General features: G+C 62.3%; 39 protein-coding genes and 2 tRNA genes (1 of these 41 running past the window's edge). 22 read left to right on the top strand and 19 right to left on the bottom strand.

The annotated features are described in order from the left end of the window. The 3 genes from BMYO_RS05105 to BMYO_RS05095 all read left to right on the top strand — a co-directional run. On the top strand, nt 1–2112 hold the 3' portion of the coding sequence (locus BMYO_RS05105) for a DUF6049 family protein (RefSeq protein ID WP_094667455.1). The gene continues 204 nt to the left of window position 1, outside the view; the window shows 2112 of its 2316 coding nt (coding positions 205–2316); its start codon lies beyond the left edge, outside the window; it ends in the stop codon at nt 2110–2112. Then, a complete protein-coding gene (murJ, locus tag BMYO_RS05100; protein ID WP_094667440.1) occupies nt 2109–5939 on the top strand; it encodes a murein biosynthesis integral membrane protein MurJ in 3831 nt (1276 codons plus the stop codon). The genes BMYO_RS05105 and murJ overlap by 4 nt, the downstream gene beginning before the upstream one ends. Nucleotides 5940–6328: 389 nt before the next feature. Continuing rightward, nucleotides 6329–7414, top strand: a complete 1086-nt coding sequence (locus BMYO_RS05095) for an NAD(P)/FAD-dependent oxidoreductase (protein WP_169834053.1) — start codon at nt 6329–6331, stop codon at nt 7412–7414. An 850-nt stretch (nt 7415–8264) separates the two neighbouring features. On the opposite strand, the gene BMYO_RS05090 is transcribed toward BMYO_RS05095, so the two are convergent. The 8 genes from BMYO_RS05090 to rpmH all read right to left on the bottom strand — a co-directional run bounded on the left by BMYO_RS05090 (nt 8265) and on the right by rpmH (nt 14420). Beyond that, on the bottom strand, nt 8265–9578 hold the full coding sequence (locus tag BMYO_RS05090) for a ParB/RepB/Spo0J family partition protein (RefSeq protein ID WP_420807292.1): 1314 nt from the start codon (nt 9576–9578) through the stop codon (nt 8265–8267). Between the two features lie 164 nt (nt 9579–9742). Continuing rightward, nucleotides 9743–10720: a ParA family protein gene (locus BMYO_RS05085; RefSeq protein ID WP_094667437.1), complete on the bottom strand. Its 978-nt coding sequence runs from the start codon at nt 10718–10720 to the stop codon at nt 9743–9745. A gap of 261 nt (nt 10721–10981) precedes the next feature. After that, nucleotides 10982–11647 (bottom strand): 16S rRNA (guanine(527)-N(7))-methyltransferase RsmG, encoded by a 666-nt coding sequence (rsmG, locus tag BMYO_RS05080; RefSeq protein WP_094667453.1) that lies wholly within the window; start codon nt 11645–11647, stop codon nt 10982–10984. A gap of 276 nt (nt 11648–11923) precedes the next feature. Next, on the bottom strand, nt 11924–12451 hold the full coding sequence (locus BMYO_RS05075; protein ID WP_094667436.1) for a Jag family protein: 528 nt from the start codon (nt 12449–12451) through the stop codon (nt 11924–11926). Nucleotides 12452–12573: 122 nt separating this feature from the next. Beyond that, a complete protein-coding gene (yidC, locus tag BMYO_RS05070) occupies nt 12574–13584 on the bottom strand; it encodes a membrane protein insertase YidC (RefSeq protein WP_094667435.1) in 1011 nt (336 codons plus the stop codon). Continuing rightward, a complete protein-coding gene (yidD, locus tag BMYO_RS05065) occupies nt 13578–13895 on the bottom strand; it encodes a membrane protein insertion efficiency factor YidD (RefSeq protein ID WP_169834052.1) in 318 nt (105 codons plus the stop codon). Before yidD ends, yidC begins: the two co-directional genes overlap by 7 nt. A 4-nt stretch (nt 13896–13899) precedes the next feature. After that, nucleotides 13900–14250, bottom strand: a complete 351-nt coding sequence (rnpA, locus tag BMYO_RS05060) for a ribonuclease P protein component (RefSeq protein ID WP_094667434.1) — start codon at nt 14248–14250, stop codon at nt 13900–13902. A gap of 35 nt (nt 14251–14285) precedes the next feature. Further along, nucleotides 14286–14420 (bottom strand): 50S ribosomal protein L34, encoded by a 135-nt coding sequence (rpmH, locus tag BMYO_RS05055; protein WP_055427958.1) that lies wholly within the window; start codon nt 14418–14420, stop codon nt 14286–14288. 323 nt (nt 14421–14743) lie between these two features. Here rpmH and dnaA point away from each other — a divergent pair, with 323 nt between their 5' ends. The 7 genes from dnaA to BMYO_RS05015 all read left to right on the top strand — a co-directional run bounded on the left by dnaA (nt 14744) and on the right by BMYO_RS05015 (nt 25676). Next, nucleotides 14744–16243: a chromosomal replication initiator protein DnaA gene (gene dnaA, locus BMYO_RS05050; protein ID WP_094667433.1), complete on the top strand. Its 1500-nt coding sequence runs from the start codon at nt 14744–14746 to the stop codon at nt 16241–16243. 809 nt (nt 16244–17052) lie between these two features. Continuing rightward, nucleotides 17053–18177 (top strand): DNA polymerase III subunit beta, encoded by a 1125-nt coding sequence (dnaN, locus tag BMYO_RS05040; RefSeq protein WP_094667432.1) that lies wholly within the window; start codon nt 17053–17055, stop codon nt 18175–18177. Beyond that, the gene (gene recF / locus BMYO_RS05035) at nt 18177–19463 is read left to right on the top strand and encodes a DNA replication/repair protein RecF (protein WP_094667431.1); all 1287 of its coding nucleotides are present in this window, start codon (nt 18177–18179) and stop codon (nt 19461–19463) included. The genes dnaN and recF overlap by 1 nt, the downstream gene beginning before the upstream one ends. Continuing rightward, nucleotides 19460–19930 carry a DciA family protein gene (locus BMYO_RS05030; RefSeq protein ID WP_094667430.1) on the top strand — a complete coding sequence of 157 codons (471 nt, stop codon included), beginning with the start codon at nt 19460–19462 and terminating at the stop codon, nt 19928–19930. Before recF ends, BMYO_RS05030 begins: the two co-directional genes overlap by 4 nt. 262 nt (nt 19931–20192) lie before the next feature. Continuing rightward, nucleotides 20193–22283 carry a DNA topoisomerase (ATP-hydrolyzing) subunit B gene (gene gyrB, locus BMYO_RS05025; RefSeq protein WP_094667429.1) on the top strand — a complete coding sequence of 697 codons (2091 nt, stop codon included), beginning with the start codon at nt 20193–20195 and terminating at the stop codon, nt 22281–22283. A 118-nt stretch (nt 22284–22401) separates the two neighbouring features. Continuing rightward, nucleotides 22402–25083 (top strand): DNA gyrase subunit A, encoded by a 2682-nt coding sequence (gene gyrA / locus BMYO_RS05020; RefSeq protein ID WP_094667451.1) that lies wholly within the window; start codon nt 22402–22404, stop codon nt 25081–25083. Nucleotides 25084–25151: 68 nt separating this feature from the next. After that, entirely contained in the window at nt 25152–25676 is a 525-nt protein-coding gene (locus BMYO_RS05015) for a DUF3566 domain-containing protein (RefSeq protein WP_094667428.1), read from the top strand. Between the two features lie 373 nt (nt 25677–26049). On the opposite strand, the gene BMYO_RS05010 is transcribed toward BMYO_RS05015, so the two are convergent. Then, nucleotides 26050–27069 (bottom strand): LacI family DNA-binding transcriptional regulator, encoded by a 1020-nt coding sequence (locus tag BMYO_RS05010; protein ID WP_233428160.1) that lies wholly within the window; start codon nt 27067–27069, stop codon nt 26050–26052. 324 nt (nt 27070–27393) lie between these two features. Between BMYO_RS05010 and lacZ the strand changes: the two genes are divergently transcribed. Next, nucleotides 27394–30777 carry a beta-galactosidase, LacZ type gene (gene lacZ / locus BMYO_RS05005; RefSeq protein ID WP_094667426.1) on the top strand — a complete coding sequence of 1128 codons (3384 nt, stop codon included), beginning with the start codon at nt 27394–27396 and terminating at the stop codon, nt 30775–30777. A 954-nt stretch (nt 30778–31731) separates the two neighbouring features. On the opposite strand, the gene gdhA is transcribed toward lacZ, so the two are convergent. Continuing rightward, entirely contained in the window at nt 31732–33078 is a 1347-nt protein-coding gene (gene gdhA / locus BMYO_RS05000; RefSeq protein ID WP_094667425.1) for an NADP-specific glutamate dehydrogenase, read from the bottom strand. 198 nt (nt 33079–33276) lie between these two features. Beyond that, a complete protein-coding gene (locus BMYO_RS04995) occupies nt 33277–33711 on the bottom strand; it encodes an Lrp/AsnC family transcriptional regulator (protein ID WP_094667424.1) in 435 nt (144 codons plus the stop codon). A gap of 428 nt (nt 33712–34139) precedes the next feature. Here BMYO_RS04995 and BMYO_RS04990 point away from each other — a divergent pair, with 428 nt between their 5' ends. From BMYO_RS04990 to BMYO_RS04980, 3 genes are all read left to right on the top strand, one after another. After that, the gene (locus tag BMYO_RS04990) at nt 34140–35384 is read left to right on the top strand and encodes a macro domain-containing protein (RefSeq protein WP_094667423.1); all 1245 of its coding nucleotides are present in this window, start codon (nt 34140–34142) and stop codon (nt 35382–35384) included. 119 nt (nt 35385–35503) lie between these two features. Beyond that, on the top strand, nt 35504–36229 hold the full coding sequence (locus BMYO_RS04985; protein WP_233428159.1) for a vWA domain-containing protein: 726 nt from the start codon (nt 35504–35506) through the stop codon (nt 36227–36229). 296 nt (nt 36230–36525) lie between these two features. Then, nucleotides 36526–37935, top strand: a complete 1410-nt coding sequence (locus tag BMYO_RS04980; RefSeq protein WP_094667449.1) for a pyridoxal phosphate-dependent aminotransferase — start codon at nt 36526–36528, stop codon at nt 37933–37935. A 158-nt stretch (nt 37936–38093) separates the two neighbouring features. Here the strand turns inward: BMYO_RS04980 and BMYO_RS04975 are convergent, their stop codons facing one another. After that, nucleotides 38094–38960, bottom strand: a complete 867-nt coding sequence (locus tag BMYO_RS04975) for a FadR/GntR family transcriptional regulator (protein ID WP_094667422.1) — start codon at nt 38958–38960, stop codon at nt 38094–38096. Nucleotides 38961–39188: 228 nt separating this feature from the next. On the opposite strand from BMYO_RS04975, the gene BMYO_RS04970 reads away from it, so the two are divergent. The 3 genes from BMYO_RS04970 to gnd all read left to right on the top strand — a co-directional run bounded on the left by BMYO_RS04970 (nt 39189) and on the right by gnd (nt 42308). Further along, nucleotides 39189–39734 (top strand): gluconokinase, encoded by a 546-nt coding sequence (locus BMYO_RS04970; RefSeq protein ID WP_094667421.1) that lies wholly within the window; start codon nt 39189–39191, stop codon nt 39732–39734. A 268-nt stretch (nt 39735–40002) separates the two neighbouring features. Continuing rightward, complete coding sequence (locus tag BMYO_RS04965; protein WP_094667420.1) at nt 40003–41331, top strand: GntP family permease; 1329 nt, start codon at nt 40003–40005, stop codon at nt 41329–41331. 101 nt (nt 41332–41432) lie between these two features. Continuing rightward, complete coding sequence (gene gnd / locus BMYO_RS04960; RefSeq protein ID WP_094667419.1) at nt 41433–42308, top strand: phosphogluconate dehydrogenase (NAD(+)-dependent, decarboxylating); 876 nt, start codon at nt 41433–41435, stop codon at nt 42306–42308. A gap of 641 nt (nt 42309–42949) precedes the next feature. On the opposite strand, the gene BMYO_RS04955 is transcribed toward gnd, so the two are convergent. The 3 genes from BMYO_RS04955 to BMYO_RS04945 form a co-directional block, all read right to left on the bottom strand. Then, nucleotides 42950–43924, bottom strand: a complete 975-nt coding sequence (locus tag BMYO_RS04955; RefSeq protein ID WP_094667418.1) for a DUF5692 family protein — start codon at nt 43922–43924, stop codon at nt 42950–42952. A 345-nt stretch (nt 43925–44269) separates the two neighbouring features. Then, nucleotides 44270–44342: transfer RNA gene (locus BMYO_RS04950), tRNA-Ala, on the bottom strand. A 41-nt stretch (nt 44343–44383) separates the two neighbouring features. After that, nucleotides 44384–44457, bottom strand: a tRNA-Ile gene (locus BMYO_RS04945). Between the two features lie 301 nt (nt 44458–44758). Between BMYO_RS04945 and BMYO_RS04940 the strand changes: the two genes are divergently transcribed. Then, nucleotides 44759–45508 carry a YgjP family zinc-dependent metalloprotease gene (locus tag BMYO_RS04940; protein ID WP_094667417.1) on the top strand — a complete coding sequence of 250 codons (750 nt, stop codon included), beginning with the start codon at nt 44759–44761 and terminating at the stop codon, nt 45506–45508. A 532-nt stretch (nt 45509–46040) separates the two neighbouring features. Here the strand turns inward: BMYO_RS04940 and BMYO_RS04935 are convergent. The 4 genes from BMYO_RS04935 to BMYO_RS04920 all read right to left on the bottom strand — a co-directional run bounded on the left by BMYO_RS04935 (nt 46041) and on the right by BMYO_RS04920 (nt 51961). Next, on the bottom strand, nt 46041–46520 hold the full coding sequence (locus BMYO_RS04935) for a Dps family protein (RefSeq protein ID WP_094667416.1): 480 nt from the start codon (nt 46518–46520) through the stop codon (nt 46041–46043). Nucleotides 46521–46707: 187 nt separating this feature from the next. Further along, the gene (locus BMYO_RS04930) at nt 46708–48042 is read right to left on the bottom strand and encodes a hemolysin family protein (protein WP_094667415.1); all 1335 of its coding nucleotides are present in this window, start codon (nt 48040–48042) and stop codon (nt 46708–46710) included. A 137-nt stretch (nt 48043–48179) separates the two neighbouring features. Continuing rightward, complete coding sequence (locus tag BMYO_RS04925; protein ID WP_094667414.1) at nt 48180–51020, bottom strand: FHA domain-containing protein; 2841 nt, start codon at nt 51018–51020, stop codon at nt 48180–48182. A gap of 257 nt (nt 51021–51277) precedes the next feature. Then, nucleotides 51278–51961: a carbonic anhydrase gene (locus BMYO_RS04920; protein ID WP_094667413.1), complete on the bottom strand. Its 684-nt coding sequence runs from the start codon at nt 51959–51961 to the stop codon at nt 51278–51280. Between the two features lie 264 nt (nt 51962–52225). On the opposite strand from BMYO_RS04920, the gene ahpC reads away from it, so the two are divergent. The 4 genes from ahpC to BMYO_RS04900 form a co-directional block, all read left to right on the top strand. Continuing rightward, nucleotides 52226–52789 carry an alkyl hydroperoxide reductase subunit C gene (gene ahpC, locus BMYO_RS04915; protein WP_094667412.1) on the top strand — a complete coding sequence of 188 codons (564 nt, stop codon included), beginning with the start codon at nt 52226–52228 and terminating at the stop codon, nt 52787–52789. 175 nt (nt 52790–52964) lie between these two features. Beyond that, entirely contained in the window at nt 52965–54911 is a 1947-nt protein-coding gene (locus tag BMYO_RS04910; protein ID WP_094667411.1) for an FAD-dependent oxidoreductase, read from the top strand. Nucleotides 54912–55199: 288 nt separating this feature from the next. Continuing rightward, entirely contained in the window at nt 55200–56849 is a 1650-nt protein-coding gene (locus BMYO_RS04905) for an RNA-binding domain-containing protein (protein WP_094667410.1), read from the top strand. A 406-nt stretch (nt 56850–57255) separates the two neighbouring features. Beyond that, on the top strand, nt 57256–57671 hold a 416-nt coding region (locus BMYO_RS04900; RefSeq protein ID WP_169834051.1), incomplete at its 3' end, for a helix-turn-helix domain-containing protein.

The following is a 57671-nucleotide window of genomic DNA, read 5'->3' as shown; positions in this document are numbered from 1 at the left end:
CCCACGCCGGCCGGACGACTTGATGTCAGCGTCAACGCCCTGTTCACGTTCGTGTCGCGCACGGATATCCAAGCCTGGGCCGAGGGGGACGCGCCGATTCCCACGCCGAACGGGCTGGGTTCGGTGCAGGTGCCGGTCATTGCTCCCGGCTCGACCGTCTCCGTCACGCTTGATGTGCCGTCCAACCATCAGGGGCTTGCGGCCATCAGCACATGGGGGCCCAAACCGTTGTTGATCTCCTATATCGCCGATGGGCAAATACTCACCAACCTGACGAGTTTTCTGACGCGATCGGCGGATGGGCTTGATACCGCGCAGACGCCGGCCATGAACCTTACCGTGGCCATGCCGTTGACCGCGGACGGATGGCAGGCCGATACCGATGTGGTGGATGCCCTTATCACCGACAAGAACGGCACCGGCACCACCAATGGCACCAATGGCAACGCCACCAGCAGCGGCAAACCCGGTACGATCGGCGGCAACAGTAGCGGCAACGGCAGCGAATCTTCGGATGCCGGCACGAACTCGGGCTCGAGCGGTGGCGGCAACGACGCAGCAGCCGGCAACGGCAATGCAGGAAGCAGCGGAAACAGCACCGGCTCCGGCAAGACCGAATCCACCAAGACCGACCCGCAACCCGTGACGCTGTCCGAGCAGGAAGAGGATTCCGCACACACGCTGATGGAGGTCGCCGAGCGACACCGCAACCTGCAGGTGGTGGCCGATCCGCTGTATTTGCGCGCCGCGAACATCGAGCCGATCATGGCCGGCATCATGCAACCGGCCGATTTCGACATCACCGCCTACACCGCCATAGGCAACGAACGGGCGTATCGGAAGGCCGGCGTGGACGAGGCGCAATGGAATGCCGACCAGGCCAAGGCGCTGGTCAACGGCAAGTCCGTCACCACTTACGCTTGGCAGGGCAACGCCGGCTGGTCGCTCAAGGCCCTGACCAAGGCCCGCGAGCAGGGGTATTCCACGGTGATCGCGGACGATTCGTTCGACGCGGAAACCACCGATACCGTGCACACCGGCACCTATGTGGTCAACACCTCCGCCGGTGACGTGACCGTACTCAAGGAACAGGCGGAACTCAGCGCATTGGCCCAGGGACAGGCCACCAGCAAGGACGCCGCGGGCGAGACCAGCGACGCCGGCCGACTGGCCCGGCTTCTGGCGCAAAGCGCGTTCTATCAGATGGAACAGCCGTATACCGCACGCAATCTGCTCATGACCTTCTCCCGAGCCAGCTCGTCCGGATGGGTCGATCAGGTGATGGGCGCTCTGGAACAGGCCTCCTGGCTGCGTCTCACCGATCTTGAGACCATGGCGAAGACCGAACCATACAGCGTCAGCGACACGGTCAACCTCAGCGATGCCGCCACCGATGCATCCGCGCAATCCGGTACGCGAACCGTGCTGGATCAGTTGAACGGCAGTCGCAAGGACATCCTGCGTTTGGGCGAAGCAGTGCTGAAGCAGGGCGTGGACTCCGATTCCCCCGCGCTCGACCCGCAGGCCCTCGCCCGGCAGGATGCCAAGGATACGGCCTCGCGTAACGGCGACCCGACCGAGTGGGTGGTCTCCCTGCTTGCGGCCCACGATGACTTCGCGCTGCACGCGTTATCCGGCACCAGCCGAAACGACACCGCCCAACGCATGGTCAACGCCACGCGCGCCATGGCGGACACGCTGCTGGGCAAGGTGTCCATCACCCCATCCGAATCGGTGTCGGTATTCAGCGAGTCCGCGAAGATGCCGGTGACCATCAGCAACAAGCTTCCGTATGCCGTCAGCGTCACGGTGAATTCCATCACCGATTCCATGCAGATCGTGACCTCGCGGTCCACCACCGTCGACGTCCCGGCGAATGGCGAGGCGCAGGTCTCCTTCACCATCCGCGTCTCCACCTCCGGATCGACCACCGCCCATGTCTCACTCGCCGATCGTGACGGTCGCGCCTTCGGCAACGTGCAGGACACCGCCATCACCAGCGTGATGCGCATCAGCGATATGAGCGGTTTCGTCATCATCGGCTTCGCAGTGCTGTTGGGCATCATGGGCCTGTGGCGTCAGTTCAACCGTAAGAAGGACCCCGACGAATGAGTTCCACCGTTGGCCGTAACTCCTTGATCATGGCCACCGGCACCGCGGCATCCCGCGTGACCGGTCAGCTGCGCACGATTCTCCTGGCTGCGGCGATTGGTACCACCGGTCTGGCCGCGAACGCCTATCAGGCGGGATCGATGATTCCGCAATCCGTGTTCACCTTGGTGTCGGGCGGCATCTTCAATGCCGTGCTGGTGCCGCAGATCGTGCGCACGATGAAGGAGAAGGACGCTCAGGAGCGACTGAACCGACTCATCACACTGGCCATCGGACTGCTGCTGGTCATGACCCTGATCATGGCCGCCGCGGCACCGTTGCTCACGCTGCTGTACGTGGGCGGCGGCGATCATCAGATGATTGCGCTGACCACCGCGTTTACGCTCTGGTGCATGCCGCAGGTGTTCTTCTACGGCCTGTACACGGTGCTGGGGCAGATTCTGGCCGCACGCGATCATTTCGTCACCTATGCATGGAGCTCCACCGGAGCGAATGTGATCAGCTGTGCGGGTTTCGCCGCGTTCATCATGTTGTTCGGCAAAGCCAACGAGCAGCCGCTCGATTTCTGGACCGCCGACAAAATCGCGTTGACGGCCGGCACCTGGACGCTGGGCGTGGCGTTTCAGGCGCTCATTCTGTTCCTGCCGCTGGCCCGCATCGGGTTCAAGTACCGGCCCAGTTTCGGCCTGACCGGCTTCGGCCTCAAGGCCATGGGACCGGTGGCGCTGGGCTCGCTGGGCGTGGTCATCACCAGCGAAATCTCCGGCATCGTGCTGACCCGTGCGGCCACGCTCGCACCGCAGTACGCGCATGATCTCACCGGCGCAAGCCTGTTCTCCGTGGCCGGCAACGCCACCTACCAGAACGCCTACACGCTGTTCGTGCTGCCGTATTCGCTGATCGCCGTTTCCGTGTCCACCGCCATGTTCCCCAAGATCTCGCGATCCGTGGCGGCGCGGGATCTGGATGAGGCCCGCCGGGATCTGGGTGGCGCGCTCAACAATGTCGGATTGCTGCTCATGTTCTTCGCCGCGGCGATGATCGTCTTCCCCGAACCGATCATCCGCGCGCTGCTGCCGTCGGTGTCGATGGACGAGACGATGCTCATCGCCTATGCGCTGACGGCCCTCTCCGTGGGCATCCCGCCGTGTTCCGCATTCCTGCTCATCCAACGCACGTTCTATGCCTTCGAGGACGGTCTTCATCCGTTCCTGTCCGCATTGCTGCAGTACGGTCTGGTCTCGGCGTTCATCATCGGAGGCGTGATGGCGCTGCCACCCGAGCACTGGGTGACGTGGATCGCCTGCTCGGTCACCATCGGCGCGTTCCTGGCTTTGCCGCCCACACTCATCATGCTGCGCAGGCGATTCGACGGCCATCTGGGCGGTCGCGGCATCATCATCACCTACGCCAAGGCCGTGGCGGCCGCCGTGGTCGCCGGTCTGGTCACATGGCTGCTCAAGGGCCCGGTCACCGATCTGTTCGGCGTGAGCATCCGTCATACCGGCGGTCACATGGGGTGGTTCGCCGCATTGGGCATCTGCGTCGTGCTCACCATCGTGTTGGCCGTGGTATATGTGGGCATGCTGTGGATATTGCGTACGCCCGAACTGACCGGTGCGGTGCAGGCGGTGACCGCGCGATTGGGGCGGGGCAAGCGCGCGGCATCATCCTCTGGGACTATCCCCAAGGCCAGCCCGGCGGATAGAATATCAACGTCAATTCCTAATATCAGCAACAACCATACGGAGCCGGATGAGCCTATGAAACCGCAGCTGGGAGATACCATTCTCAACCGATACACGCTGGTGTCCTCGTTGCGCGAGGAACCCGGCATCGCAGCGTGGAAGGCGAACGACCGTGTGCTGGCGAAGGACTGCCAGCTGTTCATCGTGTCCAACAGTCAGGTCCTGACCACGGTCGATGACATCGCGGGACGTATCGTGGCCACCAAGCCGGCCCACCACGTACCGGTGCTCAAGTACCGCATGCAGGCTGGCGTGCTGCTGGCCGTGATGCCGCTGGATCGCGGCCTGTCCGTTTCCGAATACCTGGCCGGGGCGGGCAATGTACTGAGCCATGACGCCATGCGCTCCATCATCGGCGAGACCCTGCAGGCCATTCGCCCGATGCTGGCCGGGTCTCCCGTCAACGAGGCCATCACCACCGACACCGTGCGCCTGACCGCCTCGGGCGTGGAAATCGCGGACGCCCCGTTCACGCCGTTGTTGGCGGACACCTTGGGATTGGGCGTCGCACAACAGCAGTCGCGCCAGCCGGAAGGACCCGAGCAAGTGGCCATCCGTCAGCTTGCCGCACTGCTGTATGCCCTGCTGACGCATTCGCCCAGCCAGGCCGAACCGCATTTCGACCTCAGCCAGTTGCCCATGGACACTCCAGGTGAGTTCCGGGTGATTCTCAAGCGCGGTCTGAACCTCATCGAGGCGGACGATCCGACGCTGCCCATGGCCTCCCTTGCTGAACTTGAGGCGCTGTTGGGTGATTGGAAGCCGCTGAGCGATATGGGCTCGAACAGCTCCACGGATATCGCCCTGCCGAACGTCGATGGCGAATGCTCGATCGCCACGGCGCCGTTGCAGCCGGTCGCTGAATCGGACGTGAATCCCATTCCCGCCGGATTGGTGAGCAGCCAGCAACTGCCGACGCTGTCCATCAACACCAGCGCGCCGAATATCGCGATGCCGGCGGTTCCGCTGCCGGATGCCACCGGCAAGAACGGTGCGGCCAACGGCACGCAGAAGGACGAACGTCGTCTGTTCGATTTCAATAATCTGTCCAACGCCTGGCAGGATGAGAATCTGTCCGGCGAGGATACCGGCGATTGGTATAGCACGTTCAACCCGGCTCCCACCTCGGCTGCCGTGGGCAACTCGAGGCTGACCGTCCCGATTCCGACCGGCAATCTTGCCGAACCCGCACCGGGCGAGACCACGAGCCGCATCCCGATCTTCGATGCCGCCGGCCGCGAGGTGGCTCCGGGCGAGGAGTCCCTGCGCGCATTGGAGGAGGAACAGGCGCGCATCGCTGAAATCGCAGCCATCCCGCCCAGTTTCGAACCGAAGAATCCACCGAAGAAGACCGTGGACGCGGAGTTGCCCAATGAGCATCTGTTCGGTAACTTCACCACGAAGGTGGTGGCGATTGTGGTTGCCGTGCTGGTGGTCGCAGCCGCCACGGTCTGGGCCGTGATCGCCTTCCGCGACAGCTCCAGCAACCCCGCTGACGTCTCCACCGGCAAGTCCGCAGCCGCAGGCCAGTGGCCCGAGTTCGACGAAAGCCAGGTCCCATTCGGCAGCGGCACCGGGTCCTCCGCATCCGGTGATAACGAATCGGATTCGTCCTCCCAGTCGTCCTCCTCCGACTCCAGCCAGACAACGAACGGTTCCTCTTCGTCCGATTCCCAGTCCAAGAAGAGCGAGAAGGCGACCACGGCCGATAAGGATTCGAAGGCCGTCCCCACCCCGAAGCATGTGAACAATACGCCGTACACCATCTCCAGCGCGAACTTCCTGACCAATCCCGGTGGACAGTCGGGTTACGCGTACTATCTGCATCTCGACCAGCCGCATGATGTCTACCGCATGACGGTGACCATCCGCACGTCGGGTGGTAAAGGGTACATCCGCGCGAACACCACCGGCGATCCGACACAGGGTGAGCAGGTTGCGGAGTTCACCTTCGCCGAGGGAGGCACCACCGAAATCAAGTTCACCAAGACGGTGAACGCACAGGACCTCATCCTGTGGGTGCCAACCGACAGCATGCCGCAGAACCAGCTCTACATCCAGAAGGTGGAGGTATTCTAATCCGGTTTTTCATCGGATGGCGCGAATGAGGTCCTGAATATAGCCCCTCGAAAAACCGGCTTCCCGAATAAACGGGAGGCCGGTTTTCTTATAGGTCAGCAGAGGTACCGAAGAGACCTGTTCCCATTGAAGTGACTTTTCCGACCGAATAGCATACGGATGGTGTCACGTCATAGTGGTCCGTCATAGTGGTCCGTCTCGCTAATAATCGAGTACTGCATCTCCTATCTCTCCCCCCAGTCAGCTTCGCTGCCAGTCCCTTCATCAGAGGGGACCACCACCACTCAGACAAGTACGGGATAGACCAATAGGTCCGCCAATGAACTCACGGCAAGGATTCGGTAGTCGTAGTGTTCAACATCAGCTGAAGGTCTTACGAAGATGTGAGAATGTTTCACGTGAAACATCGTGTGATTATTATCGGTTCCGGTCCTGCCGGATATACCGCAGCCATCTATTTGGGACGCGCGGGATTCAATCCGCTGCTCATCACCGGCGCTCTGGCACCGGGAGGCCAACTCGTCAACACCACGGAAGTAGAGAACTTCCCCGGATTCCCCGAAGGCATCATGGGTCCGGATCTCATGGATCGTATGAAGGAACAGGCCAAGCGATTCGGCGCGGAGTTCCTTGCGGACGATGTGGTGTCCGTGGAGGTGCTTCCCGCTCAAGGAGGCGATAAGCCGCTATACCGTCTGACGACTTCGGACGGGGAGCAATTTGACACCGCTGCGGTTATCGTGGCCACCGGTTCGAATGTGCGTAAGCTCGGCGTGCCCGGCGAAGAGGAGCTCTCCGGTCATGGCGTCTCGTACTGTGCCACCTGTGACGGCTTCTTCTTCCGCAACAAGCCAATCGTCGTGGTCGGCGGTGGAGACTCAGCCTTCGAGGAGGCGTTGTTCCTCACGCGCTTCGGCTCGTCCGTCACGCTGATTCATCGGCGCGACACGTTCCGCGCATCGCAAATCATGGTTGACCGTGCCAAGGCCAATCCTAAGCTGACCTTGGTGACCAATACCATCGTCACCGCCATCGAGAGCGGCACCGACTCCCCTGCAAGTGCGGATGCAGCACAGTCCGAGACTGCCGGGTCCAATGCGGTGAGCCCTGTAGCGAATGCTCTGGGCGGCGGTTTGTTGGCCAATCACGCCGGACTGTTGGCGGGCTTGTCCAAGCAACCGCCGAAGCACGTCACCGGCGTCACGTTGCGCAACACCGTCACCGGTGAGGAAAGCAATCTGGATTGCGCCGCAGTGTTCGTGGCCATTGGTCACACCCCCGCCACCGATTTTGCGGCCGATCTGGTTGAACGCGATGATGACGGATACATCCTCGTGGATGGTGGCAGCACACGCACATCTGCGCTTGGTGTCTTTGCAGCAGGTGACTGCGTGGACCGCACCTACCGTCAGGCCATCAGCGCCGCCGGCATGGGTTGCCGCGCCGCCCTCGATGCCCAAGCTTATCTGGAGTAGTTTCTCCTGCGCTGGAAGTGACGGCTTACCGGACTTCTTTTGTATTTGCCATGACCAATGCACGGCTGTGACTCATAGCCGTTGTGGGGTTGATGGAGAGGGCTCCCAACACACTCAAGGCCGTTCGGCCGAGCCTACGGTTGGGAGCCCTCTCCATCAACCCCACAACGTTATACAAACCTTCGTATTGAGTGTTCTTGTATGGATGGCTACATTGCCTATCAGAAATCCCCTTGCAGGAGCTGTCGGGTTGGGGAAGGTGTTGTCCAACCGTAGGCTCGGCCGAACGGCCTTGAGTGTGTTGGACAACACCTTCCCCAACCCGACAGCGGTTAGCATCAACATCACCGATTAGCCCATAAACAGCGAAGTCGCAATCCAAGCCCACATACACCAACTCGTCGCATTACGGGAAAAGCCACTCAACTCTCATTCTTGAATACGCGAGAATGAGAGTTGAGTATGGGCCTAGCGTCCTGCGCCAAAAACTCATTGCATATATTTCGGATCCCCTTGTTAGGACGTTGCCGTGAAGCAAACAGCGGAGCTGTTTGCAGGCGACGTGCGAACCGACAGGCGAGCCAGCAAAACACGCGCGAACCGCGTCCTTAATTGCAGGACGAGCTGGCCCGCGAAGCGGGTCTGAGGGGTAAGTGAATTCGTTAGCGAACTTCTGACGCAGGACATTAAGTGGAAGTATCCCCTGAAGGAGAGCTGCTGGACTGACGTGGGCATCTCCCAACCGTAGACTCGGCCGAACGGCCTTGAGTGTGTTGGGAGATGCCCACGTCAGTCCAGCAGCGGCCAATACCGCAAATGGTTAATAGTCCAGAATTATCAGGTCAGAATATCAGACCCAATGGCTTTCGGACGTCTTGGCATCGGTTGCTTCGGTTCCGCTCTGTCCGGGAACAAGCAGCTGAATGATGCGATCCATGTCTTCGGGCGACGAGAAGACGATCTCGATGCGACCGTGCTTCTGGGTACCTTTGATGGACACCTTGGTGTCGAAGTGATTCTCCAGGCTTTGCTGAATGGCAGAGCCGACCCACGGGTTGGTTTTGGAGGTCTTCGGCTTCTTGGGCTGCTCCCCCGAGGCGATCTTCATGGAAACGATCTCCTCGGTACTGCGAACGGACAGTCCCTCCGCAATGATGCGTGAGGCGAGCTTGTCCATCTCCTCCGGATCGCTGAGCCCCAGCAACGCGCGCGCATGGCCGGACGACAGCACGCCGGCCGCCACCTTCTTCTGCACCGCGGCCGGAAGGTTCAGCAGTCGCAAGGTGTTCGCAATCTGCGGACGGGACTTGGACACCGACTTCGACAGCTGCGCCTGCGTCAGACCGAATTCATCGATCATCTGCTGGTAGGCGGCCGCCTCTTCCAACGGATTCAGCGCCACACGATGCAGGTTTTCCAGCAAGGCGTCGCGCAGCATGTCGTCGTCAGCCGTCGTCTTGACGATGGCCGGAATGGTCTCCAAGCCGGCGAGTTGCGAAGCTCGCCAACGACGCTCACCCATGATGAGTTCGTACGGGCTGTCCATACGACCCGAGAACGGGTTGGCGTTCGCCTCATGTCCCTGCTCTTCAGTCTGCGCAGCCTTGGCTGCTTGGGCCGAGGCAATCTGATCGGCGGGACGACGACGCACCACAATCGGCTGCAGTACGCCGACTTCCTTGATCGAAGCGGCAAGCTCGTTGAGATCATCCTCGTCAAAGATGGTACGGGGCTGATGGGCATTCGGGCCGATATCCGCCAGCTTCAGTTCGGCAAGGTAGCCACCTTCCACCGGCTTCAGCTCCTCCTGAGGAGAATCCTGCTGATCCTTGTCACTGGACTTCTTGGCTGTCGATTCCTGTGATGTTTCACGTGAAACATTCTTGCCGGCCTTGGAGGACTGGTCGCCATCAGGCGACTGAGTGGAGGCAGCGGAGCGATCAGTGACCTTGCCGCCATGCGGCACCGGAATGAATGTGTCAATCGGCGTAGTCGTCACCGGCACATCCTCACCACCGAAGAACAAATCGCTGGGATGAGCGATGGCGCCGATGCTTGGCATCGAGGCACGCTTGCCGGCGGATTTCTTCGCGGCTTTGCCAGAGGGCTTCTCGCCAGACGCCTTGCTGGTCGAGCCGCTCGATGACTTGGAGTCGGCGTTCACAGACTTGGTGGCGGACACACCGGACTTACCGCCACGGTCCGAACCGTCTTCCGCCGCATGCTTGTCCGCATCAGGCAACAGTTCCAGCTGAGCACTTGCATCCTGCTCCCCCGGCAGCGTGGGGAACAACGCACCGAGACCTTTGCCGAGTCGAGATTTCGATGTCATGAGTTGTGCTTCCTCCTCGCATCAATGGCCTCAAGTACCTGCTTGGAATGTTTGGCAATCTCCAATGCCGCCTCACCATAGGCAATCGCACCGATGCCACGAGGGTCATAGGCGATTACCGATTGCGAGAAACTGGGTGCCTCGGAAATCTTCACGGAACGTGGAATAGTGGTGTCAAGCACGATGCTGGGGTAATGGCCCTTGACCTCGTTATACACCTCGCGGCTCAGCAGTGTGCGTCGATCAAACATGGTGATCAGCATGGTGGAGACCAGCAGCACCGGGTTGAAATGCGTCTGCACCAATCCAATGGTGTTAATCAGCTGTCCCAATCCTTCCAGCGCGTAGTACTCGGCCTGAATCGGAATCAGCATTTCCGTCACCGCACACATGGCATTGATCACCAGCAGACCCAGACTCGGCGGGCAGTCGATGAACACGTAATCATAATGCTTGTCCGACTGACGAAGGTACAGATCAAGCGCTTCCTTGAGCAGGGTGTTACGATTCGGCAGGTCCGCCACCTCAAGCTCGGCGCCGCTCAGATCAATGGATGCCGGCACCACGTCCAGAGACGGAAAATCAGGGCAGACGGTCATGACGTCACCCAATCCCGAACGTCCCTCGATGACGTCATACACCGACTTCTCCCCCGACGCATGCGGCACACCAAGAGCCGTCGAGGCATTGCCCTGCGGGTCCATATCGATGACCAGCACCTGCGCGCCTTTGCTGGCCAGCGCGGCGGCGATGTTCACCGTGGATGTGGTCTTACCGACACCACCTTTCTGGTTCGCCACAGCAATACGGCGGGTCTTCGCGGGCTTCGGAAAAGCAGCATGCTTCAGCGCATCGTACCGGGAGGATTCATCGGCAATCTGATTGCCAAGCACGGAGCCCTGCCCATCAAAAATACGATGAAGGGTTTCGGAAGCTGTTTCCATCGGTTCCGATTGATGATCCTGTGCGGCCATCGTTCCTCCTTGCACAAACGTAAGTTCCAGTGTTCACATTCGTATGGACATGATTTCGGTTTATCCACAATTCCACCATGCTATGTGGATAACTGTGGATAACCAGCGGGTGAGCGACGATATATTACGCGTTTATCACCCTTGTAATCGCTGATTTTTCAACGTTTTTCGAGTTGTGCACCAGCATGGCGCAAAATTGTGGATAACTTTGCGAGCGATGCGTGATTGTGGATAACTGCTGTTTCATGTCAAACGCACCCATCAGCGCTTATCCACCAACACGACGTGCGTGGGCTCCAGATCAGGTCCCACGACAGCCTCGACAACGCGCGGTGACTGACCGCCGAAGCGTACGATCTCCTTGGCGGCCTTATCGAGCTCAGCCTGTGCGGACCGTCCTTTGAGCGCCACCAGTCGCCCTTGGGTCTTCAGCAGAGGCAATGTCCATCCGGACAGTTTCGTCATAGGAGCGACAGCACGGCAAGTGACCACAGCGAATGGATGCATTTTGCGCTTACGCACCTGGGCAATCACTGCATCGGAACGATCGCGAATGATGTCAACATTACTCAGCTCCAGCAGGTCCACGCATTCGCTCAGCCATTCCACGCGACGCTCCATCGGTTCGATCAGCGTAAACCGATGATCAGGCAGACAGGCCGCTGCGACGATACCGGGGAAACCTCCCCCACTACCCACATCGGCCACGGTTTTGAATCTCGCTCCTGCGGTGGCCTCACGCACATACGGAACAATAGCCGCCGAATTCAGGATATGACGTTCCCAGATGATATCGACGTCACGCGGACCAATCAAACCACGAGGCTCACCCTCCTCGGCGAGCTTGGCATGAAAACGTTCCAGCGCAGGCAATGCATCACCCAGCACTTCGGCAAGCACCGGCGAGCCATCCAGCTGATCCGCCATCATCATCCCCTTTGCACTATGTTCCACGTGAAACACCAACGGTTTCACGATGCACACGTATACATGGAAAAGGCGCCGTGCGATACGACGCCATCTCCATTTCATTTCAGGAGTTATAGTCGGCGATTCGACTTCACCCCATCCGCCCATCCGTCGACGTAGTGCCGGTGAAAGGTTCTCCCTAGTAAACCTTCCACCGGCGCCGCGCCGACGTGTACAGTCAGCGGGAGGGGATTCCGTCGGTTTTCACCGAAGTCTTATGTTCGGACGACTCACTCACTCCTCGTCAAGTTCGTCGTCTTCGTCCTCGGCCTTGCTCCGCATGTACACCGTAACATAACGGTGCGGCTCTTCGCCATGCGAGCGAGACTTCAGACCTTCCTCGCGTACCACATCGTGAACCACCTTACGCTCGAAGGAGTTCATCGGCTTCAGGTCTACCGGCTCACCGGAGTCCTTGACCGCGTCAATGGCATCGAGTGCGATGTCGCGCAGGCGCTGACGCTTGCGCTTGAGGAAGCCGTCCACATCGACAATCAGATGGGAGCGTTCGCCCGTCTTCTGCTGGACGGCAAGTCTGGTGAGCTGCTGCAGCGCATCCACGACCTCGCCATTGCGGCCGATCAGATGCTTGATGTCAGTGTCATCATCGGCGACGATCTGCACCGTCGGGCGATCGTTGCGTACGCCCATCTCGATGTCGCCTTCGTAGTCGGCGATGTCCAACAGGCCTTCAAGGTAATCTGCGGCGATGTCAGCTTCCTCATTGAGCTGATCAATCGTCTTTCCATCATCCTGCGCCATACGCCTCTCCTTTTACGTCAGGTCTGAATTCCAAGTCTAAGCCCTGCCCACCCGAAACGGTGAACAGTGTCGCGGGTGTCCGGTGTTTCACGTGAAACACCGGACACCCGCTTCGCGATCCGTTACTTCTTCTTTCGCTTCCTCACCGGCTGCTGACGCTGGTAGCCCTGAGTCTCCTTGCGCGCGGCCTCCTCCTTGGCCTTCTGCAACGCCTCCTCCTCAAGCGAAGGCTGACCGGCCTTGGCGCGGCGCTCGTTCTCGCGGCGATGGTCGCGCTTCTCCTTGTCAGCGGCGGCCGGGGACCCGGGCGTCGGGAAGTAGGTGACCTGCCACAGGGTACGCAACAGGTTGCACACGTTGCTGGTAAGCCAGTACACCAGCACGGCGAACGGCATGGTGGTGCCGGAGAAGATGTACATAAGCGGGAAGACCCACAGCATCATCTTCTGCATGGTCTCGGTCTGCTTGTTCATCGAGGCCGCCGCCATATTGCGCTTCATGCTGAAGTACTGCACGAACCACAGGCAGAAGCACATGAGGAACACGAAGATGCCGATGACGACCTTGCCGCTGGTGGAAGCGGAGCCGAAGTTGTCACCCACGCTCACTACGCCGAAAACGTCGGTCTTCGTGAACTGCTGGGCAGTATCGACGTCGAACGCACCAAGCGGGCCGCGCTTCTCGCGAGCGATGAACGGAATGGCCGAAAGCGTGTAGAACATCGACATGAACACCGGGCCCTGGATGAGCATCGGCAGGCAGGACCCGGCCGGATTGGCGTCGTTGTCCTGATAGAGCTTCATCATCTCGCGGCTCATGGCCTCCTTGGAGGCCTGATCCGTCTTGCCCTTGTACTTGTTCTGGATGCGCTGCATCTTCGGGGCCAATGCCTGCATCTTGCGCATCGACTTCATCTGCTTGTAGAACAGCGGGAAGATGCCCGCCTGCACCACCAGCACCAGGCAGATGATGGCGATGACCCACGAGACGCCGATCGGGCTCATGCCAAGCATGACGAAGAAATCATGCACCAGCTTCAGAATCCAGGTCTGCAGCCACTCGATAGGGGTGAGGATCTTATAGAAGAATCCCCAGAACCCGGTATCGAGGTAGAACACGTTTTGGTTTAGCATCGATGGGCCTCTCCTTGAGTGTGGGCCAATGGTGTCAGCCGAGGCTCCTCATGGGCCTTCGACCACGAAAATCTGTAGAAAATCGAATACCGCTGCGGCACATCGTCGATTCCCCCGCGACTCCACGGCCGACAACGCAGCAGACGAAGCACGGCGAGCAACCCGCCGCGAAATGCACCATACCGTTCGAGCGCCTCGATGGCATAGTTCGAACAGCTGGGGTAGTACTTGCAACAAGGCGGTGTGTTCGCGGAAATGGTGCGCTGATACCAGCGCACTCCCGCAATCAACACCGCCCTGAGAGAAGTCATGATGTCACGCCGTCTTTCGCGCCACAGTGGCGAACGCCTTGGCGATCTGCTCGTCCAATGACGAATACGACGCTGCAGCCGCGCTCGGCTTCGCGCGCAACACGATATCGCAGCGTTCGGGCAGGAGATCCTCATGGGTTCTGGCCAGCACCCGGAAGCGGCGCTTCACGGTATTGCGTGTAACGGCCTTGCCGACGGATTTGGATACGGCCAAACCCAGACGACGATACGTCGCCTGTTCCTCATCATGAGCGTCGTCGGGCACCAGATAGTGCACGACGATGTCCTTGCCACCGACTTTGCGCCGGCGCTTCAGCACGGTGACAAAATCACGATGGCTTTGCAGCCGCTCCACCTCGACTATGCCGCTGTGGTAATGGTCCGACCGAATCAGGCGGACAGGGTCTTGCGGCCCTTGGCACGACGACGGTTGATCAGCGCGCGACCGGAACGGGTGCGCATGCGCAGACGGAAGCCGTGCTTCATGTGACGACGACGGTTGTTCGGCTGGAACGTCCTCTTCATAATCTATTGCTCCTAGGTCTATTCGGCAACGCTTCGCGCTGCCCTCACGTGAGTCAAGCTATACCAAGCTACCCTCACCCCTCCCCTGAAGTCAAAACGAGAGAGGTTTTTTCACATTTCGACACGGCGCGCGACACGCCGAGACACCCCGATAAACGGCGGAAAATCAAGCATTCACGGCTCAGAGTTATCCACAAATTACATGCCTGTTATTCACATTCCAGTATTTTCAACACGCAACGCGGTGGATAACTTCCTCACATCGGAGTAAACATAGAGAGTTGTATTATCCACGAGACCGAGCGAAGAAAGGGCCGACGACCATGGTGCATGCTTCCGGCGACCCTGCAGTCGAAGCCGCTCATATCTGGGCCAACGCCCTTACCATGCTCAAGCATAACGCATCGCTGAGCGCAAGGGAGAAGGGCTGGCTCGAGGGCGTGGTGCCCGAAGGCGTGTACGGCTCGACCATCGTGTTGTGCGTGGACAACAACGTCACGATGCGCGCCATCCAAGGCGATCTCAACGAACCGCTGGTTCAGGCCCTGCACACGGTGACCGGCCAGAACATGTTCCCGGCGTTCAAGGTGGTGCCGCCCAGCGAGCCCGAACGCACGCCGGTGGCCAAGCCGTTCACGATGGAGGCGAATCCGACCGTCGCCGATTTCGGCAAGGAGCCGTTCGGCGCCGCCGCGGCCATGTCCGCCCCCGAGCCCAAGCCGATCGTGCCTCCGTCGGAGCCGCGTTTCCCCATGGGCCAGCAGAAGATGAACCGCGACCCGGAGACGCATCTCAATAAGAACTTCACGTTCGATTCGTTCGTGCCCGGCGATTCCAACCGATTCGCCCGCACGGTGGCCCTGGCCGTGGCCGAAGGCTCGGGCCAGGACTTCAACCCCCTGTGTATTTACGGCGGATCGGGCCTGGGCAAGACCCACCTGCTCAACGCCATCGGTAACTACGCCCTGGTCAAGGACCCCAGCCTCAAGGTCCGCTACGTCACCAGCGAGGAATTCACCAACGAATTCATCGACGCGCTGCAGAACCCGAACCAGAGCCAGGGCCAGATCGCCGAATTCAACCGCCGCTACCGCCAGGTGGACGTGCTCCTCATCGACGACATCCAGTTCCTCGGCGGCAAAGAAGCGACCCTCGACCAGTTCTTCCACACGTTCAACTCGCTGCACCAGGCCAACAAGCGCATCGTCATCGCCTCCGATGTGGCGCCCAAGAACCTCAAGGGCTTCGAGGCGCGCCTGATTTCCCGCTTCGAATCCGGCCTGACCGTCGATGTCAAGCCGCCGGACCTCGAGACCCGCATCGCCATCCTGCGCATGATCGCCTCGATGAACGGCTCCAAAATCCCCAACGACGTGCTCGACCTCATCGCCGAGCGCTTCACGGAGAACATCCGCGAACTCGAAGGCGCGCTCACCCGCGTGACCGCCGTCGCCTCGCTGAGCAACCAGCCCGTCACCCGCGCACTGGCCGAACAGACCCTGCAGGACTTCTTCACCACCGATGTCGAAATCAAACCCACCGACATCATCGGTCAGGTGGCCAAGTACTTCCACCTGACTTTCGACGATCTGGTGGGCCGTTCGCGCACCAAGAACGTGGCGCTGGCACGGCAGATCGCCATGTATCTGGCCCGCGAAATGACCAGCATGAGCCTGCTCGACATCGGCGAGGTGTTCGGCGGGCGCGATCACACCACGGTGATGCACGCCTACACCCGCGTGAGCGACGAAATGCAGCAGAAGCAGGAGATCTATAACTACGTGATGGAGCTCACCGTGCGACTCAAGCAGAACAGCGACTGATTGCCGTCCCGCACGATCCGTTTGACAGACCGTTTTCGGCCCTTTTCCCGAGTCGTTCGGGGAAAGGGCCGTTTTCGTTCGCTGGAATCGATTCTGGTGGATGGGAGTCTTCACGGGTCTTCACGGGTTGCCGCCCGCGAACGGCGGCATGGGCATTGCCACCGACGTCTCTTCCCCAGTCAGCTGCGCCGACAGCCGTCCTGCAAGCATGGACGAGTTCTGCGCGCAGCCTGCTGGATCGCGTCATCTTTCGACCGTCGAGCGTCGCATCCGCAGACTCTATCGAGGAGAATGCGTTCTGAAGAACGTTTTCGGCACTTTCGTTCGAGCCTGCCGGAAAACCCTCGAAAACGGTCTCTGAAATCGATTCTCCCAGTCGAAACGGGTGCGCAACACGCCGTACGGAAACCAAAAGTAGGGAAAAGTTATCCACATAGTTATTCACAAATGTGGGTAAACTCTGCGGATAAGTCGTGGATTACCCCGGATTTTATGGTGGAAAACTCGTGCATAATCGAGGCTCGATGGTGGAAAACCATTCCCGGCCGTTGAGGCTGTGGATAAGTCGGCTAGTTATCCACCGTTTATACAGAAGTTATCCACATTCTGCGACGAATTATCAACCGTTGCGACAGTAGGGCTCAACCCCACTTATCCACACTATCCACCGCCCTTATTATGGCTATTACCTACCGTGCTTAAGAATTCATCGTCGCCATGATAACCGCGAAGGTCCCTATGAACGGCAGCCAACCGGCCAGCGGTTAGAATGTTCTTCAGCACAACCGACGAAGGGAAAACACGCACTCATGAAAGTCGAAATCGACACCACAGCCTTGGCCGACGCAGTGGCATGGACCTCACGCGTCATCGACGCGCGCCCATCCAACCCGATTCTCGCCGGCGTACGTCTTGAAGCCATCGATGGCACGCTTCAGTTCTCGGCATTCAACTACGAGATTTCGGCTCGGCACCACATCGAAGCCGGAGTCGACGAATCCGGCTCGGCACTGGTGCTGGGCAAGCTGCTGGCGGACATCACCAAGTCGCTGCGCAGCGAGAAGACCTACTTGGTCACCAACGAATCGACCTTGACCATCACTTCCGGCAAGTCGACGTTTACCCTGCAGCTCATGCCGGACGCCGAATATCCGGATCTGCCGACTGTCCCGCCGGCGCTGGGCCAGGTCGATGCCCCCACGTTCGTGCAGGCGGTGAACCAGTCATGTGTCGCGGTCTCCCGTGAGGAGAACCGCCCGGTGCTGACCGGCGTGCGCATGCAGTTCCAGGGCAACAAGGTGGTCATGACCTCCACCGACCGCTTCCGTCTGGCCCGTGCCACCTTCACTTGGACCCCGCAGGACGCGAACGTCGAAACCACCACGCTGGTTCGCGGCTCCCTGCTCAAGGATGTGGCCCGTTCGCTCGACGAGCACCAGAACATCCGACTCGATTTCGACGCCGACTCCCCCACGCTGCTGGGCTTCGAGAACGCCGGCCGCGTCTCCACCTCGCAGCTCATCGACGGTGAGTTCCCCGCGGTCGATCGCCTGTTCGCCGATGACTACCCGATCCAGGCGGTGGTCAGCCGACAGGATCTGCTCGATGCGATCAGCCGTGTGGCGCTGGTGGCCGAGCGCAATGCCCCGATCCGCATGGTCTTCTCCGGTCAGGAGGTGCAGCTTTCCGCTGGTTCCGCCGATGAGGCCCAGGCCAACGAAACGCTGGAAGTGGACATGGATGGCGACGACATCACCGTGGCGTTCAACCCGTCCTACCTGAAGGAGGGTCTGTCCGCCATCGCCGAGCCGTTCGTCCGCGTCAAGATGACGACGCCGGTCAAGCCGGTCGAGTTCAACGGCCAGCAGGAGGCCGACTCCGACGAATCGATGGACTACCGCTACCTGCTGGTGCCCATGCGGTTCAACAGCTGATGTACATCTCCCGTCTTGCCCTAGACCACTACCGCTCATGGAGTCAGGTAGTGGTCGATTTCGTTCCGGGCGTCAATATCATGGTCGGCCGCAACGGGTTGGGCAAAACCAATCTGGTCGAGGCCGTCGAGGTGCTGTCCACCGGGGCAAGTCACCGGACGTCCAGCACCCTGCCGCTGATCGAGCGGGGGCAATCGACCGCCACGATCCGCGCGAACGTCGTATTCGATGACGAACCGGTCACGTATGAGGCGTCGATTCACGCGCGCGGCGCGAACCGGGCCCGCGTGAACTCCGGAAAATCGCTGTATCTGCGCGATATCGTCGGGCGGATACCCTCCGTCAGCTTTACCCCGGAGGATCAGCGGCTGGTCGCGGGCGATCCGGGCAGCCGTCGGTCGATGCTGAATCAGGCCGGTGCGCTGCTGGAGCCCGGATATGCCGCGGCGTTGCAGCAGTTCACCCGCATCGGCAAACAGCGCGCGACGTTGCTCAAGCAGCTCGGCGCCAACGCGAACGCCGGTCGTCCGGTCGATGCGCAGTTGAGCGGGTTGGAGATCTGGACCGGACAGTTCATCGAGACCGGCATGACCCTGACCCGGATGCGGGCGCGCGTGATCGAACTGCTCGCCGAGCCGTTCGCCTCGATGTACGAGCGGTTGTCCGACCGCCATGGACAGGTGCGGCTCGCCTATGCGCCGTCATTCGAGGAAGTGCTCGTGTATGACGATCCACATCCGGAGATCAGCGAGCATTTCCAACGCATCTACCCCGGTGAGGTGGCTCGCGGCGTGAACCTCATCGGTCCGCAGCGCGATGATCTGCAGCTGGATCTGGACGGGATGGCCGCCCGCGAATTCGCCTCGAACGGCGAGATGTGGACGATGGCGCTGGCGCTCAAGATGGCGTTGTTCCATGTGGTGCGCGAACGGCTGGGCATCAAGCCCATCGTCATCCTCGACGATGTGTTCGCCCAGTTGGATGACGGCCGGCGCCGTCAGATCCTCGATTTCGCGGACGGTCAGGACCAGGTGCTCATCACCGTGGCCGCCGAGGGCGATGTTCCCACGCATCGGGACGCGCATCTCATCGACGTCGGGACGCTTGTGGGCCCGGATTCCAACGAATCAGCGATAATGGATTTATTGTCCGGTTTGCGAGAAAAGCGAATGACCGAACCTCAGTGGGGAAAAGAAGGGTTGCTGCAGCCTGATGACAGCTCGGCCTCTTCTGAGAACGGGGAGGGTGCCGGAACTGGGACGACTGCCGACGGGGCACGGTCATGATGCCGCCGATCGCCGAGGCCCTGCATCTGGACGCCACCGCGCTGCCGGCTGAGGTATTCGAACGTCTCTCCCGGCGCGGGGCGCTCCTCAAGGACCGTCGCAGGCGTAACGAGGAGTCGATTGAGAACTTCGGCAAGCCGGGGCGCGATCCGGCCGAGCTCGGCGACGTGATGTCCACCATCGCCGGCAACGGCGTGTGGTCCACCAACCTCAAGCTCGCGCAGCTGCGCAATCACTGGGATCAGGTGGTGGGCGAGGGCGTCGCCCGTCATTCGGCCGTGGCGGACTTCACCGACGGCGTGCTCGTCATCCGCGCCGAATCGACGGTCTGGGCCACGCAGCTCACCTACCTCATCCCCCAGCTCACCGACACCATCCGCCGCAATCTCAAAGGCCTGACCATCAATGAGATACGCGTGACCGGCCCCGCCGCCGGATACACCAGGAAGTGGGCCCGTCGGCGGTGATGCCGGTGGGCCAGGTGATCCCCCGGTGATGCCGTCGTCGCCGATACTGCCGATGCCGTGACCGTCGTCGCCGCGGACGGTCGCCGCAGATGGCATGCGAGGCTGTAGGAGCCTCGCTATGGCGCTCGTCGTGTGAAACGAGTAAAATACATAAAGCATGGTCAAACGGCTGGAGGAGCCCTTTACGAGCGTTCTAAGCCATATCACCCCGAACGTGACCGTCATTTGCGGGGCTGACCTTGAAGTTACGGAAGGAAGCCTGTTGGCAGACGAAACCAGCAAAGAGGAGCAGCTGAGGGCGGCGAGCGATCGCATCAGCAATGTGGAGCTCACGGAGGGTGAGCTGGATGAATCCATGGCCCCCGAACATTACGAGGCCTCCGATCTGAGGGTGCTCGAGGGACTTGAGGCGGTGCGCATCCGCCCGGGCATGTACATCGGTTCCACCGGACCGCGCGGTCTGCATCATCTGGTCTACGAGATCGTGGACAACTCGGTGGACGAGGCGCTGGCCGGATACGCCAGCCATATCGAGGTCACCATCCTGCCGGACAACGGCATCCGCGTGGTGGACGACGGCCGCGGCATCCCGGTGGACGAGGTGCCCGGCGAGGGCATGTCCGGCGTGGAGACCGTGATGACCAAGCTGCATGCCGGCGGCAAGTTCGGCGGCGGCGGTTACGCCGTTTCCGGCGGCCTGCACGGCGTGGGCATCTCCGTGGTCAACGCCCTGTCGACCCGTGTGGAGATCGAGGTGCGCCGTCAGGGCTTCCACTGGACCCAGACGTACATCGACCAGCACCCCACCGACCGCCTGAAGCAGGGCGAGCCGATGGCCGAAGGCGAGTCCACCGGCACGTCCGTGACGTTCTGGGCGGACCCGAAGATCTTCGAGACCACCGTCTACGACTTCGAGACGCTGCGTTCCCGCTTCCAGCAGATGGCCTTCCTGAACAAGGGCCTCAAGATCAGCCTGACCGACCTGCGCGAGAACGACCAAGCCGGCGACGAGGTGACCGGCGACGACGTGCCGGACGCCGGCGAGACCCATCAGACCGTCACCTACCAGTACGCCAACGGCATCCAGGACTACGTGGACTATCTGGTCAAGATCCGCAAGGCCACGCCGGTGGAGGACGAGGTCATCAGCTTCGAGGCCGAGGACCTCAAGCTCGGCATCTCCGCCGAACTCGCCATGCAGTGGACCACCGCGTACTCCGAGTCCGTGCACACGTTCGCCAACACCATCTCCACCACCGAGGGCGGCACCCACGAGGAGGGCTTCCGCGCCGCGCTGACCAGCCTGGTCAACCGCTACGCACGCGAGAAGGGCATCCTCAAGGACAAGGATGAGAACCTTTCCGGCGACGACGTGCGCGAGGGACTGACCGCCGTGGTCTCCGTCAAGCTCACCAACCCGCAGTTCGAGGGCCAGACCAAGACCAAGCTCGGCAACTCCGAGGCCAAGGCCTTCGTGCAGCGCGTGATGACCGACAAGCTCGGCGATTGGTTCGACGCCCACCCCAGCGAGGCCAAGAACATCATCCAGAAGGCCATCGAGGCCTCCCGCGCTCGTCTTGCCGCCAAGAAGGCCCGTGAGAACACGCGCCGCAAGTCCATTTTCGAATCCGCCGGCATGCCGGACAAGCTCAAGGACTGCCAGTCGAACAACCCGGAGGAGTGCGAGCTGTTCATCGTGGAGGGCGACTCCGCAGGCGGCTCCGCCATCCAGGGACGCAACCCGATCACGCAGGCCATCCTGCCGCTGCGAGGCAAGATCCTCAACACCGAGCGCGCGAGCCTGGACCGCATGATGAAGTCGGACACCATCGAATCGCTGATCACGGCGGTCGGCGGTGGCTACGGCGAGGACTTCGACCTGTCCAAGGTGCGCTACCACAAGGTCATCATCATGGCCGATGCCGATGTGGACGGCGCGCACATCGCCACGCTGAACCTCACCCTGTTCTTCCGCTACATGCGCCCGATGATCACCGCCGGATACGTGTACGTGGCCATGCCGCCGCTGTATCGCCTCAAGTGGACCAAGGGTCCGCACGACTTCGTCTACACCGACGCCGAACGCGACCGTGTGCTCGCCGAGGGCAAGGAGGCGGGCCGCCAACTGCCCAAGGGCGAGGGCATCCAGCGCTACAAGGGTCTGGGCGAGATGAGCTACCAGGAGCTGTGGGAGACCACCATGGACCCCGAGCACCGCATCCTCAAGCAGGTGCACATCGAGGACGCGGCGGCCGCCGACGAGACTTTCTCGATGCTCATGGGCGACGAAGTGGAGCCCCGCAGGCTCTTCATCCAGCGCAACGCCAAGAACGTCCGCTGGATCGATGCGTGACGCGCATCCTCCGCGAGCGGAGAATGCAATCCCTTGGCTCCCCTCAGAGAGAGGGAGCCAGATATCACCAAAGGAACGGTAATAAGTGGCAGACGAAACGAATAACGTGCCGGGCGGCATGAGCGACGCCGACGGCAGCAATGGCGACGAGCAGTTCACCCCGGACGGCTCGATGGAGCCGTTGAGCCCGCAGGAGGCCGACACCACCGACTATGGCCTGATGACCGGTGAGCGCATCCAGCGCAAGGACCTGCAGCAGGAGATGCGCGAGTCCTATCTGGCCTACGCCCTCTCGGTGATCGTCGAACGCGCCCTGCCGGACGTGCGCGACGGCATGAAGCCGGTCCACCGCCGTGTGGTCTACGCGATGTACGACGGCGGCTACCGCCCCGACCGCGGCTACAGCAAGTGCGCCCGCGTGGTCGGCGAGGTCATGGGTAAGTACCACCCGCACGGCGACGCCGCCATCTACGACACCCTCGTGCGCATGGCCCAGCCGTGGTCGATGCGCTACCTGCTCGTGGACGGTCAGGGCAACTTCGGCTCCCCCGGCGACGACCCGGCCGCCGCCATGCGTTACACCGAGTGCCGCATGGCTCCGCTCGCCATGGAGATGGTGCGCGACATCGACAAGGAGACCGTCGACTTCGCCCCGAACTACGACGGCAAGACCCAGGAACCGAAGGTGCTGCCCGCACGCTTCCCGAACCTGCTGGTCAACGGCTCCGCCGGCATCGCCGTGGGCATGGCCACCAACATCCCGCCGCACAACATGCGCGAGGTGGCCGAAGGCGTCCATTGGGCGCTTGACCACCCGGACGCCAGCCGCGAGGAGCTGCTGGACAACCTCATCCGCATCATCAAGGGACCGGACTTCCCCACTGGCGCCACGATCCTCGGCCACAAGGGCATCGAACAGGCCTACCGCACCGGTCGCGGCCTGATCACGATGCGTGCCGTGGTGAACACCGAGGAGATCAACGGCCGCATGTGCCTGGTGGTCACCGAGCTGCCCTACCAGGTCAACCCGGATCGTCTGGTGGCCTCCATCCGCGAGGCCGTGCGCGACGGCAAGATCCAGGGCATCGCCGACATGCGCGACGAGACCTCCGGCCGCACAGGCCAGCGCCTCGTACTGGTGCTGAAGCGCGACGCCGTGCCGAAGGTGGTCCTCAACAACCTGTACAAGCACTCCCAGCTGCAGCAGACGTTCGGCGCGAACATGCTGGCCCTGGTGGACGGTGTGCCGCGCACGCTCTCGCTGGACGCCTTCATCCGTCACTGGGTGGGCCACCAGCTCGACGTCATCGCCCGCCGCACCGCCTACCTCAAGCGTGAGGCCGAGGAGCGCGACCACATCCTGCAGGGCTATCTGAAGGCCCTTGACATGCTGGACGAGGTCATCGCCCTCATCCGCGCATCCGAGGACACCGATGCCGCCCGCACGGGCCTGATGAAGCTGCTCGACATCGATCAGGTGCAGGCCGACGCCATCCTGGCCATGCAGCTGCGCACGCTCACCCGCATGAACCGCGACAAGATCGTGGCCGAGCATGAGGAGCTGCAGCGCAAGATCGCCGATTACATCGACATTCTGGCCAAGCCCGAACGCCAGCGCAAGATCATCGGCGACGAGCTCGACGAGATCGTGACCAAGTACGGCGACGAACGCCGCACGCGCATCCTGCCGTTCTCCGGCGAGATGAACGTCGAGGACCTGATCGCCGAGGAGAACGTGGTGGTCACCGTCACCCACTCCGGCTTCATCAAGCGCACCAAGTCCGACGAATACCGCGCCCAGCACCGCGGCGGTAAGGGCATCAAGGGCACCAAGCTGCGCGAGGACGACGTGGTGGACCACTTCTTCCTGACCTCCACGCACAACTGGCTGCTGTTCTTCACCAACAAGGGCCGCGTCTACCGCATCAAGGCGTACGAGCTGCCCGAGGGCTCACGCGACTCCAAGGGCCAGCATGTGGCCAACCTGCTGCAGTTCGCACCGGACGAGACCATCCAGACCGTGCTGTCCATCCCGAACTACGAGGTGGCCAAGTACCTGGTGCTCGCCACGCGTTCCGGCAAGGTCAAGAAGACGCCGCTGGCGGAATACGATTCGCCGCGTCAGGGCGGCCTGATTGCCGTGCGACTGATGGCCGACGACAACGGCGAGAACGCCGACGAGCTCATCGGCGCCGCGCTGTGCAACGCCGAGGACGACATCATCCTGGTCTCCAGGCTCGGCATGAGCCTCAAGTTCCGCGCGGACGACGACCAGCTGCGTCCGATGGGCCGTCAGACCGCCGGCGTGCAGGGCATGAAGTTCCGTGACGACGACAGCCTGCTGGCCATGGACGTAGTGCCCGAGGACTCCGACAAGGACCTCTTCGTGGTCACCAACGAGGGCTTCGCCAAGCGCACCGCCATCAGCGAATACCGTCTGCAGGGCCGCAACGGCTTGGGCATCAAGGCCGTTCAGCTGGTCGAGGGCCGCGGCTCGCTCGTCGGCGCGCTGGTGGTCGGCGAGGACGATCAGGTCATGGCCATCATGAAGTCCGGCAAGGTGATCCGCTCCGACGTGGCCGAGGTCAACCGCACCGGCCGCACCACGCAGGGCGTCACGTTCGCCAAGCCCGACAAGGGCGACGAGATCCTGTCCATCGCCCGCAACGAGGAACGGGACGATGACGAGGACGATGCGGCGGCCGGCGAGTCCGGCGCTGCCGCCGTTGCCGACGCCACCGGCGAGACCGCTGCGGCGAGCCAATCCGGCGAGAATGTGAACAACCCGGAACAGGCGTGAACCGCGTCCCGAAACACTGGTAGCCTCGCTAGCAACGAGGCTACCGACAAGCCCTTGAAGGAGAAACGATGAGCGAGAATCTCGAAAACGACGAGCCCTCGGCGATCCAGCCCCAGAGCGATCAAGCTGCACCGCGTGTGGCCCGCTCCGTTTCCAGCGACCCGGAGGAGTCCACGCTGCCGCCGTCCGGCACCGTGCCCGTGCGTCCGGCCGTGCGCCGCCCGGCGCCGCGCGCCCGCCGCATGAGCCTGTCCCTGACCCGCGTGGACGCCTGGTCCGTGGCCAAGGTCTCGTTCCTGCTGTCGATCGCCGGCGCCATCATCCAAGTGGTCGCCGCCACCATCGTGTGGCTGCTGCTGGATGCGGTCGGTGTGTTCAACCAGATCACCCAGATCGTCTCCTCCACCGGTCTGGATGCGGACGCCTTCGATCTGGGCAACGTGCTGTCCCTGCCCACCGTGGTGTCGGCCGTGACCATCTTCTCGATCATCGAGGTCGTAATCATCACGCTGCTCGCCACCATCGTGGCGTTGCTCTACAACGTGGTCAGCACGCTGGTCGGCGGCGTGCACGTCACGCTCGGCGACGACTGAGTTTCCGCCTTTGTTATTACGGTGATGGCCCGTCTCCCCAGTGCTGGGAGACGGGCCATCACCGTATTTCCCGCATGTTCGTTCGATGTTCCCGCATCCAGTCTTCTGGCCGTTGAACCTTGGATGCTGGATTATCAGACACGAGCCGGTGGTGTGAGGGAGGTGGCTCCCGACCGTAGGCTTGGCCGAGCGGCCTTGAGCGTGTCGGGAGCCACCCCCCTCACACCACCGGCGTCAGCCTTACTTGACGCTTCAAATACATACGTCGAACGTTGGAAGCTATCACTCTGACACCGCCGGCGCAGCCATACCGACGTCTCCGAATCCGCTGGACGTCGGAAGCCATCACCCACCACCGGCGCAGCCCCCTACTTCACGCGGACTGCCGCTCCACAATCGTCGTGGGCAGCAGTCGGACGTAATCCGGTTTGACGGTGGCGCCTTGCATCATCGAAAGCAGCAGATCGGCCATCGTGCGGCCGTGCAGCTGCGAATCCTGACGGACCGTGGTGAGCTTCGGCTGCGAGAGCATGGCGACCGGCGAATCGTCGAATCCGGTGACGGCGATGTCCTCCGGCACCCGGTAGCCGAACCGCGCGAGCTGGCTGATCACGCCGATGGCGATGTCGTCGTTGGCGCACACGATGCCGTCCAGTTCGCCCAACATCGGCTGGAAGCTGACGGCGGCCATTTCACCGCTGGTCATTTCCCAATCGTCCGAGAAATACACCTGACGTTCGCTGAAACGGCTCCCCAAGGCCTTCTGAAAGCCCTTGAAGCGGTTGATGGCGGTCGGTGAGTATCCGGGGCCGCAAACGTACGCCAAACGCGTACGGCCGGCGTCCAGTAGCCTCCGGGTCATCTCCTGCTGGCCGTCCTCGTTGGCGAAATCGACGGCAGGGAACGGTCGGTCGGCGCGGTCGCTGACCTCCGACATCACCACCGGACGGTCCGTGTGGAGGAATGCGGCGGCGAGGGCGTCGTCCTCGCTCAGCGAGAACAACATGTACCCGTCGGCGAAATCGCTGTTGACCAGCTGGGCGATACGGCTGGTGGACGCTTCGGTGTTGGCGATGACGGTGACCATCTGATAGCCGGCGTCGCCGATGGTCTGGTTCGCGCCGGTCATGGCCTGGGCCACGCTGGCTTGGATGAGCGTCTCGTTGGATTCGACCTGGATGACCAGCGCGATGGTCTGCGTGCGCTGCTGCGCCAGCGATCGGGCCGCCTGATTGGGAGTGTATCGCGCCTCCTCGATGGCCCGCGCGATGCGTTCGGCCGCATTGGGCGAGACGTGCGCGCTGCCGTTGAGGAACCGGGAGACGGTGCCGTAGGATACGCCGGCCAGCTTCGCTACGTCGCGGATGGTCGCCTTCTTGCCTGCATTGGTCATGGTATTCATCGTATTCGCTTCCGGCAGTACCGGTGAATTTCCGGTTTGGGCGACACGCTCTTGTGACCGGTTACATACGCCTATATACTAGGTTCTGTAAGCGGTCACACAAGGCGTGTCGGAAACCACTTGCAGGCTCGATGGGAAGGGTCGGGCTCAGTGAAGACGTTGCATGAATAATCTCCTTCCACAGCCGGGGTCGATCTCCCGATCCCGGCTGCTCCTTTACTCGGCCATTTGCGGCTACATTGGAAGGAAGGCTCCGGCCCACGACGCTGTGGCCGGGCGAAGTGATCGTACAGGTACGACAGAAAGGCAGCATCCATGACCAATTCGATGAAGGCCGAACGGTTCGAGTCCGCATGGCTTGACGACCCGCGTGTGTTCGCGGTCAACAGGCTCGCCGCGCATTCCAGCCATCGGTTCTACGACCATACGCCGGCGGCCGGTGAGACGAGCGATCTCAAGCAGAGCCTTGACGGCGACTGGCGGGTGAGCGTGGTCGATCTGGTGGATCTGCCCGGTGGCGCGTCGGCGCTGGAGGATGCCGAATTCGCCCGACCGGACTTCCCGGACGGCGACTTCGGACATATCGACGTGCCTTCCACGCTCGAGACCCGCGGATTCCTCGGTCACCAGTACGTCAACCAGCAGTATCCGTGGTCCGGCCACGAGGCTCCCGAGGCCCCCGGCATCCCCGAGCACAACCATGTGGCGCTGTACCGTCGCAGGTTCACGGTGAGCCCGAAGCTTGAGGATGCAATCGCGGCCAATGCGTGCGCGGTGGCCCCCACTGGCGTCGCGGATGCCGCTCAGCAGTCCGTCGATGGTCCCGCGCACCCCATCACGCTGACGTTCCACGGTGCCTCCACGGCCATCGCCGTGTGGCTCAATGGCGCGTTCATCGGCTACTCCGAGGACTCCTTCACACCCAGCGAGTTCGACGTCACGGCGGCCATCCACGCCGGCGGGAACACGCTCGCCGTGGCCGTCTTCGAGTTCTCCTCCGCCAGCTGGCTGGAGGATCAGGACTTCTGGCGCATGCACGGCATCTTCCGCTCGGTGGAACTCGTCGCGCAGCCGGCCGTGCATGTGGAGGATCTGCGCGTCAGCGCCGACTACAGCGCCTCTGCCGGGGCCGACGGCGATAACACCGACGGCGAAGGTTCGCTGTCCATCGACGCGGCCGTGCGCAACGTTGCCGGTGCGGCGTCGTTCGAAGCGGTGCTCCGCGATGCGCAGGGCACCGAGGTCTGGCGCGAATCGCGTACGCCGGCCGATGCGGTGGCCGCCAGAAGCGGCGTTGCCGGTGTCGCAGTCGGGGCGGAGCATGCCGCAGATATCGCGGGCATCGAGATTCCGGCGGATGCCGCTCCCGCCGACCCTGCCGCAGTCCTCCCCACCCTGACCTGGCGCGCGCACGTCGGCGCGGTCGCCCCGTGGAGCGCCGAATCGCCGACCCTGTACACGCTCACCGTCACCGCGTTCGACGCGGACGGCACCATCATCGAAACCGTCCCCCAGCGTGTCGGCTTCCGTCACTTCGCCATCGAGGACGGGCTCATGAAGCTCAACGGCAAGCGCATCGTCTTCAAGGGCGTCAACCGCCACGAATTCGACGCGCGCGAAGGCCGCGCGGTCTCCGAGGCGGTGATGCTGCAGGATATCCGCGAGTTCAAACGCCTCAACATCAACGCCGTGCGCACCTGCCACTACCCCAATCAGACCCGCTGGTACGAGCTGTGCGACGAATACGGCATCTACGTGCTTGACGAGACCAACATCGAAACCCACGGCACCTGGACCATCGGCGACGGTTCGTTCCACCCGGAGACCGCCATCCCCGGCAGCCGCGACGAATGGCGCGCGGCCTGCGTGGACCGGCTCAACAGCATGATCCGCCGCGATTGGAACCACCCGAGCGTGATCATCTGGTCCCTCGGCAACGAATCGTTCGGTGGCGACGTGTTCCGCACCATGCGCGACTTCGTCCACGCGGCCGATCCCTACCGTCCGGTCCATTACGAGAGCGTGTTCAACGACCCGGAATACGGCGACGTCACCGACATCATGAGCCGCATGTACGCCAAGCCGGACGAGATCAAGCGGCTCTACCTGTTCGGCGAGGGCCAGAAGCCGTACATCTCCTGCGAATACGCGCACTCGATGGGCAACTCCACCGGTGGCCTGCATCTGTACACCGAGCTTGAGCAGTACCCCAAGTATCAGGGCGGGTTCATTTGGGATTACGTGGATCAGGCCCTGTTCCAGCGCCTTCCGGACGGCACCGAGCGGCTCGCGTACGGCGGCGACTTCGACGACCGGCCCAACGACTACGAGTTCGCCGGCGACGGCATCGTCTTCGCCGACCGCACCCCCTCCCCCAAGGCGCAGGAAGTCAAGCAGCTGTACGCCAACGTTCGCCTGACGCCGGACGAGGGCGGCGTGACGATCGTCAACGACAACCTGTTCGTCTCTACGGCCGATTCCCTGTTCACCGCGCGCGTGCTGGTGGATGGCGTGGAGCGTTGGCATGCGGACTACCGATTCGATGTGCCCGCCGGCGAGACCGTGCGTGAGCCGATCGCCTTCCCGAAGGTCACCGATCTGGTGCCGCTGGCCGAACTGGGCCGCGGCGTCGAGGTGACGTATGAGGTGGATCAGCGGCTGGCCGAAGCCACCGACTGGGCGCCGGTCGGGTATGAGCTCTCGTTCGGTCAGTATGTGGCGGCGGTGTCGTTCGACGGCGTCGGCGATGATGCGGATGATACGGCGGTTGGTAGCGCCTCCGGCTCGACGCTGGCTGTCACCGCCTCCGATGGATTCAACGCCGGCATCCACACCGATTCCGGTGAGGTGCTGCTGTCCAAGACGCAGGGCGGCATCGTCTCGTTCGTGCGCGACGGCCGCGAGATGGTGATTCGCCGGCCTGCAATCACGACGTTCCGCGCCCTCGTGGACAACGACCGTGGTTACGGTTCCGGATTCGAGCGCGCCCAGTGGTTCGCCGCCGGGCGGTACGCACGCGTGGTCGGCACCGAGGTCGAGGAGACCGATAACGGACTGGCTGCCGTATACCGCTACGAGCTGGCGGACACGGCGCATACGCCGGTGACGGTGCGGTATGAAGTCGATGCGGCGTTGCGCGTGCACCTGACCGCCGAATACCCGGGCGAGGCTTCCGCGGCGTCGCTGCCCGCGTTTGGTCTCGAATGGATGCTGCCGGCGCAGTACGACCGGCTGAAGTTCTACGGATACGGGCCCGAGGAGACCTACGCCGACCGTCTGCATGGCGCGAAGCTGGGCGTGTTCTCGCGCACGGCCGCCGAGGACTTCGCGCCGTACCTTGTGCCGCAGGAGACCGGCAACCATGAGGGCGTGCGCTGGGCCGAGATCACGGACGCGGATGGCCGTGGCATGCGCGTGACGGCCGGTGGCGCCGGATTCGGCGCTGTGGGTGCCTCGGATGCTGCGGGCTCTTCGGATGCGAAGCCGTTCGCCATGAGCCTGCTGCCCTACAGCTCGCTCATGCTCGAGGAGGCGTGGCATGCGGACGAGCTGCCGCCGGTGCGTCATACGTTCCTGCGCCTGCTCGCCGCCCAGATGGGTGTCGGTGGCGACGACACGTGGGGCGCTCCGGTTCACGACGAGTTCCAGCTGGCCGCAGACCGTCCGCTCACGCTCGATGTGACGTTGGAGTTGATCTGAGTTTTCGCGGGTGAGGTATCGCTGCCACACCCGCGGGGGTGGGCATAGCGGGGTATCGCGGGACGGTGCTGCAAAAAGCGGTTTTTGCAGCACCGTCCCGACCCGTTGCGTCCCGACCCGTCGTGATGCCGGTTTGCGCTGTCTATGTGCGGAATCGTTGGAATCGCAGCGATTGTTGACTCTGATGAGTGCCACGATATGTGGTTTTGGGGTGTAATTCAGTCATCGGGACACGGTTGTGCGGGACGGAACGACAAAACGGCGGTTTTTGCTGTTTCGTCCCAACCCGGCGCGATGTCGGGTTTTATGTCCGTGCGCGAAATCGGCGGAATTGCAAGGGTTGTCGATTGCGGTGAATGCCACGATGCGCGATTTTGCGGTGAAATCGGGCTGTCGTGGCACGGGCGCGCGGGACGGAAATGCAAAAAGCCCGATAATCACGTTTCGTCCCGCGATTGTCTCATATTGAAAGACGAAAAAGTCCGACGCATGGAGCAGAGAGGATTCGCCCCACACGCCGGACGTGTAAGCGCCCGCGGCTGGCCTTGTGGGCTCTCGAATGCCGGCGGGCAAGTATTGAAAAAGCTGTTTCTTGCTGGGGATTTGGGCTCAGAAGGCTGTGATTGGCCTTCGTGGCCGTTGGGTCCTAGTGGGCTGTCCGTAATTGTCTGAATGGTATCGGCCCTCTCTGATGGGACGTTGCCGTGAAGCAAACAGCGGAGCTGTTTGTAGGCAACGTGCGAGCCGACAGGTGAGCCAGCATGCCGCGCACGCAGTGCGTCCTTAATGACAGGACGGGCCGGCAGCGAAGCTGACTGGAGGAGAGACAGAAGCTAGCCCCCTCAATTATTAGTGAGACAGACCACTAGGTAGCACCCGACGAGGAATCCCCGACTAAACAACCGGCCGTCCGGGGAGGTGCTCTCCCGCGGACGGCACTGAATCACAATCGGATCACAGCACGCCCTGGGCGACCATCGCGTCGGCCACCTTGACGAAGCCCGCGATGTTCGCGCCGGCCATGAGGTCGCCCTCCTCACCGTACTCCTTGGCAGCCTTCAGCGACTCGGCGACGATGGACTCCATGATGGACTTGAGCTTGGCGTCCACCTCGTCGAAGGTCCAGGACAGACGGTAGCTGTTCTGGCTCATCTCCAGACCGGAGACGGCCACGCCGCCAGCATTCGCGGCCTTGGCCGGGCCGTACAGGAATCCATTGGACTTGTAGACCTCGATGGCCTCCGGAGTGGACGGCATGTTCGCGCCCTCCACCACCACGGTGCAGCCGCCGGCGACCAGTGCCTTGGCGGACTCCTCGTCGATCTCGTTCTGGGTGGCGCACGGCAGCGCGATGTCGCACGGCACGGTCCACACGCCCTTGCAGCCTTCGTGGTACTCGGCGCCCGGCACGCGCTCGGCGTACTCCTTGATGCGGCCGCGCTCGACCTCCTTGATCTGCTTGACCACGTCGACCTTGATGCCTTCCGGATCGTAGACGTAGCCGTTGGAATCGGAGACGGTCACGACCTTGGCGCCCAGCTGCTCGGCCTTCTGCACGGCGTAGATCGCCACGTTGCCGGAGCCGGAGACCACCACGGTCTTGCCCTCGAAGGAATCATTGCGCAGCACGCGCAGCGCCTCGGCGGTGTAGTAGCACACGCCGTAGCCGGTGGCCTCGGTGCGGGCCAGCGAGCCGCCGAACTGCAGGCCCTTGCCAGTCAGCACGCCGGAGTACTCGTCGCGGATGCGCTTGTACTGGCCGAACAGGTAGCCGATTTCGCGGCCGCCCACATTGATGTCACCGGCCGGAACGTCGGTGAACTGGCCGATGTGACGGCACAGCTCGGTCATGAAGGCCTGGCAGAAGCGCATGACTTCGGCGTCGGACTTGCCCTTCGGGTTGAAGTCGGAGCCGCCCTTGCCGCCGCCCATCGGCAGCGTGGTCAGGCTGTTCTTGAGGATCTGCTCGAAACCGAGGAACTTGATGACGCCCTCGTTGACGGTCGGGTGGAAGCGCAGGCCGCCCTTGTACGGACCAATTGCGGAGTTGAACTGCACGCGGTAGCCGCGGTTGACCTGCACCTTGCCGGCATCGTCCACCCAGGCCACGCGGAACTTGACCAGACGCTCGGGCTCCACCAGACGCTCCAGCACGCCGTTGGTCTCGTACTCAGGATGCTTGGCGATGACCGGCTGGAGCGTATCCAGCACCTCGTAGACGGCCTGCAGGAACTCGGGCTGGTCGCCATCGCGCTTCTCGACCTGTTCGTAGACGCGCTTGACATACTCGTTGGTGAGCATAGTGGAACTCCCCCTTGGGTTGGACTACCAAATAAGACGTTTCCGATTGTAGGCGCGTTGACGGGAAACGCTCAAGGGTTCGGTACGGGATTAGTCAACTGGTGGACATGCGCGGGTCGGTCGCATGCGACAGGCGGGCGGTGTGCCTTGTCGCGTGCCGGTTATGCGCGACCGCACGTGCATCGGTCGCTCCGTGGTTCAATGGGCGAAATAGGTCTGCAGGATCATCGTGGTTTCGGTGCTCACCGGCACCGTGCGGTGAATGAGGTTGAGCAGTTCCTCCAGCGCGCCGGGGGACGCCACGCGCACCACCAGCACGAAACTGGGGGCGCCGGCCACCGAGTAGCAGGAGACGATGCCCTTGATGTTCTTCAACTTCTCCGGAATCGACGATTCGGCGGAATAGTCGAGTGGTGTCACATTGACGAACGCGCTGATCGGCAGGCCGCGCTGCTCCTGGTCGACGATGGCCTTGTAGCCTTTGATGATTCCGCGCTTCTCCAGCTTCTGCACGCGTGACTGGGCCGCGGAGACGGACAGACCGGTCTCCTGCGCCAACTGTGCCAGCGTGGCGCGCCCGTCGGCCTCGAGCATGGTGAGGATGCGCTGGTCGATGTCGTCGATGCCGGTCATGGTGCCTCCGTGATTCCCGCGTTGTGTGCCGGTCCTTGGCTGTTCCTGATGCCACTGTACCCGCTGCCGGCCTTGTTGCCCATTGCCGCTGCCTGCCTCTGAGTGGTACGTCTTGCAAGTGTCTAAGTGGTAGGCCCCTGACGAAGGGCTGGCAGTGAAGCTGGCTGGGGCTGGGGAGGAGGAGACGGAAGCTGGAAACTTCAATTATTGGCGAAGTAGACCGATAGTTGGATTGGGTGACTCGGGATGGCGGATTCGGTGTGGTGGATATTCTATTGAAGAGGGATGTGCGGACGCTCGCGGGCATATGCAGGCGTCCACTGCAGGCGTCCACGGAAGGTGAATGCGGCGCATCGAATGCGTGGATGTGTGACGTGGGTGCGTGGATGCACAGACGTATAGACGTATAGACGTACGAGGAGGCTTCCATGCCGCTGCAACTGGTCAGGCAGGACATCACGCGAATGCCGGTGGACGCCATCGTCAACGCGGCGAACACCAGGCTGCTTATGGGCGGCGGCGTGTGCGGTGCGATCTTCCGTGCGGCCGGGGCGCGAAGGCTGCAGAAGGCCTGCGACCGCCTCTCCCCCATCCGCACCGGTGAGGCCGTGGCTACGCCGGGCTTCGACCTGCCCGCACGGTACGTGATTCATACGGCCGGGCCGATCTGGCAGGGCGGCGGCCATGACGAGGAGAGGCTGCTGCGTGCCTGCTACCGCAATTCGCTGGCGCTGGCGGTGCGTCTGGGGTGTGCGAGCATCGCGTTCCCGCTGATTTCCAGCGGGATCTATGGATACCCGAAGGCGGAGGCGTTGCGCGTCGCCATCGACGAAATCCGACGGTTTCTGGAAGAGGAGCCGTGTACGCGGGGTGACGGTGCCGATACCGGTGAGGACGGTGGAACCGGCGCGGTAGGCGACGGCGACGGTCCCGCTGGTGATGCTTCCGACGACCTCGACGTGTACCTGTGCGTGTTCGACAAGGCGGCCTTCGCGGCCGGAACCGAGCTGGATCGTCAGATTCGGGAGTACATCGACGACCATTACGTCGCCGAGCACGCCGGCAGACCCAGTGACCGCGCGCAGGAGATGCGCGAGCTTGGGTACTGGGGTGGCGTCTCCGCCGGCGATGAGATTGAAGCGGCGGGGGAGGAACCGGAGGCCGTGGAGCCTTCGGCCACGGAACTGCCGGTTGCCGGGTCGCCCGTGCCGTTCGATGCCGCCGACGAATCGGCCGTTGTTACGCCTATGGCCGCGCCCGAGCCGCGCGGTGCCCGGTCAATCAATGCGGCAGGTGTGCGACGAGGCCCGGAGGACGATGTGCTCGCCGATCTGGACGAGCCGTTCAACGTCATCCTCATGCGGCTCATCGACGCCAAGGGCTACACCGACGTGGACGTGTACAAACGCGCCAACATCAACCGGAAGCTGTTCTCGAAGATACGATGCGGCAACGGGTACATGCCCGGCAAGAAGACGGTGCTCGCGCTGGCGATCGCCCTGCGGCTCGATATCGACGAGACGGACGATTTGCTGGCGTGTGCCGGATACGCGCTGTCGCACAGTGTGAAATTCGACGTGATCGTGGAGTTCTTCATCATCCATGGCGTGTTCGACGTGTTCGTCATCAACGAGACCTTGTTCCGGTACGATCAGCCCTTGCTTGGTCAGTGACTGCCGTTCGCCCGGTTGCGTTCCGAAGTGTCGCTTGTGAAGCGACCCATCGACCGTCCGCTGGTGCGATGCTCGTCTCATCACCGGCAAACAGCCGAGATGAGACGAAAGGACACATCATGATGATGGGCAATGGAATCAACGACGAGCGTATCGGCAATACCCGCAATAGCGAGCGTATCGGCGGCAACGACCGCACCGAACTGGTGTTCGTCGTGGACCGCAGCGGATCGATGGGAGGCCTCGAATCGGACACCATCGGCGGATTCAACGGCATGCTCGCCAAGCAGCGTGCGATTCCCGGCGACTGCTCGGTGACGACCGTGCTGTTCGACAATCGCCTCGAGACCCTGCATGACCATATCAATCTGCACGCGGTCGGCGACTTGACGCCGGACGACTACTGGGTCCGTGGCAGCACCGCCCTACTTGACGCGGTCGGCTCCACCATCGACCGCGTGGTCGCCATGCAGCGTCACACCGCTGCCCCCTATCGCGCCGATTATGTGCTGTTCGTCATCATCACCGACGGGTATGAGAATGCGAGCCGCCGATATTCGCTGGCCAAGGTGCGGCGCATGATCGAGCACGAACGCGAGAAGTGCCATTGGGAGTTCGTGTTCCTCGGCGCCAACATCGATGCGGTTCAGACTGCGGATGAGTTCGGGATCGCGCCCGAGTGCGCGGCCGATTTCCATGCGGATGGGCAGGGCGTCCAAGCTTCGTTCGCAGCCGTGGCGTGTGCTGCGACGGCCGTACGTCACGGGCATGGACTCGCAACCGGGGCCGCGGCGGACGCGTTGCGCGGGGTTCGGGAGGATTACCGGTCGCGTTCGCGCCGGTGATTCCGTCCCCGGCCGGCGAAGATGCCTGTGCTGCTGTGTGGCCATTGGCGTGCTGGAAGGCGGACTTTATCCCGCGTATGTGGGCAAACGCCGGCATTATTCCGATGGGAGCTGCTTGGAAACGTAATGTTTACATAGATGGTCGCTCTATTATGTAATAATTCCTATGGAATTACTCTTGGGTCGTAATAATTCCCGTTATTGCGGCATGGGAGGTGATTGAGCGTAGGAGGGTGATCATGCAGCAGCAGTCCGTCGTGTCGCGGCCCAAGTCATCCGAGGCGTCCCTGTCCCGGATGCCCGTGGCGTTCGAGTCGTCCTTGGTGGTTCAGTCGTCCGCGACAGTGTCCGAGCCGAAATCAGCAGTGACTCCCGGTGCGTCGCGTGGCAAGGCTTCCGGCGAGGCCTCCGATGCGCCGGCCGCTGCGGCATCCGGCGTGAATCCGCCGCTCTCCCCCGCGGCGTTGGCCATCCCGCGGTCCGGCATCCGCGACGTGTTCGATCGCGTGGAGCAGGTGCCGGACGCGATCTCCCTGACCGTCGGCGAGCCGAGCGCCACCGCTGCGCCGCACATCGTCGAAGCGGCGTGCGAGGCCGCGCGCGCCGGGCATACGCGATACACCAACGTGCTCGGCATCCCTGAATACCGTCGGGCCGTCGCCGAGTATTCCGCACGGGTGAAAGGGATTTCCTACGATCCGGAGTGCGAGATTCAGGCCGTGGACGGGGCCACGATTGGCCTGTATCTGGCATTGGCAGCCGTCGTGGCGCCCGGCGACGAGGTGATCATCCCCTCGCCGTATTTCACCTCGTATGATGCCGAGGTGATGCTCGTGGGCGGCCGTCCGGTCACGGTAGCGCTGCGTCCCGAGAACGGCATGCGCATCAATGCGGCGGACATCGAGGCGGCGATTACGCCGCGCACCCGCGCGGTGATCATCAACTCCCCCGGCAACCCGACCGGCGCGGTCACGTCGGCGGCCGAAATGGCGCGTATCGCCGAGGTCTGCACGCGGCGCGGCATCTGGGCCATCGCGGACGAGGTGTATCACCCGTTCGTGTTCGCCGATGATGACATGCGTGATACGGACGACGTGCGCAATGCTGCTGGAAAGTCGGCGGTGGCGCCCTCCATCGCTGCGGTGCCGGGCATGAAGGAGCGCACGATCGTGGTGGAAAGCCTGTCGAAGACCTACGCGATGACCGGCTGGCGCATCGGCTATCTGCTGGCGCCTGAAAATGTCATCGAACAGACTGGCAAAATCGCCGAACTCATGCACTCGTCGGTCAATTCGCTGTCCCAGTACGCCGGCGTGGCCGCGTTGACCGGTCCGCAGGATCACGTCGCCGCGATGCGCGAGGAATACCGTGCCAAGCGGCAGATTGTGCTTGACGGATTGTCTGACTGCCCGGTGCTGCGCCTCGTCAGGCCGCAGGGCGCGTTCTACGCCTTTGTGGACGTACGCCTCACGGGTCTCGATTCGGACGAATTCTCACGTCGTCTTTTGGATGAGGAACGCGTGGCCGTGGTGCCCGGTGAGGCGTTCGGCGGGGCGGGGCGCGGCTTCGTGCGCCTGTCCTATGCGGGCGACGCCGATGACCTGCGCGAGGGCGTCGCGCGGCTGCGCGCTTTCGCCGAACGGGTGTGGAACCCGATCACCGGTCGCCATAGCGCGTCCTACCATCCTGTGGCCGTGATGGCGTAGACGGCCGTGCCGTTTGTCGGCTGGCTCCCTTTGCCGGGGAGCCAGCCAAGGGCGCGCTGACAGGGTGCGGACCGGCGTATGTAGCCGGAAAAGGTCGGCCGTTCTTCGAGTTCCGGTGCTGGCGGTCGGCTATCGCATATTGCCGCGCCGTCCATGGATCACGTCAGTTCCAACGATTCGGCCACCTCGTCCACGATGGTGCGCATCGCTTCACGGGCCTGGTCCGGATTGCCGCGCCAGATGCCTTCGGCCACCGCGTCGTGGGCGTCAAGGGCGGCCGGCTTGGGCTTCTGCGGGTACATATGCAATTCCACGCGGCCTTTGAGCACGATGCCGATGATGTCCGACATGGACGCGAACAGATCGTTGCCGCTGCTGAGCAGGATCGAGGAGTGGAAGCGAACGTCGAGGTCGTGGAAGGTGTCCAAATCGCCGGCCTCACCGCTTTTGCGCAGTTCGCTGGCCATGACGGGGAACAGCGCACGAGCCTCCATGGAGGCGTTGCGGGCTGCTGCCGCGGTTGCCGCGGGCTCTACCGCCAGCCGCAGTTCGGTGAGGGTCCGCAGCTGCTCCTTGCGCTTGTCGGACATCAGCTTCCAGCGGATCACCTGAGGATTGAGCGCCGACCACTCACCCACTGGGCGCGGCATCAGCCCGACGCGGCGCCGGACGGTGACCGCGCCCATCGCCTCCAGATATTTGGCCACCTCGCGCGCCACCGTGCGGGAGGTGGAGAACCGTTCCTGAATGTCCTCCAGCGTCATGGCCTCGCCGATGGGCCAGCGGCCCTCCAGCATGGCGACGGCGAGTTCGTCGGTGATTGCCGTATGCAGCAACGCGCTTTCGTGTGACTCGTCGGGGGCGCGGTTGGCAAGCGTGACGGTGTGGGTCGGAGCTATGGCCTGGTTGGCGAACGGATTTGAGGCTGGGCGCGTAGTTGGATGTGCGGTCCGACTGGTGGCCGGGACGGTGGTCGGGACGGGGGCCGACGTCGCCGCGATGGTGTCGCTGGTGCTTTCATTCATGGCTGCTCCCTCCCTGCGTGCCGGTGTCTTTGTGGCCATGTGCTCCGGGCCATGTTCGCCGATGTATCGTGTGCCTGCTGTTTCGTCATATCTCATCATAATTGTCAAAAAAGTCATGCCATTCCGAAAATAAGTAGTACTTTTAACTTGACAAGTAAGATGAATAAGATGTATGGTAATACTCATCAACCATTGTGGTTCAACAAAGCAGTTGAAAGGACAATCCAGATGAGCATTCACGTCGTAGTGATGGGCGTCGCCGGATGCGGCAAATCCACGGTCGCCGAAGCCATTCGCGACCAGCTGGGCTACGTCATGGCCGAAGGTGATGATTTCCATCCGCAAGCCAACATCGACAAAATGAGCGCCGGCATCCCCCTGACCGACGAGGACCGTTGGCCGTGGCTGCGCGTCATCAACACCTGGATGGTGGCCCGCGAGGCGCTCCACCAGAACACTGTGGTGTCCAGCTCCGCGCTCAAGCGCGCCTACCGCGACCTGTTGCGCGAGAACGTCGACGTGTTCTTCGTGCACCTTGCCGGCTCCCAGGAGCTGATCTACAGCCGTCTTTCGGCCCGCAAGGATCACTTCATGCCACCGTCGCTGCTGGCAAGCCAGTTCAAGGATCTGCAGCCGCTCGAGTCGGACGAGAACGGCGTGGTCGTCTCGGTCGAGGGCACCATCGATGAGGTCGTCGCCCAGGCCGTGGAGGCCGTCCGCCAATATCAGGCGTCCAAGGTCATCGGCGACGCTACGGTATCCGCAGCGGCCTGATCGCCTACGAAGCCAGCCCCGGACTTCCGAACCTCAGACGTGGTAGCCGCGGCACGCTCCGTGGCCTGCCGCCGGTCCCGGCCGGTAGCCGTTGATCGCCGGTTGCCGGTCGCCGGGTATCTGCCGGCTATGCCGATGCTTTCCCGTCCGACTCCCCCTGATCGCTGACCGCCCCTGATCCCGTCTCGCATGACTGCGTTCGGGCAACAGGGCCCGATATGAGCCCGAAAACGTAACTTCAATCCTTCCAACGAATGCAAGGAATCCCATGAATCTTATTCTTGCCGCCATCATTGGCATCGCCGCCATTGTGCTGCTGATCGCCGTCGCCAAGGTCCATCCGTTCATCTCCCTCATGGTCGGTTCGTTCGTCATGGCCATCTGCGCCGGCGTGCCGTTCGACGAATCCTGGAACAGCTTCACCTCCGGCGTGGGCTCCACGGTCTCCAGTGTGGGCCTGCTCATCGCCTTCGGTTCGATCATCGGCACGCTGCTATTCGCCTCCGGCGGCGCCGACGTGATCGTGGACACGATCATGGCCAAGACGCCACTGCAGCTGCTGCCTTGGGCGATGGCGCTGATCGCGTTCATCGTCGGCATCCCGATGTTCTTCGAGGTCGGCGTCGTGATTCTCATCCCGGTGGTGCTGTTCGCCGCACGCCGCGCCAAGATGCCGGTCATCCTGCTCGGCATCCCCGCCCTTGCCGGCCTGTCCACCCTGCACGCCTTCGTGCCGCCGCATCCCGGCCCGCTGGTGGCCATCTCCGCCCTTAACGCCAATCTCGGCGTCACGCTGGCCCTCGGTCTGCTCGTGGCCGTGCCCACTGTCATCATTTCGGGCCCACTGATGTCGCGCATCATGGCCAAGTGGGTGCCGATCCCCGCACCGGAGCAGGCCGCCGAGAAGGAGGCCGTCAAGGACGAATCCAAGCGTCCGTCCTTCGCCCAGGCCATGACCGTCATCCTGCTGCCCGTGGTGCTTATGCTCGCTGCATCCGTGGTCGATCTGACCGAACAGACCGAATCCCTCTGGGGACGTACGCTGGTCTTCCTCGGTACGCCGCTGACCGCACTGTTCATCACCGCCGTGGTGGCCATGGTGCTGCTCGGCTTCATGCAGGGGCGCACCCGCGAGTTCATCAACGGCGAGGTCGGCAAGTCCTTCGCGTCCGTGGCCGGCATCGTGTTCATCGTGGCCGCCGGCGGTGGTTTCAAGCAGACCCTTGTGGATTCCGGCATCGGCGATGTGATCGCCAACGGCATTTCCGAATCCGCGATGAACCCGCTGATCGCCGGTTGGCTCGTGGCTGTGCTCATCCGCCTTGCCACCGGTTCCGCCACCGTGGCCACCGTGACCGCCTCCGGCATCATGGTGCCGCTCGCCACCGGCATGAGCCCGACCCATCTGGCGCTGCTCGTGCTCGCCATTGGCGCCGGTTCCGTGTTCTTCTCCCATCTCAACGACGCCGGCTTCTGGCTGGTCAAGGAATACTTCGGCATGACCGTCTCCCAGACGCTCAAGACCTGGTCGCTGATGGAGACCGTACTGTCCGTGGTGGGCCTCGGCTGTGTGATGCTCCTCTCCCTGGTCTTGTGATCGGTTCCCTCGGCCTCGCCCTCAACTCCTCTTCCTTCCCCTCTCCCTCCCCCTTTCTTCCACCATTTCTCCCAACCACAACGCTGTGAAAGGAATTCGCAATGCAAATCGGAATGATCGGACTCGGTCGCATGGGTGGCAACATGGCCAAGCGCCTGGCAGCCGGCAGACATCAGGTCGTCGGCTACGACATGTCCCCCGAATCGGAGCGTGACGTTGATTCGCTGGAAGCGCTGGTCGCCGCGCTCGAGGCCCCGCGCGTGGTATGGGTCATGGTGCCGGCGGGCAAGCCCACCGACGACACCATCGACCGGCTGGCGTCGTTGCTGGAGGCCGGCGACATGATTATCGACGGCGGCAACACGCGTTACGTGGATGACGCCCGTCACGCCGCGCAACTGGCCGAGCTCGGCATCCGTTTCATGGACTGCGGCGTCTCGGGCGGCGTCTGGGGCGTCGACCGCGGGTATGCGCTGATGGTCGGCGGATCGCCGGAGGACTTCGAGTTCATGCGGCCGATTTACGAGACCCTGAAGCCCGAAGGCGAGTACGGCTTGGTGCTGGCCGGACCGGTCGGCGGCGGCCATTTCGCCAAAATGGTGCACAACGGCGTGGAATACGGCATGATGCAGGCGTTCGGTGAGGGCTTCGCCACCATGGTGCGTTCCGAACTCATCGCCGACCCGGCCGCGGTGATGACCTCGTGGAAGTCCGGTTCGGTGGTCGGCTCCTGGCTGCTTGATCTGCTCGCCAACGCCTTCAAGGCCGATCCGACGTTGAAGTCCATGCCGCCGGTGGCCAACGAATCCGGTGAGGCCAAGTGGATGATCGAGGCCGCCCTTGAGCTTGGTGTGCCCACCCCGGCCACTGCGGCCGCGCTCTACGCTCGGCAGACCTCGCGCGGCGGCGGTGATGATACGCTGCGCGTTGTCTCCACCATGCGCGCCCAGTTCGGTGGCCACGTCACCAAGGCATGATTGGGACTTTCTAGCGTCCCGCGGCGGAAATTATATTTGGCTCTGTTAAACCAGAATTGACACGGACTGGTCAGGTCGGGGTTTGGCTGGGTTGATCTCCTTGGGAAATCAACCCAGCTGACTCACCTCGTATGTCAAAAGTGGTTCAACAGAGCCATTATATTTGGCTCCCCTTTGGTCGCTGGCCTACGAAGGGCGGCCTGATGGGTAGTGAATGTGTTAACGAACCTCCGAAGCGGGGACGCTAGTCATCAAACCGACTGTATGTACGCGGCTCAACGAGGGTGCCGCGTACATACAGTCCCGAACAACGCGAAAACCGACTGTAAGTTCGCGGCATATTGGTTGAGCCGCGTACTTACAGTCGGTTTTCGCGGATGGATGTGTGGACGACGTTGGTCGCATCCTCTATCTGCCTTGCGTGGGGTACTATTGTCCGGTTGCGGAAAGGCATCTGCCTTCCATGGGGTACCTCAATCAAAGAAACCCGAGTATGAACGCTGCAATATCAGCGCTTATACTCGGGTTTTCCTCGTTCTGGTACCCCATGGAAGGCAGATACCTTTCCGCAAACACCTGAATGTACCTCATTCAAGCGAGTTAGTCGGTTCGCGGTCCGGGCTGCCCGGCACGGGCGGAGGTTATGCTGCGCGGGTGATGGCCTGCTCGTAATCCTTGGTGCCCTTGAAGATCTCCTGCATCCACGGATTGACGCCCTGCTTCTTGGCGCGGACGAGGATGTAGCCGAGAGCGAGCACGTTGGCCACCAGCGCGATCAGCGAAACCACGAGGTTCACGTTCGGGTTGTTCACGGACTGCGTGGAGAACACCGAGTAGTCCTGGAACATCGGGAACACCTGCGCGAACATGCACCAGATGGCCAGCGTGAACGCGCGGTTCTGAATCCAGCCGCCCTTGTTCCAGAAGAAGTTGGCCACGGTCGGGGCCAGCAGCAGCGCCAGACCGCAGTACCAGGAGTGGGTGGGCAGGCAGTTGTAGGTGTAGCAGAAGTTCCACAGGTCGTAGGCCACGATGAACACCCAGGTCATGTCCGGCCAGAGCATGTCGTCCTTCTTCTTGGAGGCGTAGATGCCGAACCAGCCGGTCATGCAGAAGATGTTGAGGATGCCGGCCACGCCGTTGAACACGTTGTGCCAGCCGCCGTACAGGGTCACGCCTTCGGTGGAGATCCAGGTGGTGCCCCAGCCGCGGATGGCGGATTCGAAGTCGGAGACCACGGCGATGAGGATGTTGATGGCCACGATCACGAACGGAAAGCACTTGAACCAGTGCGACTTGCCGATGGAGCCCCACTTGTATTTGAGCGCCATGAAGCCGATGCAGCCGATGGTGGCGGCATATAGCTTGGCGTAGTGGAACCAGCTGGTCATGTGTACGTAGGTGGGGTTGTTGAGCGCCCATTCCGCGCCCATGGCGGCGGCGGTGTAGATGGTGATGAAGTAGACGGTCAGGACGGCCGGTACGACGAGGAAGGCGATGACGCCACCTGCTTTGGTGCGTCGGGCGAGCTCGTTGGCGCCGATAAGGCAGCAGAAGACGAGAATCCATCCAATCCATTGATATACGGCGTTGTCGCCGTAGACCTGAAACAGCATAACGGTCCTTTCCTGTGTGCTGTGCGCCCGTCAGCCCTCATTGGTGCCGGGCTATTGGCGCTCGGTCTGAGGTATTGTGCGCTGCTATGCGCGCTGTGTTGACAAAGCGTCAATTTCTCTCGCAGCTTATTGTAGCGCTCGCTTTGACATGGTGTCAATGCGGTGTGTGATGAGATATCGCGCAGGAGGCGTTGGTTCATTGTCGTCTCGGAATAGGTGGTGTCAGGGAATAGCAACCCCATGCATCCTTAGCTCTGTCGATTTTGGTTGTTTTGAGATGAAAACAAGCAGAAAACGCAAATAGAAAAACCCTTGGAATCGTTGCAATTCCAAGGGTTTTGGGAGTGGAGCATACCGGATTCGAACCGGTGACCCTCTGCTTGCAAAGCAGATGCGCTACCAGCTGCGCTAATGCCCCGTGAGAAAAAAATAGCGGCATAAAGCCGCTGTTATTTTCTGTGGGCCCGGGAGGACTTGAACCTCCGACCTCATCCTTATCAGGGATGCGCTCTAACCAGCTGAGCTACGGGCCCGTCCATGCACTTCAAAAGCGCACAAGTGATTACAATACCAGTGAATGCGAGTATGTCAACGTGTGCGTGTCGTCGGCGTGTCGCGTTTCTCGAATCGTGCGGACAGGCTTGCGGTGGGCTGTATTTGTGCGGCGCATTAGTGCGGAGCTGGCGGAAGGAACGGAGAGAAACGCACGAATGGCGGTTGGCCGTCCAAGCCTTCTCGAAGTGACGTGTTGCGGCGCTGGGCCGGTGCGAAGGTTCAGACCGTACGCCCGTCTGCGGCCAAGCCGGTGTCTGGCCGCCGCCGCACAATAACCGCATGAACATTGACGGGCTGGAAGTGCAGGTGGCGCGTAAGCCCATCAAAAACATGTACATCCGCATCAAACCGCCGAATGGCGACGTGGTGATCTCCGCTCCCCGGCGTATGGCCGACCGTGCGATCATCGACTTCGTGCGAGGTCGGCGGGCATGGATCGACGAGCATCGTCGCCGGATGATTCAGGCCCGTAATCGGGCGCTTGCGAATATGGGAGAAACAGCCGCTGGGGTCGATTCCGGCAAGGTGATGGAGACGGATGGCGGTGCTCGCGACGGGAGTTCCGCGAGATTCGCAACCGTAGGGTCTACAACTATTGGCCACGCATCTACCGGTCCCACAACCACCGGATCGGCATCCGCTAATCCGACATCCACTGACTTTCCAATACGGGCTGAAGTCACCGCGATCTGGACCGACGAACGCAAACGCGCCGCCGCGGCCTCAATCAACGCGCAGCTGCCGGCGTTGCTGGCCAAATGGGGGCCGATAATCGGCCGGACGCCCTCGCACATCACCCTGCGGCTCATGACCTCCCGCTGGGGCTCATGTACGCCGGCGACGGGACGTATCCGCCTGAACCTGCAATTGGGGCTCATGGAGCCGCGATTCCTGGAATATGTCCTGGTCCATGAGATGACACATCTGTGGGAACGAGGTCATGGCGTGGGCTTCCAACGCCGCATGACGGCTTACCTGCCGCAATGGAAGGCGTTGCGTCGCGAGCTCAACCGTCGCGTGGTGCTATAGGCGGCTGAGGGGAGTTCCTATGCCGGGATAGAGCTCCCCTCAGTCAGCTTTGCTGACAGCTCCCCTCGGAGAGGGGAGCCATGTGCAACAAGTTCATATACTTCCAACAAAAAATGGGATTTGAACTGCGTTTTCCAATCATGGAAACCGGTATTTCGTACGCTTTTCGGTCAGCTGCTACGACAATCTCGGTCATGAAATAGTGTTTGCAGTCAAGAAGTCACTCATGAAATGTTGTGGATAGTAGAAAACTCGCTCATGAAATGTGGATTTTCAAGGGAAACCCAATCATTAATACGTGTTGCCCGTGCCGGGGACTCCCCTCAGCCAGCTTTGCTGACAGCTCCCCTCAGAGAGGGGGCCATGTGCAAGCGCAGATGCATCCGATGATTGTATGGCGGCGCTTTTCATAGAGCCGTTGTGCAGAATCACTGTTTAGGGACGCTGTATAGAGTCGCTGTGTGAAGGTGCTGACCTGAATCAGCACCTTCACACAGCGACGTGCTATCGGAATACCTGTGATTACGCGGCGTCACGCGAGGTGGCTGCGCATGAACCACTGGAACTTCTCGAGCTGCTGGACGTGGTCCTGGATGACGTTGGAGCTGATGACATCCAGCTCGTCCAGCTCGGCGATGGCCTTGCGGTCATCGGCGATGAAGGCGTCGTAGTACTCGATGAGCGCCTCAAGGTACTTTTCGGTGCCGACGCGGCCATCCGTATCGAACGGCTTCCAGGTACGGTTGCGCACGATGGCGTCGGCGCGACCGTCCGGCGTGCCGCCCAGCGTGGCGATGCGCTCGGCGGTCTCATCGGCCTGGGCCAGCACGGATTCGACCTCCGGGTCGAGCATCTCGTGCACGGCGATGAAGTTCGGGCCGGTCACGTTCCAGTGCGCGTGCTTGAGGACCAGAGCGGCTTCCTGCTCCTGGCTCAGACGGTTCTGCAGAATGGCGATGGCCTTTTCGCTGGTCGCCTCATCGAGACCGGGGACCACAAATGCAAGTGTCATGATTGTTTCCTTCCTTTTCGCGTTCATAGAACGGTCCCTTCAGTCTACGCGGCCGTGTTATGCGACGGGCCGAACGGCAGAAGAACATCGGACGAACGGCGAAAGGAGGGGTTTGGCTGGGCCGGTCCTCCCAGACAAAGAGGGCCAGCCAGTAAGGAAGCTCGGAAAGCCCGAGAAACCAGAGCGATCAGGCTTTCGTCTCGGCCGATTCGGCGGGCTGCCCCTCTGCGGCGCCGGCGCGGCGGACGTCGATGGTCTCGATGCGGCGGCCGTCCACCTTGGCGACCACCATGTCGTAGCCGTCGTCGGAATGCAGCACGTCACCCACCGTGCCCATCTTGCCGGTGTGCGCGAGGAAGTAGCCGGCCACGGTCTCGTACGGGCCGTCCTCCAGTTCGATGCCGGTCAGATCGGCGAAGTCCTCGATCGTCATGCTCGCGTCGATGGTGGCCACGCCGTTGACGAACACCGTCCGGGACGTGCGCTCGCCGCCCTTTTCGGTGGGCAGGTCGTATTCGTCGCGGATGTCGCCCACAAGCTCCTCGGTCATATCCTCCAGTGTGACGATGCCGTCCGTGCCGCCGTACTCATCGATGACCACGGCCAGATGGATGCCGCGCTTACGCAACAGCTCGAGCGAGGGCAGCAGCTTGGAGGTACCGGGCAGGGAGATGCCCTCGCGCACCACGTCGCGCACGGTCTTGGCGTTCGGGTCGCGCACGTCCAGCAGGTCGCGCACATGTACGAAACCGATCACGTCGTCGAAATCCTTACCGGTCACCGGGTAGCGGGAGTACGGCTGATTGCGCACGAACGCTGCGGCGTCGGCGATGGGCTGGTCGCCCTCGATGAACACCACGTCGGCGCGGGGGCGCATGACCTCGGCCACGATGGTTTCGGAGGCGTCGAACACGTCGTCCAAGATCGTGCGTTCGTCCTTCGAGAGGTTGGTGTTCGAGCTGACCAGCACGCGCAGCTCGTCGTCGGACACCTCGGATTCGGTCTGCTGCGGGTCGAAGCCGAGCACGCGCACGATGCCGTTCGTGTTCTTGCCGATGAGCCAGATGATCGGGCGGCAGATCGTGGCGAACGCGTCGATGGCGGGCACCACGGCGCGCGCGATCTGCTCGGTACGCTGCATGGCGATGCGCTTGGGCACCATCTCCGAAATCACAATGGAGCAGTAGGAGATGATCAGCGTGAGCACGATGTTCACCAGACCGCCGGCGATGCCGGTCGGCACACCCCAGCCCTCCACCACGGGAATCAGATACGGGGAAATCGAGGAGGCGCCGAACGAGGCGGACAGGAAGCCGCACAGCGTCACGCCGATTTGCACAGTGGACAGGAAGGTGTTCGGATCGCGTGCGATTTTGGCCACTTTCGCGCCACGCGCGTCCTCCTGCTCCATCTGCTCGATCTGCGAGCCGCGCAGCGAGACCAGCGCGAGCTCGGTGCCGGAGAACACCGAGCCGAGGAGCAGAAACACAAAGATCAGGAGGATATTCAAACCAAGTGACATACGCCCCACTCTAGGGGAGCGGGGCGTCAATGCCGGTCACCGTAGCCTGTTGCCCGTTGCCGTCGCAGCCCGCGCCCGTCAACCTCCATCGTCGTCACGCCATCGCTACCGCGCCGGTTAGCGTTGCCCCGCGCCCGTCACCGATGCCGCAGTTTGGCGGCCGCGTTGCTCACGCACACGCGCAACACCACGGTGAACACCAGCACCATGAGCGCAAGGATGCCCAGATCGAACCAGAATTGGTCGGTCGTGTGTTCCCACAGGTCGTCCTTCTTGAAGGTCGGCACCTTGGTGGGGCCATATAGCAGGCCGTTGAGGTCGATATCCGAAGCGGTCGCGGAGAAGCCCCAGCGGCCGGGGAAGACCATGCTCACCTGTTCGAGACCGTCGCGCCCGGTCACCGGGATCATGCCGCCCGAGAAGACGAGCTGCGCCATCACCAGAATCACCAGCAGTGGCATGGTCTGCTCGCCGGACTTGACCAGCGCGGAACCCACCTCGCCCAGCATGGCCGAGGCCCACGCGGTGAGCCAGACCACCATCACCAGCTCGGGGATGCCCGAGTCGGTGAGCACGCCGTGGTCCGGATGCGGCTTGCCCAGACTGATCGCCGTGACCAGCAGCGCGGCCTGCAGCAGCGTCTGCAATCCCATGACGATGAGCTTCGAGCCGGTGTACGACGTGGGGGAGAGGCCCACCGCGCGTTCGCGGTCGTAGATCGTGCGTTCGGAGACGATATCCCTTACGGACAGCGCCGAACCCATGAAGCAGGCGCCCAGGATGATAAGCGAGAGCAGTTGATTTGGCTCGGTGGCGGCGTCCTTGAAGTCCGGTTCGCCCAGACCGTGCGAGCCGGGCACCACGAGTGAGAGCAACCCCAAGAACAGTGGCAGCAGCACGAGGAAGATGAGCAGGCCCGGGTCGGCGGCGATGAGATGCAGCTGCCGGGCCACCAGCGTTACCGTCTGCTTGATGCGGAACGGCTTGGCGGGCTTCTCATGCTCGGGGTGCTCGCGGATGGTCCGCTTGGCCTGCTGTGTGCGTTTGCTCGGCTCGGTGATTGAATACACGCGGTCGGGATCGGACGCGACCGCGGTGAAGATATCCGCCCACTCCTGACCGTGGAAGGCTTGGCCGAGTTCGGCGACCGTGCCGAAGAACGCCGGTTTGCCGCCGGGGGCGAGCATGAGCACGTTGTCACACAGCTTGTTGATGTACGCCAGCGAATGGGTTACCACGATCACCACGCGACCGGCGTCCGCCAACTGGCGCAGCATGGTCATCACCGTGAGGTCCAGGGCAGGGTCGAGGCCGGAGGTCGGTTCGTCGAGGATGAGCAGTTCGGGGCTGGTGAGCAGCTCGATGGCGGTGGAGACGCGCTTGCGCTGGCCGCCGGAAAGCTGGTCCACGCGGTTGCCGCGTCGGCCGGTGAGTTCCAGTTCGTCCAGTACGTGATTGATGATCTCGGTGCGTTCGGCCTTGGTGGAGCCCGGCAGACGCAGTTTGGCGGCGTATTCGAGGGCGGCGTCCACGGTGAGCTTGCGATGCACCACGTCGTCCTGCGGCACGAAGCCGATACGGCTGCGCAACAGTTCGATGTTCTGCTGCACGTCGTAGCCGTCGAACAGCACATGGCCTTCGGTCGGCGCGTTGAGACCCGCCACGATGGACGTGAACGTGGTCTTGCCGGCGCCCGAGGGGCCGATCACCGCGGTCAGCGTGCCCTTGGCGAACACCGCGTTGATGCCTTTGAGCAGGCGCGTGCCGTTGCCGACGGTCAGGCCCACGTTCTCGGCGATCACCGCATCCGTGCCGGCCAGCGGTTCGCGGTCGCGCAGCACGCCGTCGTGCACGATGAGGTCGGTGTTGCCCACCGTGACCAGATCGCCCTCCTCCAGCCAGATCTTGGCCACGCGACGCCCGTTGACGTACGTGCCGTTGGCGGAGTCGAGGTCGGTCAGCAGGATGCCGTTGCTTGTGGACGCCAGCGAGCAGTGCCGACGGGAGACGAGGTAGTCATTGATGCGAATCGTGCAGGATTCGTCGCGGCCGAGCGTGCCCTCCTGATCATGGGCCGGGTCGAATGCGCCGGTGACGCGATGCGCGGTGAGCTGCGATTCCAGATGGGCCGCCTGCGTGCTGCCCGCCAGCACGGTGCTTGGGGCGGCGGACGGGGTGTTGGACCGGGTGCCGGACTTGCGGGTGAGGTCAGTCCGTCCGTTGGAGTCCGTCCGTCCGGTGCGGTCGGTGCGGTTGAGATCGGCGTGAGGCTGGTTTTGGGTGGGGGCGGTCTGCTGCATCGGCGGCTGGGCCGGAGCGTTGCGGTGCTGCGGCCGGCTGGGCGTGTCGGGTTGGCTGATGGCGGTGGGCCGGCTCGTATGACTGGCCTGATCGAGCCGACGATTGGCCGTTGGCTGCCTGTCGTCCGGCGGAATCGGCGGACGCACGACCGATGCCGCTGATGCGGTTGGCGTCGGTGATGATGCCGGTCGGGCCGGAATCGACGGTTTCGGCCCGGCGACAGGCACCTGCTGGGCTAGTGCGGCGGGTGCCTGTGCGGCTGGCGTTTGTGCGGTTTGCGGCTGTGTTATGCGTACCTGCGTCGCCTGCGCCTGTACCGCATGTCCCTGTACCGTCTGCGCCTGCGCAACGGGCGCCGCGGACGGCATCTGCGCCGCCGCCGGTGCCGGGTCGCCCACCACGCAAGTGAGCGTGGCGTTGCGGGCCAGCATCACGGTGGTGGTCGAGGTCAGCAGTACCGAGCGGGTATGCATGCCGCGAATGGACAGGCCGTTGGCGCTGCCCATATCCTCAAGCAGCCATCCGTCCTCGGTCCAAGTGATGCGCGCATGATGATGCGAGACGTACGGATTGGGAATCACCAGATCGCAATCGGATGCGCGTCCGATGATGACGGTGTGTTTCGGGCTGACGACGTATCTGGTCGAGCCATAGTAGACGGTAAGCGCAGGTGGCATGATGCGGCTTCTTCCGATGGTCTTCTCTCGATACCCACCATCATCCCCGCATTATCGGCCCGGTGCAAGGTCGCGGTGCCATAAGTGTTCCGCCGGGCCGCGCCGCCCTTGTGCATGTGCATATCGCCTGACCGCAGCATCGCTTTGGCATAGCCCTGGTTTCGCTCCGGCGTCCCTCGTCCTCGGCGTCCCACCTCACGGGTAGGAAGCCGCATCGGAAGCCGGAGCGGGGTCGCCGTGCCGGGCGGCATCATGCCTCAGAAGCTCAGCACCTCGACCTTGCCGGACTCCAGCTCGTACCGTGCGCCCACGATCATCAGACGCTCCTCGGCGAGGGCCTGCTGAATCGCGGGGGAGCGGTCCACCAGCATTTCGATGGTGCGCGCCACATGCACGCGCTCGAAATCCTCGGCGCACTCCAGTTCGGCCTCGCGGGCCTGCCATACGGACATGCCGGCCTGTCGCATCACGATGGAGTCCGAGTTGGCAATCTGCTCGTCGAAGTCATCGATGGCGTCCGCGGTGGCCAACGAGTCGTCGGCGTTGGCGGTGATCGAGTGCATGAGCTCGTCAAGCTCGCGGTCCGCGGTCTCCAGCGCGCCGCAACGGGCGTGGCCAAGCACGCAGATGAGACTCACATGCAGTTTGTTGACCGCGTATTCCAGCGATGCCACCACCGCGTCGTCGATGATCTGGCCGGCGGTGCGCACGGTGAACAGGTCGCCCAGACCCTGATCGAAGATGATTTCGGGGGGAACGCGTGAATCCGCGCAGGCCAGCACGGCCGCATCCGGATTCTGCCCGTCGGTGAGCATGTGACGGGTCTCCTTGTCCTGCCAGGGATGCTCCGCCTTGCCGGTATAAAAACGACGGTTGCCCTGCAACATGCGGCTCCACGTCGCGTTCGCGGTGGCCTCCGCCAGGGAATCTGCCTGAGCCATGACACCTCCATGATCAATGGTTCGTACGGTTCCATCTTACTTGGAACGGGGTCATCGCCCCGGGCTCGTTCGCTGATGGGGGTGGCTGTGGGGCGGATGCGGGGCGGGTGCGGGCAACGAGCAGGCCGGGTGATTCGCGGCCAAAAGGAGCGGGGGCGGCTGTGACGAGGGTCATAGACCGATTTCGCCCGAACCGGAAGCGGTCAGGTTACGATGGAGTCGGTAACGGTACTCAGTCAGTACTTAGTCAGGAAAGGACCGAATATGACTCTTCTGCAGCACGAGCTCACCGATTTCAAGGTGAACGCCTTCCAGAACAACGAATTCCACGAGGTGACCAAGGCGGACGTGCTCGGCCACTGGTCCCTGTTCTTCTTCTACCCGGCCGACTTCACCTTCGTGTGCCCCACCGAGCTCGAAGACCTCGCCAAGAACTACGAGAAGTTCAAGGAGATCGGCTGCGAAATCTACTCCGTCTCCACCGACACCCACTTCGTGCACAAGGCGTGGCATGACGCCAACGAGAAGATCGCCAAGATCCAGTACCCGATGCTCGCCGACCCCACCGCCGTGCTGGCCAAGGACCTCGACACCTACAACGAGGCCGACGGCATGGCCGAGCGTGGCGACTTCATCGTGAACCCGGAGGGCAAGGTCGTGGCCTACGAGGTCATCTCCTCCAACGTGGGCCGCAACGCCGAGGAGCTGCTGCGCCGCGTGCAGGCCTCCCAGTTCGTCTACGCGCACGGCGACCAGGTCTGCCCCGCCAACTGGACCCCGGGCGAGGAGACCATCGAGCCCAGCCTCGACCTCGTCGGCCAGCTCTGATCTGCGCTGAATAGGTAACTTTGGCTCCCCTCTCTAAGGGGAGCTGTCGCTGAAAGCGACTGAGGGGAGTGCTCGCGAAAGCTAGCTCAATCCGATATGTTCCCCTCAGTCTCGCTACGTTCGACAGCTCCCCTCAGAGAGGGGAGCCGCTGTATGTATGTAAGGAGTTTCGATCATGACTCAGACCAACAATCTCTACGACGTCGTGGTCATCGGCGGCGGTCCTGCGGGCCTCACCGCCGGCCTGTACCTCGCCCGCGCCCGCTACCGTGTGCTCGTCCTCGAAAAGGACGATTTCGGCGGGCAGATCACCATCACCAACGAAGTCGTGAACTATCCGGGCGTCGGTCGCACCACCGGCCGTGCGCTCACCCAGACCATGCGTCAGCAGGCACAGGACTTCGGCGCCGAGTTCCTGTCCGCCGAGGCCACCGGTCTTGACGTTGACGGCGATGTCAAGACCGTGCACACCTCGCGCGGCGACCTGAAGACCTTCGGCATCCTCATCGCCACCGGCGCCTCCCCGCGCAAGCTCGGCTTCGAGGGCGAGGCGGAGTACGCCGGTCGCGGCGTGGCCTATTGCGCCACCTGCGACGGCGAGTTCTTCACCGGCAAGGAGGTGCTGGTCATCGGCGGCGGGTTCGCCGCAGCCGAGGAGTCGGTGTTCCTCACCAAGTACGCGTCCAAGGTCACCGTGCTCGTGCGTGAGGACGACTTCACCTGTGACGCTTCCGTCGCCGCCGAGGCCAAGAACAACCCCAAAATCGACGTGCGCTACGGCGTCGAGCTCAAGGGCGTCACGGCCGGTCAGGGCGGCCTGCGCGAGGCGACGATCCTCGACCGGGCCAGCGGCGAGACCGAGACGTGGAAGCCCGCCGATGGCGGAACCTTCGGCGTGTTCGTCTTCGCCGGATACGTGCCCGCCACCCAGCTTGTGCGCGGCGTGGTCGAGCTCGACGACCACGGCTATGTGGTCACGCACGGCTATCTTGAGACCTCCGTGCCCGGCGTGTATGCGGCCGGCGACCTGCGCGTCAAGAACCTGCGTCAGGTGGTCACCGCCACCGCCGACGGTGCGATCGCGGCCGTGGAGCTGGAACGGTACGCCAAGCAGCTGAGCGAGAAGACCGGTCTGGTGCCGCCGCGCCCCACCGCCTCCGCGTACGAGAAGGCCGAGGCGGCGTCCGACGCCTCCGCCGCACCGGGCACCACGCCGGCCCCGGCTCCCGCCAAGCGCAGCGCCGATGCCGCCGCGGCCGCCGCACAGACGGCGAAGCAGCCCGGCGAACTGTTCTCCGCCGCCATCAAGCAGCAGCTGGGCGTGGTATTCGGTCGCATGACGCGCCCGGTCACGCTGGCCCTTGAGCTGGATAACACCCCGCTTTCCGCGGAATTGCAGGGATTCGTAGGCGAGATGGTTGCACTGTCCGGCGGCAAGCTGAATTCCGTGGCCGTGGACGCCGCCGGTGTGATCACCGCAATCGACGGCTCGTCCGTGCCGGCCGGTCTGGTGGTTGGCGAACCGCTGGAGGTCGTGCTTCCGGGCGCTGGTGCTGGTACTGGCTCTGCAGCGGGCACCGGTGACGGTGCCGCGTCGCTGCCGCTGTACGGTTCGTTGGACGATTCCGGTCGTGCCGAGTTCGACCCGGCCGGCGTGCTGCCGCTCGCCCGCCCGGTCGTGCGCCTGTGCGTCGCGGCCGAAGGCGATGGCGCCGACAAGAGCGTCCTGACCTTCACCGGCCTCGCCTTCCACGGCGTGCCTTCCGGCCATGAGTTCAACTCGTTCGTGCTGGGCCTGTACAACGCTGCCGGCCCCGGCCAGCCGCTCGGCGACGACCTCAAGGAGCGCACGGCGGCGATCAAGGAGCCGACCGACATCATGATTCTCGTCTCCCTGACCTGCACGATGTGCCCGGAGACCGTGCTGTCCGCGCAGCGCATCGCCTCGCTGAACCCGGCCGTGCGTGCCGAGGCCTACGACGTCTCGCACTTCCCGGAGCTCAAGGACCAGTACGGTGCGATGAGCGTGCCCTGCATCGTCATCAACCGGCCTGACGGCGCCCAGACGGTCGAATTCGGCAAAAAGAGCATTCCCCAGATGCTCGAGCTCGTCGGCGCCTAGATTTTCGGGCTTTCTGGGATTCCCGGAATTCCCGAAAACCTGCCTTGCGGTCCTCGCAATCCCGAGACTGGTCCTCATCACAGTCGCACTAATGCCCGGAATTCGGATGCATCCGAATTCCGGGCATTATCATGTGCGATGCGCAGGGTTTCATCCCCCGGAGTATGGCGTCGAATCCCGAACGCCGGCATCTTTCACTCTCCTTTCAATAATTCTTTCATGTAAGAACTTGAATTCTTACATGTTAGAATTATTGAAAGAGTGGTGAAATGGGAAAGGACCGCGGCGATGATTCCCGACAAGGAAAGCCTGACCGTAGAGTTCAAAAGCGAGCAACGCAGACCGCAGACCGATGACGAAATTGTGGATAATGTGGTGGCGCTGGCTAACACGCAAGGTGGCGTCCTGTACCTTGGCGTGGAGGATGACGGAATCGTGACCGGTGTGGACAAGCATCACCGGAATATCAATGGGCTGGCGGCTTTCATTTTCAATAAAACAGTGCCGCAGCTTTCCGTGCGTGTTGCGTTATTGCAGGAAAACGGCAAACCTGTAGTGAGCATTGAAGTGGACAATAGCCAACAGATTGTATCCACCAGTCAGGGAAAGACGCTGCAGCGCCGTCTTAAAGCAGACGGAACACCGGAAGTCGTTCCGTTGTTCGTTGCGCAATTCATCAGCCGTCTATCCCAGCAGCGCTCCTATGATTTCAGTGCGCAGCCGGCTCCGGAAGCGCAGCTGAGCGATTTGAGTTCTGAGTCGCGGAACAAGTTGAGAAGTCATATTCGCAGCGCCAACGCTCATAATTCATTGCTGTCTTTTGACGACGAGGATTTCGATCGGGCGCTCGAGTTAGTGGTTGACGGCCCCTATGGGCTGCAGCCGTCCGTTGCTGGTTTGTTGACCATCGGATCCATCGATGCTATTCGCCGATCGGTCCCCGCTGCATCTGCGGTGTTTCAGGTGATGAAAGGTCTGGTTCCCAAGGTCAACACGGATCCATTCATATTGCCGTTGGTGGATATGTTTGATCGTATCGGTGAACTGATGGAGCCATGGAACCCCAGTCATGAAATCATGAGTGGTCTTATCCGCGTCGATTTACCTGATTTCGACCATGGGGCGTTCCGCGAAGCGATGATCAACGCGTTTTGCCATCGCGATTATGCGCGGATGGGTTCGGTGAGATTTCTGGTTGACGATGAAGGATTGACCATAGCCAATCCCGGGGGATTTATCGAGGGAGTCTCCGAGGCTAATCTGCTCACTGCACAACCTCGTTCGCGCAATCCGCAGCTTGCCCTGATTCTCAAAGCTGCTGGATATGTTGAGCGGACCGGTCGAGGGGTGGACACCATTTATGCGGGATCGCTCGCGTCGGGTGGCGCGTTCCCTGATTATTCGCAGTCCAGCGCCGAAGAGGTTGTTCTGTTCTTACGCCGTATGGTACCGGATAAGGCGTTCGTGACAATGATCGGTGACGAGGAGCGACGACGTGGCGCTCCGCTGCCGGTTTGGTCGTTGATTGTGCTTTCGCTATTGAAGGAGCACCGCAGATTGACGTTGTCCCAGCTTGGTGAGTTCTCTCATCTGGAGCACCGTCGTATCACTTCCGCTGTTGAAAGCCTGGTGGAGTCGGGCCTTGTGGAGGGGGTCGGAAACGGTGGTACGCGAGCGTATATGCTGAGTGCGCAGGTGTATAAGCGTTCTGATGGCATGACGTCCTATGTGCGGCAGCGCACTATTGATGCCACGCGTCGTAAGGGTCTTATTCTGGAGTTCGCCGAGAAAAATGGAGGCACCGTTGCCACGGCAGATGTCATGGATTTGTTTGGGCTGAGTTATATCAGCGCGTATAGGTTGCTGAAGCAACTGGAGGACGGTAATAAACTGCGGCGCGAGGGGAGCGGACCGTCATCGCGTTATGTATTGGTGTGACCGGTATGAGCAGGCGTGCATATCGCCTATCCTTTCACTCTCCTTTCAATAATTCTTTCATGTAAGAACTCGAATTCTTACATGAAAGAATTATTGAAAGAATTCGAGTCTTTGCCGAGAATCGAATAGCCGGCAAAGGAGGTTTTCCGTTCCACTGGGGGTGCGGGCGCAGCTCGGTGATGAATGGCTTGGGTGAGCTTTGGCGGCTGACGATGTTGATTGGGATGAGAACCAGCGATGCGGAGTTCTCCAATGCGTGATTATATGAGCCTTCGCCAGTTTGTGTGGTGGGGTGTTGAGCCTTGGCGTCGTGGCCGGGGCTTTTTCGTGTGCGGGTATGGAAGGGGCGTTCGCCTGTTAGGTTTGTTTCCGCCAAGAAATGGAACCGAAGAACAGGGGAACGCCTATGCCCACCATATCAGCCGGCGCGCTCAAGCGCATGCTGCATCTGCCCGCCAACGTCGTGATCGGCACGCCCCGCGTCGAACGGGATCACGCCGGCCGTGAGATCGTCGTCGTCCCGGTCCGCCCGTATGCGAGTGTCATGGGCCGGTGCGCTGAATGCGGCGGGCATGGCCGGCCGTATGACCGTCTGCCCACGCGACGATGGCGGCATCTCGACATCGGCTGCGCGAGGCTTTTCCTGGAGTACGCGCCTCGGCGCGTGACCTGCGCCGGGCATGGCGTGACGGTCGCGATGGTGCCGTGGGCGAGACGCAAGAGCGCGTACACGTATGACTTCGAGCAGCAGGTCGCGTGGCTGAGCGTGCACGCGCCCAGAAGCGCCGGGTCGGCCCTGACTCGCGTCGACTGGAAGAGCGT

Origin of the sequence: Bifidobacterium myosotis, from assembly GCF_002259745.1 — a bacterium.
Taxonomy (GTDB): Bacteria; Actinomycetota; Actinomycetes; order Actinomycetales; family Bifidobacteriaceae; genus Bifidobacterium; species Bifidobacterium myosotis.
This window is presented reverse-complemented; position numbering and strand designations above follow the sequence as displayed.

What these genes read in the sequence shown, in the direction of transcription:
- murJ (WP_094667440.1), top strand. Translation starts at nt 2,109, where the DNA reads ATGAGTTCCACCGTTGGCCGTAACTCCTTGATCATGGCCACCGGCACC.
- BMYO_RS05095 (WP_169834053.1), top strand. Translation starts at nt 6,329, where the DNA reads ATGTTTCACGTGAAACATCGTGTGATTATTATCGGTTCCGGTCCTGCC.
- BMYO_RS05085 (WP_094667437.1), bottom strand. Translation starts at nt 10,720, where the DNA reads ATGGCCGCACAGGATCATCAATCGGAACCGATGGAAACAGCTTCCGAA.
- rsmG (WP_094667453.1), bottom strand. Translation starts at nt 11,647, where the DNA reads ATGGCGGATCAGCTGGATGGCTCGCCGGTGCTTGCCGAAGTGCTGGGT.
- BMYO_RS05075 (WP_094667436.1), bottom strand. Translation starts at nt 12,451, where the DNA reads ATGGCGCAGGATGATGGAAAGACGATTGATCAGCTCAATGAGGAAGCT.
- yidC (WP_094667435.1), bottom strand. Translation starts at nt 13,584, where the DNA reads ATGCTAAACCAAAACGTGTTCTACCTCGATACCGGGTTCTGGGGATTC.
- yidD (WP_169834052.1), bottom strand. Translation starts at nt 13,895, where the DNA reads ATGACTTCTCTCAGGGCGGTGTTGATTGCGGGAGTGCGCTGGTATCAG.
- rpmH (WP_055427958.1), bottom strand. Translation starts at nt 14,420, where the DNA reads ATGAAGAGGACGTTCCAGCCGAACAACCGTCGTCGTCACATGAAGCAC.
- dnaA (WP_094667433.1), top strand. Translation starts at nt 14,744, where the DNA reads ATGGTGCATGCTTCCGGCGACCCTGCAGTCGAAGCCGCTCATATCTGG.
- dnaN (WP_094667432.1), top strand. Translation starts at nt 17,053, where the DNA reads ATGAAAGTCGAAATCGACACCACAGCCTTGGCCGACGCAGTGGCATGG.
- recF (WP_094667431.1), top strand. Translation starts at nt 18,177, where the DNA reads ATGTACATCTCCCGTCTTGCCCTAGACCACTACCGCTCATGGAGTCAG.
- BMYO_RS05030 (WP_094667430.1), top strand. Translation starts at nt 19,460, where the DNA reads ATGATGCCGCCGATCGCCGAGGCCCTGCATCTGGACGCCACCGCGCTG.
- gyrA (WP_094667451.1), top strand. Translation starts at nt 22,402, where the DNA reads ATGAGCGACGCCGACGGCAGCAATGGCGACGAGCAGTTCACCCCGGAC.
- BMYO_RS05015 (WP_094667428.1), top strand. Translation starts at nt 25,152, where the DNA reads ATGAGCGAGAATCTCGAAAACGACGAGCCCTCGGCGATCCAGCCCCAG.
- BMYO_RS05010 (WP_233428160.1), bottom strand. Translation starts at nt 27,069, where the DNA reads ATGACCAATGCAGGCAAGAAGGCGACCATCCGCGACGTAGCGAAGCTG.
- lacZ (WP_094667426.1), top strand. Translation starts at nt 27,394, where the DNA reads ATGACCAATTCGATGAAGGCCGAACGGTTCGAGTCCGCATGGCTTGAC.
- gdhA (WP_094667425.1), bottom strand. Translation starts at nt 33,078, where the DNA reads ATGCTCACCAACGAGTATGTCAAGCGCGTCTACGAACAGGTCGAGAAG.
- BMYO_RS04995 (WP_094667424.1), bottom strand. Translation starts at nt 33,711, where the DNA reads ATGACCGGCATCGACGACATCGACCAGCGCATCCTCACCATGCTCGAG.
- BMYO_RS04990 (WP_094667423.1), top strand. Translation starts at nt 34,140, where the DNA reads ATGCCGCTGCAACTGGTCAGGCAGGACATCACGCGAATGCCGGTGGAC.
- BMYO_RS04985 (WP_233428159.1), top strand. Translation starts at nt 35,504, where the DNA reads ATGATGATGGGCAATGGAATCAACGACGAGCGTATCGGCAATACCCGC.
- BMYO_RS04980 (WP_094667449.1), top strand. Translation starts at nt 36,526, where the DNA reads ATGCCCGTGGCGTTCGAGTCGTCCTTGGTGGTTCAGTCGTCCGCGACA.
- BMYO_RS04975 (WP_094667422.1), bottom strand. Translation starts at nt 38,960, where the DNA reads ATGAATGAAAGCACCAGCGACACCATCGCGGCGACGTCGGCCCCCGTC.
- BMYO_RS04970 (WP_094667421.1), top strand. Translation starts at nt 39,189, where the DNA reads ATGAGCATTCACGTCGTAGTGATGGGCGTCGCCGGATGCGGCAAATCC.
- BMYO_RS04965 (WP_094667420.1), top strand. Translation starts at nt 40,003, where the DNA reads ATGAATCTTATTCTTGCCGCCATCATTGGCATCGCCGCCATTGTGCTG.
- gnd (WP_094667419.1), top strand. Translation starts at nt 41,433, where the DNA reads ATGCAAATCGGAATGATCGGACTCGGTCGCATGGGTGGCAACATGGCC.
- BMYO_RS04955 (WP_094667418.1), bottom strand. Translation starts at nt 43,924, where the DNA reads ATGCTGTTTCAGGTCTACGGCGACAACGCCGTATATCAATGGATTGGA.
- BMYO_RS04940 (WP_094667417.1), top strand. Translation starts at nt 44,759, where the DNA reads ATGAACATTGACGGGCTGGAAGTGCAGGTGGCGCGTAAGCCCATCAAA.
- BMYO_RS04935 (WP_094667416.1), bottom strand. Translation starts at nt 46,520, where the DNA reads ATGACACTTGCATTTGTGGTCCCCGGTCTCGATGAGGCGACCAGCGAA.
- BMYO_RS04930 (WP_094667415.1), bottom strand. Translation starts at nt 48,042, where the DNA reads ATGTCACTTGGTTTGAATATCCTCCTGATCTTTGTGTTTCTGCTCCTC.
- BMYO_RS04925 (WP_094667414.1), bottom strand. Translation starts at nt 51,020, where the DNA reads ATGCCACCTGCGCTTACCGTCTACTATGGCTCGACCAGATACGTCGTC.
- BMYO_RS04920 (WP_094667413.1), bottom strand. Translation starts at nt 51,961, where the DNA reads ATGGCTCAGGCAGATTCCCTGGCGGAGGCCACCGCGAACGCGACGTGG.
- ahpC (WP_094667412.1), top strand. Translation starts at nt 52,226, where the DNA reads ATGACTCTTCTGCAGCACGAGCTCACCGATTTCAAGGTGAACGCCTTC.
- BMYO_RS04910 (WP_094667411.1), top strand. Translation starts at nt 52,965, where the DNA reads ATGACTCAGACCAACAATCTCTACGACGTCGTGGTCATCGGCGGCGGT.
- BMYO_RS04905 (WP_094667410.1), top strand. Translation starts at nt 55,200, where the DNA reads ATGATTCCCGACAAGGAAAGCCTGACCGTAGAGTTCAAAAGCGAGCAA.